52 protein-coding genes, 1 tRNA gene and 1 pseudogene are annotated in these 54,982 nt (G+C 71.6%); 26 read left to right on the top strand and 28 right to left on the bottom strand.

Annotated features, from left to right (window positions below):
* Positions 1-91 precede the first annotated feature (91 nt).
* Positions 92-472, bottom strand: a complete 381-nt coding sequence (locus FXF51_RS51990; protein WP_148442271.1) for a phage holin family protein — start codon at positions 470-472, stop codon at positions 92-94.
* 132 nt (positions 473-604) lie between these two features.
* Here FXF51_RS51990 and FXF51_RS51985 point away from each other — a divergent pair, with 132 nt between their 5' ends.
* Positions 605-880 (top strand): hypothetical protein, encoded by a 276-nt coding sequence (locus tag FXF51_RS51985; RefSeq protein ID WP_148442270.1) that lies wholly within the window; start codon positions 605-607, stop codon positions 878-880.
* A gap of 149 nt (positions 881-1,029) precedes the next feature.
* Here FXF51_RS51985 and FXF51_RS51980 read toward each other — a convergent pair whose 3' ends face one another.
* Together FXF51_RS51980 and FXF51_RS51975 are read right to left on the bottom strand one after the other, a co-directional pair.
* Positions 1,030-1,833, bottom strand: a complete 804-nt coding sequence (locus tag FXF51_RS51980) for an FAD:protein FMN transferase (protein ID WP_148442269.1) — start codon at positions 1,831-1,833, stop codon at positions 1,030-1,032.
* A 51-nt stretch (positions 1,834-1,884) separates the two neighbouring features.
* Entirely contained in the window at positions 1,885-2,586 is a 702-nt protein-coding gene (locus FXF51_RS51975) for a hypothetical protein (protein WP_148442268.1), read from the bottom strand.
* Between the two features lie 51 nt (positions 2,587-2,637).
* Between FXF51_RS51975 and FXF51_RS51970 the strand changes: the two genes are divergently transcribed.
* The 3 genes from FXF51_RS51970 to FXF51_RS51960 all read left to right on the top strand — a co-directional run bounded on the left by FXF51_RS51970 (position 2,638) and on the right by FXF51_RS51960 (position 4,328).
* The gene (locus tag FXF51_RS51970; protein WP_148442267.1) at positions 2,638-3,030 is read left to right on the top strand and encodes an OsmC family protein; all 393 of its coding nucleotides are present in this window, start codon (positions 2,638-2,640) and stop codon (positions 3,028-3,030) included.
* Positions 3,031-3,280: 250 nt separating this feature from the next.
* Positions 3,281-4,207, top strand: a complete 927-nt coding sequence (locus FXF51_RS51965; protein ID WP_222871859.1) for a nucleoside hydrolase — start codon at positions 3,281-3,283, stop codon at positions 4,205-4,207.
* Positions 4,208-4,251: 44 nt separating this feature from the next.
* Positions 4,252-4,328 (top strand) — tRNA-Lys (locus FXF51_RS51960).
* Positions 4,329-4,377: 49 nt separating this feature from the next.
* Here the strand turns inward: FXF51_RS51960 and FXF51_RS51955 are convergent.
* Positions 4,378-4,713: a hypothetical protein gene (locus FXF51_RS51955; RefSeq protein WP_148442265.1), complete on the bottom strand. Its 336-nt coding sequence runs from the start codon at positions 4,711-4,713 to the stop codon at positions 4,378-4,380.
* 64 nt (positions 4,714-4,777) lie between these two features.
* On the bottom strand, positions 4,778-5,641 hold the full coding sequence (locus tag FXF51_RS51950) for a DUF4429 domain-containing protein (RefSeq protein ID WP_148442264.1): 864 nt from the start codon (positions 5,639-5,641) through the stop codon (positions 4,778-4,780).
* A 49-nt stretch (positions 5,642-5,690) separates the two neighbouring features.
* On the opposite strand from FXF51_RS51950, the gene FXF51_RS51945 reads away from it, so the two are divergent.
* Positions 5,691-6,275, top strand: a complete 585-nt coding sequence (locus FXF51_RS51945) for an HD domain-containing protein (protein WP_148442263.1) — start codon at positions 5,691-5,693, stop codon at positions 6,273-6,275.
* A 1-nt stretch (position 6,276) separates the two neighbouring features.
* On the opposite strand, the gene FXF51_RS51940 is transcribed toward FXF51_RS51945, so the two are convergent.
* Entirely contained in the window at positions 6,277-6,987 is a 711-nt protein-coding gene (locus FXF51_RS51940; RefSeq protein WP_148442262.1) for a FadR/GntR family transcriptional regulator, read from the bottom strand.
* Between the two features lie 136 nt (positions 6,988-7,123).
* On the opposite strand from FXF51_RS51940, the gene FXF51_RS51935 reads away from it, so the two are divergent.
* Genes FXF51_RS51935 through FXF51_RS51915 form a run of 5 tightly spaced genes read left to right on the top strand, consistent with a single transcriptional unit; the run spans position 7,124 to position 13,499 of the window.
* Entirely contained in the window at positions 7,124-8,728 is a 1,605-nt protein-coding gene (locus tag FXF51_RS51935) for an ABC transporter substrate-binding protein (RefSeq protein WP_222871858.1), read from the top strand.
* Complete coding sequence (locus FXF51_RS51930; protein ID WP_148442260.1) at positions 8,725-9,684, top strand: ABC transporter permease; 960 nt, start codon at positions 8,725-8,727, stop codon at positions 9,682-9,684. Before FXF51_RS51935 ends, FXF51_RS51930 begins: the two co-directional genes overlap by 4 nt.
* The gene (locus FXF51_RS51925) at positions 9,681-11,615 is read left to right on the top strand and encodes a dipeptide/oligopeptide/nickel ABC transporter permease/ATP-binding protein (protein WP_148442259.1); all 1,935 of its coding nucleotides are present in this window, start codon (positions 9,681-9,683) and stop codon (positions 11,613-11,615) included. The genes FXF51_RS51930 and FXF51_RS51925 overlap by 4 nt, the downstream gene beginning before the upstream one ends.
* Complete coding sequence (locus FXF51_RS51920) at positions 11,608-12,597, top strand: ABC transporter ATP-binding protein (protein WP_148442258.1); 990 nt, start codon at positions 11,608-11,610, stop codon at positions 12,595-12,597. Before FXF51_RS51925 ends, FXF51_RS51920 begins: the two co-directional genes overlap by 8 nt.
* Positions 12,594-13,499, top strand: a complete 906-nt coding sequence (locus FXF51_RS51915; RefSeq protein ID WP_148442257.1) for a dihydrodipicolinate synthase family protein — start codon at positions 12,594-12,596, stop codon at positions 13,497-13,499. The genes FXF51_RS51920 and FXF51_RS51915 overlap by 4 nt, the downstream gene beginning before the upstream one ends.
* Positions 13,500-13,516: 17 nt before the next feature.
* Here the strand turns inward: FXF51_RS51915 and FXF51_RS51910 are convergent, their stop codons facing one another.
* The 8 genes from FXF51_RS51910 to FXF51_RS51875 all read right to left on the bottom strand — a co-directional run bounded on the left by FXF51_RS51910 (position 13,517) and on the right by FXF51_RS51875 (position 21,002).
* On the bottom strand, positions 13,517-13,774 hold the full coding sequence (locus FXF51_RS51910; protein ID WP_148442256.1) for a DUF1876 domain-containing protein: 258 nt from the start codon (positions 13,772-13,774) through the stop codon (positions 13,517-13,519).
* Between the two features lie 61 nt (positions 13,775-13,835).
* Positions 13,836-14,210 (bottom strand): BlaI/MecI/CopY family transcriptional regulator, encoded by a 375-nt coding sequence (locus FXF51_RS51905; RefSeq protein ID WP_148442255.1) that lies wholly within the window; start codon positions 14,208-14,210, stop codon positions 13,836-13,838.
* A 151-nt stretch (positions 14,211-14,361) separates the two neighbouring features.
* The gene (locus FXF51_RS51900; protein ID WP_148442254.1) at positions 14,362-15,408 is read right to left on the bottom strand and encodes a hypothetical protein; all 1,047 of its coding nucleotides are present in this window, start codon (positions 15,406-15,408) and stop codon (positions 14,362-14,364) included.
* Positions 15,409-15,525: 117 nt separating this feature from the next.
* The gene (locus FXF51_RS51895) at positions 15,526-16,470 is read right to left on the bottom strand and encodes a sugar kinase (RefSeq protein ID WP_148442253.1); all 945 of its coding nucleotides are present in this window, start codon (positions 16,468-16,470) and stop codon (positions 15,526-15,528) included.
* Positions 16,467-17,222, bottom strand: a complete 756-nt coding sequence (locus FXF51_RS51890) for an IclR family transcriptional regulator (RefSeq protein ID WP_148442252.1) — start codon at positions 17,220-17,222, stop codon at positions 16,467-16,469. The genes FXF51_RS51895 and FXF51_RS51890 overlap by 4 nt, the downstream gene beginning before the upstream one ends.
* A 42-nt stretch (positions 17,223-17,264) precedes the next feature.
* The gene (locus FXF51_RS51885) at positions 17,265-18,365 is read right to left on the bottom strand and encodes a winged helix DNA-binding domain-containing protein (RefSeq protein WP_148442251.1); all 1,101 of its coding nucleotides are present in this window, start codon (positions 18,363-18,365) and stop codon (positions 17,265-17,267) included.
* A gap of 94 nt (positions 18,366-18,459) precedes the next feature.
* Positions 18,460-20,034 carry a clostripain-related cysteine peptidase gene (locus tag FXF51_RS51880; protein ID WP_148442250.1) on the bottom strand — a complete coding sequence of 525 codons (1,575 nt, stop codon included), beginning with the start codon at positions 20,032-20,034 and terminating at the stop codon, positions 18,460-18,462.
* Positions 20,004-21,002, bottom strand: a complete 999-nt coding sequence (locus tag FXF51_RS51875) for a hypothetical protein (protein ID WP_148442249.1) — start codon at positions 21,000-21,002, stop codon at positions 20,004-20,006. The genes FXF51_RS51880 and FXF51_RS51875 overlap by 31 nt, the downstream gene beginning before the upstream one ends.
* A 207-nt stretch (positions 21,003-21,209) precedes the next feature.
* Between FXF51_RS51875 and FXF51_RS51870 the strand changes: the two genes are divergently transcribed.
* The 4 genes from FXF51_RS51870 (at position 21,210) to FXF51_RS51855 (ending at position 28,833) form a co-directional block, all read left to right on the top strand.
* Positions 21,210-24,137, top strand: a complete 2,928-nt coding sequence (locus tag FXF51_RS51870; protein WP_148442248.1) for a helix-turn-helix transcriptional regulator — start codon at positions 21,210-21,212, stop codon at positions 24,135-24,137.
* A gap of 142 nt (positions 24,138-24,279) precedes the next feature.
* Entirely contained in the window at positions 24,280-25,284 is a 1,005-nt protein-coding gene (locus tag FXF51_RS51865) for a hydroxyacid dehydrogenase (protein WP_148442247.1), read from the top strand.
* A gap of 76 nt (positions 25,285-25,360) precedes the next feature.
* Positions 25,361-26,977: a methionine--tRNA ligase gene (gene metG / locus FXF51_RS51860; RefSeq protein ID WP_148442246.1), complete on the top strand. Its 1,617-nt coding sequence runs from the start codon at positions 25,361-25,363 to the stop codon at positions 26,975-26,977.
* 77 nt (positions 26,978-27,054) lie between these two features.
* Positions 27,055-28,833, top strand: coding sequence for a serine/threonine-protein kinase (locus FXF51_RS51855; protein ID WP_187415036.1), 1,779 nt, complete (start codon positions 27,055-27,057; stop codon positions 28,831-28,833).
* Positions 28,834-28,837: 4 nt separating this feature from the next.
* Here the strand turns inward: FXF51_RS51855 and FXF51_RS63275 are convergent, their stop codons facing one another.
* From FXF51_RS63275 to FXF51_RS51840, 3 genes are all read right to left on the bottom strand, one after another.
* Positions 28,838-32,854, bottom strand: coding sequence for a protein kinase domain-containing protein (locus FXF51_RS63275; protein WP_262380450.1), 4,017 nt, complete (start codon positions 32,852-32,854; stop codon positions 28,838-28,840).
* Between the two features lie 121 nt (positions 32,855-32,975).
* The gene (locus tag FXF51_RS51845) at positions 32,976-33,530 is read right to left on the bottom strand and encodes a GNAT family N-acetyltransferase (RefSeq protein ID WP_148442244.1); all 555 of its coding nucleotides are present in this window, start codon (positions 33,528-33,530) and stop codon (positions 32,976-32,978) included.
* 12 nt (positions 33,531-33,542) lie between these two features.
* Positions 33,543-34,052, bottom strand: coding sequence for a shikimate kinase (locus FXF51_RS51840; protein WP_262380449.1), 510 nt, complete (start codon positions 34,050-34,052; stop codon positions 33,543-33,545).
* Between the two features lie 38 nt (positions 34,053-34,090).
* Here FXF51_RS51840 and FXF51_RS51835 point away from each other — a divergent pair, with 38 nt between their 5' ends.
* Together FXF51_RS51835 and FXF51_RS51830 are read left to right on the top strand one after the other, a co-directional pair.
* A complete protein-coding gene (locus FXF51_RS51835; protein WP_148442243.1) occupies positions 34,091-34,372 on the top strand; it encodes a hypothetical protein in 282 nt (93 codons plus the stop codon).
* A gap of 12 nt (positions 34,373-34,384) precedes the next feature.
* Positions 34,385-34,765: pseudogene (locus FXF51_RS51830) on the top strand (ChaB family protein); the annotation flags it as partial.
* A 474-nt stretch (positions 34,766-35,239) separates the two neighbouring features.
* Here the strand turns inward: FXF51_RS51830 and FXF51_RS51825 are convergent.
* The 3 genes from FXF51_RS51825 to FXF51_RS51815 form a co-directional block, all read right to left on the bottom strand.
* A complete protein-coding gene (locus tag FXF51_RS51825; RefSeq protein ID WP_262380448.1) occupies positions 35,240-37,069 on the bottom strand; it encodes a transketolase in 1,830 nt (609 codons plus the stop codon).
* A 206-nt stretch (positions 37,070-37,275) separates the two neighbouring features.
* Complete coding sequence (locus FXF51_RS51820; RefSeq protein WP_148442242.1) at positions 37,276-38,289, bottom strand: SDR family oxidoreductase; 1,014 nt, start codon at positions 38,287-38,289, stop codon at positions 37,276-37,278.
* A 7-nt stretch (positions 38,290-38,296) separates the two neighbouring features.
* A complete protein-coding gene (locus FXF51_RS51815; protein WP_148442241.1) occupies positions 38,297-38,557 on the bottom strand; it encodes a hypothetical protein in 261 nt (86 codons plus the stop codon).
* 55 nt (positions 38,558-38,612) lie between these two features.
* Between FXF51_RS51815 and FXF51_RS51810 the strand changes: the two genes are divergently transcribed.
* From FXF51_RS51810 to FXF51_RS51800, 3 genes are read left to right on the top strand one after another with little or no spacing between them, the layout of a single operon-like run.
* On the top strand, positions 38,613-39,638 hold the full coding sequence (locus FXF51_RS51810; RefSeq protein WP_262380447.1) for a DNA topoisomerase IB: 1,026 nt from the start codon (positions 38,613-38,615) through the stop codon (positions 39,636-39,638).
* Between the two features lie 45 nt (positions 39,639-39,683).
* The gene (locus FXF51_RS51805) at positions 39,684-39,932 is read left to right on the top strand and encodes a BON domain-containing protein (protein ID WP_148442239.1); all 249 of its coding nucleotides are present in this window, start codon (positions 39,684-39,686) and stop codon (positions 39,930-39,932) included.
* Complete coding sequence (locus FXF51_RS51800; protein ID WP_222871857.1) at positions 39,925-40,671, top strand: metallophosphoesterase; 747 nt, start codon at positions 39,925-39,927, stop codon at positions 40,669-40,671. Before FXF51_RS51805 ends, FXF51_RS51800 begins: the two co-directional genes overlap by 8 nt.
* A gap of 4 nt (positions 40,672-40,675) precedes the next feature.
* Here the strand turns inward: FXF51_RS51800 and FXF51_RS51795 are convergent, their stop codons facing one another.
* Positions 40,676-42,457 carry a PP2C family protein-serine/threonine phosphatase gene (locus tag FXF51_RS51795; RefSeq protein ID WP_148442237.1) on the bottom strand — a complete coding sequence of 594 codons (1,782 nt, stop codon included), beginning with the start codon at positions 42,455-42,457 and terminating at the stop codon, positions 40,676-40,678.
* A 143-nt stretch (positions 42,458-42,600) separates the two neighbouring features.
* Positions 42,601-42,750: a GPGG-motif small membrane protein gene (locus tag FXF51_RS61420; protein WP_165959640.1), complete on the bottom strand. Its 150-nt coding sequence runs from the start codon at positions 42,748-42,750 to the stop codon at positions 42,601-42,603.
* Between the two features lie 63 nt (positions 42,751-42,813).
* Between FXF51_RS61420 and FXF51_RS51790 the strand changes: the two genes are divergently transcribed.
* Entirely contained in the window at positions 42,814-43,767 is a 954-nt protein-coding gene (locus FXF51_RS51790) for a TIGR03557 family F420-dependent LLM class oxidoreductase (RefSeq protein WP_148442236.1), read from the top strand.
* On the opposite strand, the gene FXF51_RS51785 is transcribed toward FXF51_RS51790, so the two are convergent.
* The gene (locus FXF51_RS51785) at positions 43,734-44,327 is read right to left on the bottom strand and encodes a TetR/AcrR family transcriptional regulator (protein ID WP_148442235.1); all 594 of its coding nucleotides are present in this window, start codon (positions 44,325-44,327) and stop codon (positions 43,734-43,736) included. The genes FXF51_RS51790 and FXF51_RS51785 overlap by 34 nt on opposite strands.
* An 83-nt stretch (positions 44,328-44,410) precedes the next feature.
* Between FXF51_RS51785 and FXF51_RS51780 the strand changes: the two genes are divergently transcribed.
* Positions 44,411-45,559 (top strand): FAD-dependent monooxygenase, encoded by a 1,149-nt coding sequence (locus tag FXF51_RS51780; protein WP_148442234.1) that lies wholly within the window; start codon positions 44,411-44,413, stop codon positions 45,557-45,559.
* On the opposite strand, the gene FXF51_RS51775 is transcribed toward FXF51_RS51780, so the two are convergent.
* From FXF51_RS51775 to FXF51_RS51765, 3 genes are all read right to left on the bottom strand, one after another.
* Positions 45,486-46,436: a hypothetical protein gene (locus FXF51_RS51775; RefSeq protein ID WP_262380446.1), complete on the bottom strand. Its 951-nt coding sequence runs from the start codon at positions 46,434-46,436 to the stop codon at positions 45,486-45,488. The genes FXF51_RS51780 and FXF51_RS51775 overlap by 74 nt on opposite strands.
* Before the next feature lie 189 nt (positions 46,437-46,625).
* The gene (locus tag FXF51_RS51770; protein ID WP_148442233.1) at positions 46,626-46,997 is read right to left on the bottom strand and encodes a VOC family protein; all 372 of its coding nucleotides are present in this window, start codon (positions 46,995-46,997) and stop codon (positions 46,626-46,628) included.
* Positions 46,998-47,091: 94 nt separating this feature from the next.
* Positions 47,092-47,436, bottom strand: a complete 345-nt coding sequence (locus FXF51_RS51765; protein ID WP_148442232.1) for a PRC-barrel domain-containing protein — start codon at positions 47,434-47,436, stop codon at positions 47,092-47,094.
* 150 nt (positions 47,437-47,586) lie between these two features.
* On the opposite strand from FXF51_RS51765, the gene FXF51_RS51760 reads away from it, so the two are divergent.
* The 4 genes from FXF51_RS51760 to secA2 all read left to right on the top strand — a co-directional run bounded on the left by FXF51_RS51760 (position 47,587) and on the right by secA2 (position 52,925).
* Positions 47,587-48,672, top strand: a complete 1,086-nt coding sequence (locus FXF51_RS51760; protein ID WP_187415035.1) for an acyltransferase family protein — start codon at positions 47,587-47,589, stop codon at positions 48,670-48,672.
* A gap of 73 nt (positions 48,673-48,745) precedes the next feature.
* Positions 48,746-49,549 carry an SAM-dependent methyltransferase gene (locus tag FXF51_RS51755; protein ID WP_148442230.1) on the top strand — a complete coding sequence of 268 codons (804 nt, stop codon included), beginning with the start codon at positions 48,746-48,748 and terminating at the stop codon, positions 49,547-49,549.
* Positions 49,550-49,733: 184 nt separating this feature from the next.
* Positions 49,734-50,594, top strand: coding sequence for a DMT family transporter (locus FXF51_RS51750; protein WP_148442229.1), 861 nt, complete (start codon positions 49,734-49,736; stop codon positions 50,592-50,594).
* A 129-nt stretch (positions 50,595-50,723) separates the two neighbouring features.
* Positions 50,724-52,925, top strand: a complete 2,202-nt coding sequence (gene secA2, locus FXF51_RS51745) for an accessory Sec system translocase SecA2 (protein WP_148442228.1) — start codon at positions 50,724-50,726, stop codon at positions 52,923-52,925.
* A 9-nt stretch (positions 52,926-52,934) separates the two neighbouring features.
* On the opposite strand, the gene FXF51_RS51740 is transcribed toward secA2, so the two are convergent.
* Positions 52,935-53,531, bottom strand: a complete 597-nt coding sequence (locus FXF51_RS51740; RefSeq protein ID WP_148442227.1) for a nucleotidyltransferase — start codon at positions 53,529-53,531, stop codon at positions 52,935-52,937.
* 71 nt (positions 53,532-53,602) lie between these two features.
* Here FXF51_RS51740 and FXF51_RS51735 point away from each other — a divergent pair, with 71 nt between their 5' ends.
* A complete protein-coding gene (locus tag FXF51_RS51735; protein ID WP_148442226.1) occupies positions 53,603-54,091 on the top strand; it encodes a DUF1360 domain-containing protein in 489 nt (162 codons plus the stop codon).
* Positions 54,092-54,097: 6 nt separating this feature from the next.
* On the opposite strand, the gene FXF51_RS51730 is transcribed toward FXF51_RS51735, so the two are convergent.
* Complete coding sequence (locus FXF51_RS51730) at positions 54,098-54,805, bottom strand: PucR family transcriptional regulator (RefSeq protein WP_148442225.1); 708 nt, start codon at positions 54,803-54,805, stop codon at positions 54,098-54,100.
* Positions 54,806-54,982: the final 177 nt, after the last annotated feature.

Here is a 54,982-nt window from a genome sequence, read left to right as displayed (position 1 = left end):
CGGTCAGCTCCTGGGCGGTGGACCACGCGGCCCGGGCGCGATCGAGCGTGGCGATCGTGACCCGGGCCCGCCGTACGCATGGGGAGGGGGGTCAGTCGTTGTCGGGGATGAAGAGGCCGAGCGCCCAGCTCACCACGCTGATGATGACGGCGCCCCAGAAGGCCGCCGGGTAGAAGTTGTCCACGTGGAAGGGGATGTCGAACTGGCCCGCGATCCAGCTCGTCAGGTACAGCATGGCCGCGTTGATCACGAGGAGGAACAGGCCCAGGGTCAGCACGATGACCGCGCACCCCAGGGCCTTCACGATGGGCTTGACGATGGCGTTGACGATGCCGAAGATCAACGCCACGAGGAGCAGGACACCCCAGTACGTGGCCGAGTTGGTGGGGGCGTCGACGTCGATGCCGTCGATGAACTGGATGGCCACCCACAAGGCCACCGCGGCGGCGATGGTTCTGATGATGAATCTCACGCTGAATGATCCTCCCACTTGAGATCGGCACTCGATAGAGGGCGTAGTCACTACGATGCCCGGCCGTCACTGTGCGTAGTCCCGGTTATCGTCGGCTCAACGAGGGAACAGGCGTGCAGGGGAGGGAGCGAAATGGACGCTAACGGGCTCGAGTCGCTGCCGGCCAACGAGTTGCACGAGAGGGCCGTGCGGTATGCCGTGCGGCATGGGGACCTGGGGTTCCTGTGGGAGCTGTTGAAGGTCATCCCGGCGGCTGAGGCGGCCAGCGGTCATGCCAACGAGACCGCGAACGATCTCAGCAAGGTGTCCGCTTTGCTCAGTGATGCCATCGCGGCGGGTGAGGGCAAGCTGGGTGAGGCGTTGCGGCCGGTGTACATCGATTATTTGCGGAAACATCCCGACGCCTAGCGCGCCCGGGATGCGTGTCACCCGCCCAGGCTCGCTGGGTGCGTGTCACCCGCCCAGGCGGCACCGCCACGCTCGGCACGCTCAGCGCATTGAGGCGTGCGTGCCGGGCGTGCGTGCCGGGGGCCGGCGTGCTCGCGCCCCGCGGGCCGTCAGCCCGCGAGCCGCGCCCCCTTCCCGCTGTAGTCGAGGAACCCGGGCGTGACGACCTCCTGCCCGTCCCTGGCGAGGATCATGGTCTCGTACGCCCCCGCCCGAGCCAGCTCCCCCGCGAACCGCCGCCCCCTGACGGCGCCCATGGCGTAGATCGCGGTGGCGTACCCGTCGGCCATCCCCAGGTCGGGCCCGATGACGGTGACGGAGCCGAGCCCGTCCACGACCTGCCCGGTGTGCGGGTCGACCACGGACGAGCCGCCCGAGGTGGCGACGCCCAGGTCGTGCGCGAAGACGACCTTGCGGACGGTGCCGGTGCGCGGGTCGCGGATGCCGACGCGCCAGCGCCTGCCCGGGGCGGAGGAGCCGCGCACCCTGATGTCGTTGCCCACGGTGATGCGGTGGTCGCCGGCGCCGGCGTTGGCCAGGGCTCGCGAGAGGCGTTCCAGCGCCCAGCCCTTGAGGTAGCCGGACGGGTCGATGACGCCGTCGATGCGGGGTTCGAACCAGCCGCCGGTGGCTTCGCTGAGCTCTTCGCAGCGGTGCAGGACCTCGATGAGCTCGGGGACCTGTTCGATGGTCCCGCCGCGGTTGAGCCGGGCGATCTGGCTGTCGTCGCGGGCCGGGTCGAAGGTGTCGTCCACCCACCGCAGCCAGGCGAACGCGTCGTCGAGCAGCGGGGTCAGCTCGCGGGCGGGGAGCGCCGTGCGGATGTCCACGCTCACCGGTCGGCCCATGACCATCTCGACACGGGCGCTTCCTGGGAACGTCGTCGTGGACTGGGCGATCTGAGAAGTCGTCACCTTGCCTCCTTGTCCTGGAATCCACGCTGTCAGGTGAGGCGTATGGTGGGCCTAAACCTTTTGCCCGGATTCGAAATGAATTCGTGACTTGGGGATGGCGAGGCGTGACAAGGCGCCTCCCACGTACCGCTTGAACGGCCGCGGACCTGCCACGACCACCTGGCGGTCGGCGATGTCGGGGATCTCGCGGCTCAGGCCGGAGGCGCTCACCCGCTCCTTGGCCCGCGGGTCGTGCTCGTCGCCGACAACGAGGATGAGGCCGTAGCGGGTCTGCAGGTCGAGCAGCTCGTCCGTGGCGCGGTCGGTGCGGTAGACGGCCACGGTGTCCGTCGCGCCGGCCAGGCGTTCGCGCAGCGAGCCCGGGTCGAGGCCGGTGGCGATCAGCAGGGCGGGACGCGTCTCGTCGGGAAGCCGGTGGCTCAGGACCGCCATGACGGCCGCCATCGCGTACAGCAGGAGTGAGCCCACGCGGCTGAGGCTGGTCACGTGGGCGGTGGAGCTGAACTGGTGTGCCACCAGCAGCGCGCCGGCGAGGTATCCGCCCAGCCGCAGGCGTTGCCTGGCCTCCTCGCTGCGCAGGTAGTCGGCGGCCTTGACGCTGAGCAGCCCCAGCGTCACCAGCAGCGCGGCCGCCGCGAAGGCGGTGGGGGACCACGGGTAACCGAAACCAGGCCCGATCGCGCCGAACTCGGCCACCGCGACCCCGCTCCAGAAGAGGATCGGGCCCTGATGAACATTCACCTCGCTAGCCATGACCTCACGATGCTGAACGAACATTAAAGCTTCCTGAGTAGGGTCTGAAACATGGCTAACGTACGTGTCGAGCGGACTGAAGAGGGCGGATTCCGGGCCACCAACGCCCGTGGCGCCGAGGTGCTCATCGGGGGCGGTGACCAGGACGGGGTGTTCACTCCGGTCGAGTTGCTGCTGGCCGCGGTGGGCGGATGCAACATCGTGACCGTCGAGCCGCTCACCGCCAAGCGCGGTCATCGGCTGGTGCGGCTGGAGATGACGGTGCAGGCGGAGAAGGTCGAGTCGAACAAGCTCGGTCCCGTGACGATCACGTACGACGTGGAGCTGCCGTCCGAGCAGGCCGATGAGGTGTTCAGGGCGGTGGCGGGACGCGTGCACGAGAAGTACTGCACGGTGAGCCGGTCGCTGCAGGAGGGCACTGAGGTGCGGTTGGAGCTTCCGTAGGCGGATAAGACAGATATTCGACCCCGTTATGACGCGACCGTTGCATTCCTCTCGGTAGCGTTGTAGCAGGTCAGGAGCTCAGCAACTGGCCGAAGGACCTTCACCGATGCGGACGCGGAGGGGGACCGCGGTTCGCAAGTGCGGGACCGCCGGAGCTTTTGGGGGAAAGCGCCGGCCTGGACCGCCAGTGATCGGGCCGGGCAGCTTTGGGGGAACTGCCCGGCCCGATCCATGCGTATCCTCCGGTTACGTGAAGAAAGTTCTCATCGACTGTGACCCCGGCATCGACGACGCGCTCGCCCTCGCGCTGGCGGCAGGCTCCGCCGACTCCCTCGACCTCGTAGGCGTGACCACGGTGGGCGGCAACGTCGACCTGGAGCTGACCACCGCGAACGCGGTGGCGCTGCGGGAGTTCCTCCAGATGGGCGACGTGCCGGTGACGCCGGGCAGCGCGGGCGCGCTGCTGCACCGCACGGTCAGGGCCACCGCCGTGCACGGCGACACCGGGCTGGGCGACGTGGTGCTGCCCACGCCGGAGGGGGAGGCGTCCGAGGGGCACGCGGTCGACTTCATCATCGAGACGCTGAAGGCCGCCTCCGGTGAGATCACGCTGGTGGCCGTGGGGCCGCTGTCGAACATCGCCCTCGCCGTACGCCGCGAGCCGCGCGTCGTGGAGTGGGCCCGCGACCTGGTCATCATGGGCGGCTCCTACACGCGCGGCAACCACAACCCGGCGGCCGAGTTCAACATGCTGGCCGACCCGGAGGCCGCGGCGATCGTGTTCGAGGCCGGGTGGACGGTCACCATGCTCGGTCTCGACGTGACGCTCAAGGCCATGGTCAACGCCGACGTGCTGGACCGGATGCGGCCGCTCGGGCGGCTGGCCGACCTGCTGGTGCCGGCCGCGCAGTTCTACGGGGTGGTGACGGCCGAGGGCGGCCCGGCCATCCACGACGCGTGCGCGGTGGCGTACGTGCTCGACCCTGCGCTGTTCACCTGCGTGCCCGCCGTCGTGAACGTGGAGACCGCGGGGCAGTACACCCGCGGCATGACCGTGACGGACTTCAGGGTGTCGGGACGGGAGGCTAACGCCCTGGTGGCGACGGCCGTGGACGTGCCCGCGTTCTGGGACCTGGTGATCGGGGCGTACGAGAAGCTGGCCACCCGCCTGGGATGACCCGGCGCGACCACTGCCTGGCGGCTGATAGAGTTTCTCTTGTTGCGCCGCTAGCTCAGTTGGTCAGAGCAGCTGACTCTTAATCAGCGGGTCCGGGGTTCGAGTCCCTGGCGGCGCACCACCAACGACAAGGGCACCGTCTCGACGACGGTGCCCTTCGTCTTTCCCGCTCAGGCGGGCCGCTCGTCCACGCCGACGGCACCGACCCCGCTGGTGAAGATGCCTCCGCAGTAGCCCTGCGACTCGCCGTAGCCGCCCGGCGGGAGCGTCACCCACTCGCCCACCACGTCCGGCGCCCTGCCGCAGACGACCACGGCCCGGAAGACCCAGGTCTGGCCCGTGGGGTTACTGCAGGCGGCGATGCCGAGGTCGTTGTCGTTGGCGTGCACGTAGGTGTCGCACCTGAGCACCGTGGCCGCCGCCGACGCGGACGACGGCAGCCCCGCCGACACGAGTGCGAAGGCCGCCCCGACCGCGGCCGCCGTGATGTGTGATCTTCCGATCATTGCCCCTCCCGAAGTCACTGTGCGTGGTCGAGCGTACGCAAGAAGTGGCTTCGGGAGGGGTGGATCACGATTCCTGGAGCCGCCGGATCATCGCCTGCTTGGCCGTGGCGAACTCCTCGTCCGTCAGCACCCCGGAACGGTGTAACTCGCCCAGCTCGGCCAGGCGGCGCAGGACCGCGTCGTGCACGTCGTCGGCGACCGGCGGCGGCGCGGCGGGCAGCTCGGGCTGCTCGCGCGGCAGCCTGGCCAGCACGGCCGCCGCGACCAGCGCCGTCGCGCCGCCGAACCGCTGGATGCCCCACGACACGCAGCGCAGGTCCTTCTGCGGCGGCTTGGCGCTCGGCGCCTCACCCTTGATCCGGAAGCGCAGCGTGCCGTAGCCCATGCCGGACTGCGGCTTCCACTCCACGCCGGTGACGTCGGACAGCGGGAACTCCTGCGGGCCCGCCTTCTCCTTCTCCGTGCTGGCCCAGCCGGTCCACTCCAGCCGTACGCGCTCGCCGTCGAAGAGCGCCGCGCCGTCGCCCGCCGAGGCGGAGATGGGCACGTCGGGGACGGGCAGCAGGTAGCCGTCGCACGGCCCGCCGGGCGTCTGGTAGACGGTCAGGGTGTCGCGGATCTCGTCGGCGAAGTACTCGGCCGCGCCCACCCGGGCCTTCGGCACGGCCAGCCGGTACGGGTCGGCGGGCGGCCCGAGCGCCCCGGCGGCCACGTCGAACAGCGCGTCGGCGCCCTTGCGCAACCGCAGGCGGAGGTGGCCGCCCTTGCGCGCCGGCTCGAAGGCCACGCCGGCGATCGCCTCCAGCGGAACGCGCACCTCACCCAAGGTCCGGCGCAGCTCGTCGATGTCCTTGTCACTCCCGGGGACGATCCGCAGCAATTCCCCATTGAACGTCCATGACCCGTCTGGGACAGCGATCTCGGCCATATTCTCAGCCTAGGACACGCTCGCGGCACCACCCAGGCGAAGGAGCGGAATGCAGATCTTCACGAGCTGGCCGTCGTGGGCGCACGCGGAGGGCCCGCTGAGCCGGGCGCTTCCCGCGTCCACCGTGACCTCCCTGCGCGACGCGGTCGCCTTCGCGCGGCGCATGCACGGGGTGCAGCAGCGGCCGACCGGGCGGCCGTACGTCGAGCACCTGCTGGAGGCGCTGGAAGTGGCGGTGTCCGGTGCGGGGCTGGGCGACAGGGAGGTGCTGGTCGCGACCGTCCTGCACGACGTGCTGGAGGACACGCCGTGCACCGAGGGGGAGGTGGCGCGGCGCTTCGGGCCCGAGGTGGCGGCGCTGGTGCGGTGGGTGACCAAGCCGCGCGGCGGCTCGAAGGCCGACTACCTGGCCACCCTGGCGAAGGCGCCGCCGCGGGCCGTGCTGGTGAAGCTGTCGGACCGGGTGAGCAACGTGCAGGAGCTGCAGCGCATGTCGTGGCGGTTCCAGCGGCGGTACTACCTGGAGACGGTGGCGCACATCATGCCGCTGGCCGGGGCGCATCCGTGGTTCGCCGAGTGGTTCGGCGAGTGGCGGGGGCGGTGGCGCCGCGTCGAGCGCTGGCCCGCCTCCTGAGTCAGCCGCCGATCCGGGCCGTCCGGTTGCGTACGCCCTCGAAGTGCGCCTGTACGGCGGCCACCGCGGCGGCCCTGTCGCCCTTGAGCACCGCCGTGTAGATGTCGCGGTGCCGCCTGGCCACGTCGGCGGGCGGCTCGTCGGGCGCGCCGAGCGCGTCGCGGAGCTGGTAGTAGACGTCCCAGAAGGCGCCAAGGAGCTGGCCGACCAGGGGGTTGCCGAGCGGCCGGTAGAGCACGTCGTGGAAGAGGCGGTCGGTCTCGGGTGAGACCAGCCCGGCCTGCGCCTCGCTCTCCATCCGCGCCATGACGTCGGCGACGGGCGTCAGGTCCACCTCGGGGCCCAGCTCGATCAGCCGCTGGACGAGGCCGCTCTCCAGGATCTCGCGGATCTGCACCAGGTGGGCGAGATGGTTGGCGCCGTTCTGGAGGGTGATGCGGCTGTGGAAGGTCAGCTCGTCGACCAGCCCGGCCAGGGACATGCGACCGACGAACATGCCGAAGCCGTGGCGAATGTCCACGATGCCCACCGCTTGCAGGGCCTTCAGCGCCTCCCGCACCGAATTGCGGCTGACCTGGAGCTCCTCCATGAGCTCCGACTCGGTGGGGAGGGGGTCGCCCGCCACCAGCCCGCGTCTGACGATGAGGTCCTTGACGCCCTCCTGGGCCTCGACGGCGCGGCTGGGGCGCGCCGGACGCGGGACTGTGGTCATGAAGAATCCTTTCATCACAGGTAACAATCCGGAAATCTTCCGTTGACCTCAAGCCGTGGTGGCAATTAGCGTCCACCTTACGCACATCGTAGGACATGGGATGTCCCACGTCCTATCCCCTCTTCAGGAGGCAACCGTGGACTCTGAGTTCAGTCGCCGCGACTTCCTGCGCTACAGCGGGGCGACCGGTGCGGCGGCGTTCATCGCGGCCACGCTCTCCGCTTGCTCCGGAGGCCCGGCCTCGACCGGCTCGGTCGGCGCCGGGACCAACAAGGACCTGATCACCGCCGTCATCGGGTACGGCAACGACCAGAGCTGGGACCCGACGCAGACCGCCTCGGCCTTCGCCATGGCCGGCATCAACCACGTCTACGAGGGTCTGCTGGACACCGACCCGATCACCCGCGAGCCCTACCCCGCGCTGGCCACCGCGCTGCCCGCCGACACCAACGCCACCACCTGGAAGTTCACCCTCAGGGACGGCGCCAAGTGGCACGACGGGCAACCCGTCACGGCCGACGACGTGGTCTTCACCTTCGAGCGGATCCTCGGCCCCGACAACGTCCTGACCGGCAACTTCTTCAAGTCCTGGCTGCAGGAGGTGAAGAAGGTGGACGACAGGAGCGTGGAGCTGGTCTTCAAGTTCCCCTTCCCTGACGCGGCGCCGCGCCTGACGATCGCCAAGATCATGCCGAAGCACGTCTTCAGCCAGGCGGGCGCCTGGGACCAGGCCAAGGGCGGCAAGGCGGTCGGTTCGGGCCCGTACAAGCAGACCGCGCACAACCCCAAGTCCAACACCTCGTTCGAGGCGTTCGACGGCTACAACGGGCCGCGCCCCGCCACGGTCACGAAGATGAACTGGCTGACGATCGTGGACGCCGCCGCCCGCGTGGCCAAGATCTCCGGCGGCTCCGCCGAGGCGCAGATCGCCGACAACATCCCGTACGCCAACGTCGACCAGCTCAAGCAGCAGGGCCTCACGGTCGAGGGCGGCAAGGGCATGAACCACATGTTCCTGATGTTCAACACGGCCACCAAGCCGTTCGACGACATCCGGGTGCGCCAGGCCCTGCACTACGCCATCGACAAGCAGAAGATGATCGACGTGGCGCTCAAGGGCCACGGCACGGCCTCCAGCTCCTTCCTCAACGAGGGCCACCCCGACCACAAGCGGGCCTCGGTCGTCTACGACTACGACCCGGAGAAGGCCAAGGCGCTGCTCAAGGAGGCCGGCGTCAGCAACCTGGCGATCAACCTCATGGCCGTCAACGTGAGCTGGATCGCCGACTGCCTGCCCACCATCGCCTCCTCCTGGGAGGCCGTCGGCGTCAAGACGACGCTGGAGCCGCAGGACACGGCCGCGCTGTTCACCAAGATGGACCAGTTCCAGGACTACCAGGTGGTCGCCGCGGCCTCGAACCCCAACCAGTTCGGCATGGACGCCGACCTGATCCTGCACTACAACTACGTGCCGGGCGGCCTGTGGATGAAGTACAGCCACTGGGACGGCACCGACGACGCCGAGAAGCTCTTCACGATGATGGACGAGGCCAGCAAGGAGACCGACAAGGCCAAGCGCACGGAGCTGATCCACGAGTATCTGGACTTCGTGGCCGAGCAGGCCATCCTCTACCCGGTCGTGCACAACGAGCTGATGACCGCCTGGGATGCGAAGAAGCTGTCCGGCATCCGCGCCCAGCCGTACCCCGGCATCAACCTGCTGCAGGCCAAGAGGACATGACGCTCGTCCTCCGGATGCTGCTGCGGCGGCTCCTCATCCTGATCCCGCTGGTGCTCGGCGTGGTCGCGTTCGTGTTCGTCGTCATGCGCTTCTCCGGCGTCAAGCCGGAGTACGCCTACTTCCAGGGCGCGAACCCGACCCCCGAGCAGATCCGCCAGTTCCAGGTCGAGAACGGCCTGCTGGACCCGCTGCCCCTGCGCTACGTGCGGTTCGTCGCCGACCTGGCGCAGGGCGACATGGGCACCAGCGTGCTGACCAAGAAGCCGGTCATCGAGTCGGTGACGACCGCGCTGCCGCTGACGCTGCAGCTCACGTTCCTCGGCCTGGGCGTGGCCGTGGTGCTGTCGCTGGTCTTCGGCGTGACGGCGGCGCTGTTCCGCGACCGGTGGCCCGACCAGGTGATCCGCATGGTGTCGCTGGTCGGGGTGGCGGCGCCCGCGTTCTGGCTGGCCCTGCTGATGATCCAGTGGCTGGCCGTCGGCGAGGGGCTCTTCCCGACGGGCGGCTACATCAACCCGGCCGACTCGCTGACCGGCTGGCTGCAGTCGATGGCGCTGCCCGCCCTGTCGCTGTCGCTGCCGATCGCCGCCCAGCTCACCCGCATCATCCGCACCTCGATGGTGGAGGAGCTGGACCGCGACTACGTGCGCACCGCGATCGGCAGCGGCCTGCCCATGATCGTGGTCGTCGGCCGGAACGTGCTGCGCAACGCCCTGATCAACCCGCTGACCGTGCTCGGCCTGCGGATCGGCTACCTGATCGGCGGCACCGTGGTGATCGAGACGATCTACGGGCTGCCCGGCATGGGCCAGCTCATGATCAACGCGGTGCGTGACGGCGACCCGGCCGTCGTGCAGGGCGTGGTGCTGACCATCGCGGTCGGCTTCATGGTCGTCAACTTGGTCGTCGACATTCTGTACCTGCTGGTCAACCCTCGCCTCAGGAGTGCCACATGAGACGTGGTCTGACAGAGCGCTTGTCCCGCCCGGGCGTCGGCTTCCGCCGGTTGAAGCCGATGTCGTGGGTGTCGGTGGGCATCCTCGTGATCGTCGTGCTCGCCGCGGTGCTCGCGCCGTGGATCGCCCCGCACTCGCCGTACTTCCAGGAAGCCGCCGGTGGCGGGCCGTCCGCGGAGCACTGGATGGGGCTCGACAGCGCCAACCGTGACATCCTGTCGAGACTCCTGTACGGGGCCCGCTGGTCGCTGCTCATCGGCCTCGGCGCGACCGGGCTGGCCCTGGTGGCCGGGGCGATACTCGGCGCCGTCGCCGCCACCGCGCGCAAGGGCGTGGACGAGACGCTGATGCGGGTGCTCGACGTCATCATGGCCTTCCCCGGCATCGCGCTGGCCGCGGTGCTCGTGGCCGTGTTCGGCGGCAGCATCCCCGTGCTGGTCATGGCCATGGCATTCCTGTACATGCCGTCCGTGGCCCGCGTCGTACGGGCCAACGTGATCGCGCAGTACGGCGAGGACTACGTGGCGGCCGAACGCGTCATCGGCGCCCGCACGCCGCACATCATCGCCAGGCACGTCGCGATCAACTGCGCCGCGCCGGTGCTGGTGTTCTGCACGGTGATGGTGGCCGACGCGATCGTGTTCGAGGCGTCGCTGTCGTTCATCGGCGCCGGGGTGCGCCCGCCGAACCCGTCCTGGGGCAGCGTCATCGCCGACGGCAAGAACCTGGTGCTGCTCGGCGGCTGGTGGGCCACCGTCTTCCCCGGCCTGCTCATCCTGCTCACCGTGCTGGCGCTGAACATCCTGTCGGAGGGCATCTCCGACGCCTGGGCCGCCCCGGCGGCGCGCAAGGCGCCGGTGCGCGCCGACGACGACGCGTTCGAGCAGGCCGAGCCGGGCTCCGGCGAGATCGTCGAGCTTCCCGGGCTGGAGGAGGCCGCGCGCAGGCTGGCCGAACGGGCTCGCCCGCTGCCGCAGGGCCCGCCGATCCTCGCGGTCGAACGGCTGCGCATCGGGTTCGCAGAAGGCGTCGACATCGTGGACGGCATCGGGTTCGAGGTGCGTCCGGGCGAGGTGCTCGGCCTGGTCGGCGAGTCCGGCTGCGGCAAGTCGCTGACCGCGCTGACCATCATGGGCCTGCAGCCCCGCGACGCCCGCGTCAGCGGCCACGTCCGCTTCGACCAGCGGGAGCTGCTCGCCGAGTCGAAGGGCGCCCGCCGCAGGCTGCTCGGCCACGAGATGGCGATGATCTACCAGGACGCCCTGTCCTCGCTGAACCCGGCCATGACCATCAAGGCCCAGCTCAAGCAGCTCACCCGGCGCGGCGGCCGGCGCAGCCCCGCCGAGCTGCTCGAACTCGTCGGCCTCGACGCCCGCCGCACCCTGTCGGCCTACCCGCACGAGCTGTCCGGCGGCCAGCGGCAGCGCGTGCTGATCGCGATGGCGCTCTCCCGCGACCCCAAGCTGATCGTCGCCGACGAGCCCACCACCGCGCTCGACGTCACCGTGCAGGCGCAGGTCATCGAGCTGCTGCTGAAGCTGCGCGAGGAGCTGGGGTTCGCGCTGATCCTCGTCTCCCACGACCTGGCGCTGGTGGCCGACGTGACCGACCGGGTGGTCGTCATGTACGGCGGCCAGATCGTCGAGACCGGCGTCACCGCCGCCCTCGTCGGCAGGCCCGCCCACCACTACGCGCGCGGCCTGCTCGGCTCGGTGCTGTCGCTGGAGTCGGGCGCCGAGCGGCTCACCCAGATCCGCGGCGTGGTGCCGGCGCCCGCCGACTTCCCCTCCGGCTGCCGTTTCGCCGACCGGTGCCCGATGGCCACGGACGTGTGCCGTACCGACAAGCCGGTGCTGGAAGGTAGCGCCACGCACCAGGTGGCCTGCCACCACCCGGCGCAGACGCTGGTGAGGAGCGAGCAGCATGCTTGAGCTGAACGACGTGCACGTCGTGCACAAGGCCCGCTCGGGCGGCCTGTTCGGGCGCGACCGCGTGTACGCGCTGACCGCCGCGAACCTCACCGTCAGCCCCGGCGAGACGGTCGGCGTCGTGGGCGAGTCGGGCTGCGGCAAGTCCACGCTGGCCAAGGTGCTGGTGGGGCTGCAACGGCCGACCGCGGGCACCGTGACCTTCCGCGGCCGCGACCTGTGGGGGATGAAGGAGGCCGAGCGGCGCGAGCTGGTCGGGTCGAGCGTCGGCATGATCTTCCAGGACCCGTCCACGGCGCTCAACCGGCGGCTGCCCATCAGGCAGGTGCTGCGCGACCCGCTCAACGTGCACGGCCACGGCACCCCCGCCCAGCGCGACGCCCGCGTCCGCGAGCTGCTCGACCTCGTCGGGCTGCCCGCCGGGGCGGCCGACGCGCTGCCGAGCCAGCTCTCCGGCGGCCAGCGCCAGCGCGTCGCCGTGGCCAGGGCGCTGGCACTCGAACCCGGCCTGGTCGTGGCCGACGAGCCGACCAGCGCGCTCGACGTGTCGGTGCGGGCGCAGATACTCAACCTGCTGCTGGATCTGAAGGAGCGGCTGGGGCTGGCGCTGGTGTTCGTCTCGCACGACATCCAGACGGTCCGCAGGATGAGCGACCGCGTGGTCACCATGTATCTGGGCAGGATCGTGGAGCAGACGCCGGCGCAGTCGGTGCCGCTCGGCGCGCGGCACCCGTACACCAGGGCGCTGTTCTCCGCCACGCCGGGGCTGATCTCGCCGATCAACCCGATCCCGCTGGTGGGCGTCGTCCCGTCGGCCACCAGACCGCCCAGCGGCTGCCCGTTCCGCACGCGGTGCTGGCGCGCGGACGACGCCTGCGCCGCCGGGATGCCCGAGGCGACGGCCGAGGGCGACCACCTGTTCCACTGCCACCACCCGGTGGCGGCGGGTGCTACCGACCTCGAACTGATCCAGGAGCGCAGATGAGCCTGACCGGTGTGATCCCTCCGGTGTGCACCCCCATGACCCCCGAGCAAGAGGTGGACACGGCGTCGCTGGTGCGGCTGGTGGACCACCTGATCGACGGCGGCGTGCACGCGCTGTTCGTGCTGGGCTCGTCGTCGGAGGTGGCGTACCTGACGGACGCGCAGCGGCGGACGGTGCTGGAGACCGTGGCCGGGCACGTGGGCGGCCAGGTGCCGGTGCTGGCCGGGGTGATCGACATGACCACGCCGCGGGTGCTCGAACACGCGCGCGTCGCCGTGGCGGCCGGGGCGTCGGGCCTCGTCGCGACCGCGCCGTTCTACACGCGGACGCATCCCGAGGAGATCCGCACCCACTTCAGGACCATCGCCGCGCGGACCGGGCTGCCCCTGTACGCCTACGACCTGCCGGTCTCCGTGCACACCAAGCTGAGCGCCGAGCTGGTGCTGGAGCTGTCGCGCGAAGGGGTGCTGGCCGGGCTGAAGGACTCCAGCGGCGACGACGGCGGCCTGCGCGCCGTCGTCATGGGTCGCGAGGCGCCGTTCAGCGTGCTCACCGGATCGGAGGTGACCGTCGACTCCGCGCTGTGGATGGGCGCCGACGGCGTGGTGCCCGGGCTGGGCAACGTGGACCCGCAGGGGTACGCCGAGCTGTTCCGCTGCGCCTCCCGCGGCGACTGGGAGGCGGCCAGGACCGAGCAGGAGCGCCTGGTCAGGCTGTTCGAGATCGTCCACGTCGGCGGGAGCCGGATGGGCGGCAGCTCGTCGGGGCTCGGGGCGTTCAAGGCCGCGCTGCACCTGCGCGGCGTCATCGACTGCCCGGTCACCGCCCTTCCGCAGACCCCGCTGAACGAGGACGAGGTCGGCCGGATCGGCAAGCTGCTCGCCGCCGCCGGTCTCCTCTGATCAGGGCCCTTCGCTGATCACGCGGGGCTCGCCATCTGGGCGATGTCCTGCGCGCCGTCCTCGATCAGCTTCGAGGCCAGGTCCGACAGCGCCCGCCCGGCGGCCAGCTCGTCGCCGATCCCCGGCACGGGCCGGTCATCCGGGTTGCGGCGGGCGTGCGCCACGCTCTCGTGCCGCTTGCCGTCCGGGGTGAACAGCACGGCCGTGGCCGTGGTCAGGGCGTCCTCGTCGTCCTCGCTGATCCAGATCTGGATGTTCCACTGCTTGTACTCCATGACGACCACCTCCCTGCGTCCAGCCTCTCTCCAGGAGAGGCGGACGTAAAGGTGAGCGGCCCTACGGGCGGCGGTTGCCGGGCGGGACCACCTGGAGCGCCGTCTCCAGGGCGGTGGCCTCCTCCGGAGTGAGGCGTTCGAGGAAGTGCACCAGCGTGGCCGCCTGGTTGCCGCTGGCGGCCAGCGCGTGCCGCATCAGCTCGGCCGTGTAGGCCTCCTTGGTGGCGATCGGCTCGTACACGTAGGCCCGGCCGACCGGCTCGCGCCTGAGCAGGCCCTTGGTGTGCAGCTTGTCCATCACGGTCATCACCGTGGTGTAGGCGATCTCGCGCTCCGTACGGAGGTCTTCGAGCACGTCACGGACGGAAGCTGGCCTGCGGTAGGACCACAACCTGTCCATGATCGTGGATTCGAGCTCTCCGAGGGGGCGCTTCATGCCCCACATCGTAAGGGTTGAGCCTGGATCAACCCTTCGTCAATCGCCCACGTGCGCTGTGGCGGTCGTCCATCGGGTGTTCCGGCGCGAGCTCATCCGGCTCGGCGCCCTGCTGGAGGAGGTGGCCGGGGTCCGCGCCGCCTGACCGCCGCTACTGGGAGTCGCTCTCGGGGGAGATCACGGACATCCAGGCCGCCGCCTCGTCGGCGCGCAGGATCCGCTCCAGGCGGATGGTGCCGACCATCATCGGGTAGCGCCTGCCGGGGCTCCACGACCGCTCGTACGGCGGCGGGTCGAGTACGACCACCCGCACCCCGTCCACCTGGGGAATGTCCGCGGGGACGCCCTCGTTCCAGATCCACTTGCCGTAGGCGTCCACCAGGTTGAACTGGCCGCTGACCGGGTCGTCGTCCGGATCCACGTCGCCGTCCGTGGCGGCCATCACCCAGTCAGGGTCCGGCTGCACGCCCTCGATCAGCCCGTGGTCGGCCGGGCCGCTCACCACGTCCGCCAGCAGGGTGTGGAGCTGGAAGTTGTCGCCGATCCCGCCGATGACGACCTCGTAGCCGCGGCCGGTCTCCCTGTGCAGGACGATCAGGTGCTCGTCCTCCAGCACGGCGAGCAGGCCGGCCAGCCACTCCAGGTCGGGGCGGTCCTCGATCACGGCGGTCAGGGCCCGCACCAGGCGCTCGCGGCCGGGCAGCGCCGCCCGCACCTGCGCGGAGAGCTGCATGATGGACAGGACCGGCATGTGCGCCATGTACAGGTTCGCCCACGCGTCGGCCAGCGCGAACGCCTCCTGCTCCGGCAGGCCGGTCAGGCGGCCCGCCGCGCTCGGCATCCAGGCCGGGTCCTCGTCGTCCGGCTCGGGCGGATCCTCGCCGGTGGCCTTCCGCCACGCCTCGGCGAACCTGGCCGACTGCTCCAGCAGCCCGGACAACTGCTCCACGAGCGGCTCGGCCAGCGGGACGGGGTCGGCGCCGCGCTCCGCCAGCGCGCCGGCCACGATGCCGAGGCGGGCGCCGATGCCGGGCGGGACCAGGTCGAAGACCGTGCCGAACCGGGCCGCCACGGCCGACAGGGTCGCCTTGTCGGTGTGCTCGGTGGCGGCGTAGAGCTGGGAGGCGTGCTCGAAGAGCCGGTCGGGGTCGCGGTCGTTGGCCGCTTGCAGGAGGGCGTCGAGATGATGATCGAGCATTCCGGCAGGTTACGACATATCCGGACTTGACGCGTGGCACTCGGCGCATGACGCCGCCCTCATCGACGCCGCCCTCATCGACGCTGCCCTCATCGACGCTGCCGGCGGAGTGGCGGGTCAGCGGTTGACGCCGTCGGTGGGGCGGCGCAGGAGGTCGAGGTCGGCGCGGCGGGGGAGGCTTTCCCAGTCGCCCTGGCTGGTGACAGCGAATGCCCCGGCCGCGCTCGCGGTGGCGAGCCGCCGCTCGGGTTCCGCGCCCGCCAGCCAGTCGGCCAGCCAGCCCGCCGCGAAGGCGTCGCCGGCGCCCACCGAGTCGACCTCCGTCACCCGGTACGGCTCCGCCCGCCGCACGACGCCCCCGGACAGCTCCATGGCCCCCTCGGCGCCGAACTTGAGCAGCACGTGCCGAGGCCCCAGCCCCGCCAGCGCCTCGGCCAGCTCATGTGCCCCCTCGACGTCGGCGAGCAGCCGGCCCTCCGCCTCGGTGGCGAACAGCACGTCCACGTCGCCGACCACGTCCCGCAGCCAAGCCCCCGCCTCCTCGGGCGTCCAGAGCGCGCGCCGGTAGTTGACGTCGAGCGAGACGGTCACCCCGGCGGAGCGGGCCACGCTCATCGCGTGGCGCACGGCCTCGCGGGCCGAGGCGGACAGCGCGGGCGTGATGGCGGAGACGTGCAGGACCCTGGCCGACCTGATGAGGCCGGGGTCGAGGTCGGCGGGGCTCAGCCGGGAGCCCGCGCTGTCCTTGCGGTAGTAGCGCACGTCGATGAGGTCGGCGGTGCGCCTGCCCTTGATCATCAGGCCGGTGGGCGCGTCCGGGTCGGGGATCGCGTGCGCGTGCACGCCCTCGCCGGCGAGCGTGGCGCGGATGAGGTCGCCGAACTCGTCGGCGCCCACCCTGCCGATCCACGTCGCGTCGTGGCCGAGCCGGGCGACGCCGATGGCCACGTTGGACTCCGCGCCGCCCAGCCCCAGGTCGAAGTCGCGGGCGAAGCGCAGCGGGCCCGTGCGGCGGGCGGCGAACAGGGCCATGGTCTCGCCGAAGGTCACCAGGTCGGTCATCGGGTCGTGCTCCCCAGCTTGTACGAGATGCGTGCCGCCGCCGCGGCGACCAGCGGCCCCAGCTCGCGCACCCGCGCGGCGGTGATCCGCGAGGTGAGGCCGGAGACGGAGATGGCCGCGGCGACGGCGTCCTGATGGTCGAAGATCGGTGCGGCGACGCAGCGCACCTCGGGCTCGTTCTCGCGGTCGTCCACGGCGTAGCCGCGGCGCCTGATCCGCGCCAGCTCGGCGCGCAGCCGCCCGGCGTCGGTGATCGTGTGCCTGGTCCTGGGCTCCAGGACGAGCCCGGCCAGGAGCTCGCCGGGCTGCCAGGCCAGGATGGCCTTGCCGACGGCGGTGCAGTGGACGGGCTCGCGGCTGCCGATGCGGGAGGCCATGCGCACGCTCGCCTCGTTCTCCACCTTGTCGATGTAGACGACGTGCGGGTGGTCGGGCACGACGAGGTGGACGGTCTCGCCCACTTCGGCCATCAGCCGGTGCGACTCCTCTGCGGCCACGGCGCGCAGGTCGAGCGTGTCGAGGTAGGCCTGCCCGAGCCGGAGCGCGCCGTGCCCGAGCCGGTAGAGGCCGCTCTCGCGGTCGCGGTCGAGCAGCCTGGCCTCGACGAGCGGCACGGTCAGCCGCAACACCGTGCTCTTGGACAGGCCGACCGCCTCGGCGAGCTGGGTGAGCGTCAGGCCCGGGTGCGCGCGTACGTGGTCGAGCACGGTCAGCGCGCGCCGGAGCGAGGCGGACCGGTTGCGTTCTTCCACCGGCCTACCCTACTGCAACACGCCGTTGTGCAGTGCACAACCTCAGGTCTTGGAGGGGCCGTCGAGCACCGCGATCTCGTGCCGGTCGCCCGGAGCCAGGAACTCCAGCAGCCGCCGGCCCTCCTCCTCGGCCTCCTCCATGGCCTTGATCGGCTCCCACTGGTGGAGGTTGAGGGTGGAGACGCCCTTGGCCCTGGTGACCGTCCAGTCGCCCGCCGTGAAGCCGTCCACCAGGATCACCCGCGGCACCACGTTCGTGCCCATGAAGCCCTGCAGCGCCGCCGCGCCCGTGTCGCTGATCGCCCTGGACCGGTCGGCGTAGGACAGGAAGAGGTTGTCGAAGTCGTACATGAGCCGCACCGGGGCGGGCACGTCCTCGCCCGGCCGGGGCGCGTCCGGCAGGTCGTACAGGATTCTGCCGTTCTCGTCACGGAAGCGGAGCAGGCCCATCGACTCGAACACCTCGCCCAGCCTGGTCAGGCCCGACCACGTCTGCGCGTCCTGCGCCGACGCGGGCCCGAACGCGGCCAGGTAGCGCCGCACCAGCTCGGCGGGCGTCATGGGCGGCACCTCGTAGCCGATCCACGACTCCGCGCTGGTGTGCGCGACCGGGCCGCTCCTGCCCCACACGCCGCGCGGCGGCACCTGCACGAGCGGCACGAAGCAGCGCACCCCCTGGCCCAGCGCGTGCGGGTCGGTGTCAGGCCAGCGTTCGGCCAGCGCCCGCCCCAGGTCGGCGAAGGTCATCGGGTGCTCCTCCAGCAGCGCCCGCCCGGCCGCCGCCAGCTCGTCGAGGTCCACGCCGGCCAGCCGCTTGCCGAACGTCGTGCGCGTCCCGCGCTCGGTCACCGGTTGCAGCAGCGGCCGCATGGCCAGGCAGTCGCGGGCGGAGACCAGGTGGATGGTGGAGCGCTGCAACGCGATGCGCACCAGCTCGCGCGAGAGCAGCAGCTCTCCGGCGGCGGCGGGGTCGAACCCGGCGATGCGGCTCCACAAGCCGGTGTACCAGGTGTGCGGGGTCTGCGCCTGCAACCCGCCGAGCTGCTCCACGACCTCGATCACGGTGCGGTCGGTACGGCGCAGCAGGTGCTGACGCTCCAGCGTGGCCCGGTTGAGCGCCCTGCGGCTGATGAGGGGATCCATGACAGCAAAGGTAGGGGCTATTGCGGCCGGTCCCGGGCCGCAATAGCCCCAGCGACGCCGGCGGATCGCCGGCTTGTGGCCTTGTGACGCCCTCCTATCGCCTGATGGTACGCGCCTTCGCGTAGTCCCTGAGGAACTCGTCCCATTCGGAGTGCTGGGCGAGCTGGAGGTCCGCGTAGTAGCGCGAGATCGTGCGCTCCATCGGGAAGTACGCGCTCAGCCCGCCGCACTCCTCGACCTTCTCGCCCTGGTGGCCCTCGTTGATCACGAAGCCGCCCGGCCCGTGGATGGCCAGCAGCTTGTCGGCGACCGAGGCCAGCGTCGGGTCGGTGCGCGAGTCGGCCACCAGCGCCAGGCAGAGCGTGCGCAGGTCGGTCAGCGAACGGTCGATGTGGAAGCGGGTGGCGACCGACTGCACGCTGTCCACCACGGACCGGTTGCCCTGCACCTGCCGGCGCATGCACTCGGCCAGCGTCTGGAACTCGCGCATGAACTCCTCGATCCGCGTCGCGTCCACCGCGCACTGGGTGACGGTCTGGTGCGTGCCGCGGTAGGACCTCAGGTACTCCTCCACCACGAGGTGGCCGAGCTCGCGCGCGTCCATGCGCGGGTTGGCCGCCAGCGCGGACAGGATCTCGGTGTACGGCCAGCCCTCGTTGGGTTCGAGCTCCTCAGAGCCCACCACGACGGCCGCGTGCTCGCGGATCTCGTAGCAGACCTCGAGGTTGCTCATGAGGCAGGCGTCCATGCCGAGCAGGTCGAGCGGCCGGCCGAGGTCCTGGTGGACGGCGCGCATGACGTTGCACAGCTCGATGGTGTCCAGCGAGTGCAGGGTGCCGTCGTCGCTGGCGATGGCCCGGTCCTGGCCGTTCGGCAGGCGGAGCACCTCGGTCAGCGACGTGGTGAACACGGCCTTGGTGATCTCCTGCGACTCCGTCAGCCTGGACAGCTCCGAGAAGGCCGGCTCGCCGTCGGCCATGTTCGCGCGCGGAGCCCTGCGGACGTATCCGCTCTCCACGTCGCGCCGGACCGCGCGGCCCCTGACCTGGGTGTAGATCTGGTCGAGGTCGTCGGGGGTCCAGCCGCCGCCGTGGTTCCAGATCACCAGGGCGTGCCGCCTGGCAGGCGCGCGCCTGACGGACCAGCGCACGAAGTCCAGCAGCGTCTGCGGGTGGCCGGAGTCGACGGGCGGGTGCAGCTCGTCGATCAGGTCGGGCGCGCCGCCCGCCCTGATCTCCATGTGCTGGGCCCGGCCGCCGGCGTCCTGCCGCTTGACGAAGCAGGTGACGCGGACGCCGTTGAACGACTGGACGGCGCGCAGCTCCTCCAGGTCGCGCCCGGCGGCGTCGGACAGGTTGTTGTTGCCCGCCATGTAGATCATGACGTTCCACTCGGCCTGCTCGTCCGAGCGGGGCTCGTCCGCCACGCTCTGCGTCTGGCCGAGCGCCCGCCACGTGCCGGGGCCCGCCACGCCGTCGGCGGGCAGCCCCTCGCGCTGCTGGACGCTCAGCACGGCCCCGTAGGTGGAGCCGCCGAAGTACCCGTCGGCCCGTACCCGGTAGCCGCGGGCGCGCAGCAGCTCCTGGAGCCGCCTGACGTCTTCCCCTCTGCTGCCGAGCCGCAGCGTGGGCCCGGCCATCAGTCGGCGGCCCAGTGGAAGTTGAAGCACTTGCCGTCAGGCGACAGCTCGCCGATCGGGATGACGTACATCGGCGTGTGCTCGCCGAACATGCGCGCCTTCCACAGCACGATCGCGCCGCCGGACTGCACGGCCCTGGACTCGAAGACGGCGTAGCGGTCGCCGTCGGTCTCGACGAAGCAGAGTTGCCTGTCGGTCTCGTCGGTGACCTGGAGGCCCTTCCACCACATGCAGTGCGGCGCGCAGGTGATGCGGATCTCGGTGGTGCCCGGCTGGGCCGGGGTCTCGGTCATGTGCAGGACGTCGCCGTCGCGCAGCCGGTGGGCGTTGGCCAGGTCGTTCCTGGTGATCCGCATGAGCTGGATCGGGCCGCGGCCGGGCATGCGGTCGTACCGGACGGGCGAGCGCTGGTCGCCGTGGACGATGGCGAGCAGCTCGGGGAGCTGCGAGACGATCGCGGGCAGCGTGGCCTGCACGATGGGGCCGAAGTAGCGCTGGTTGAGCTCGCGGTCGGTCACGCGTACGGGGTGCTCGGCGCGCATGCCGTGCATCGTCTGGAGCAGGCCCGGCAGCACCTGCATCATGATCGGCGTGACCGTGCCGAGCAGTTGCGGCACGAACTGCAGGAAGCGCTCCTCCTCGTTCTGGTCGGTGTCGGCCTTCGGCGGGCCGAACGACAGGAGCTGCTCCACGAGCGGCGGGATGATGGACTGCACGACCGGCATGAGGACGGCGGCGACGTCCATGAACGAGCGGTCGGCGGCGAGCTGGGCGTAGGTCTCCGGGGTGGCGAACCGCTGCTGTTGCTGCTGGTACTCCACGGGCCGGTGCTCCATGCGCGGCCTCATCGGCAGCGTTTGCGCCTGTTGCGGACGGGCGCCGAACTGGTCCGCTGCCTGGTGGGTCAGCTGGAGTCCCTGGAGGATGGTGGGGAACAGCACGTTGAGAATCCGTGCCTCCGCTCCCCGCTGCTCCTCTGCGATGTAGGACGGCATCATGTTCTCCCGGCGTTTTGGGGCATTCGTCCACGTTGGACGCTATGAATGGCTTTTGCCGCGAGCATCAGGGAACGCCCTGGGGATAACCCCGGGGCGTTTCCCTAATGACCGAAAGAGCTGACTCGGGTCAAGGACACTGGACGCCCGCCGGGCCAAGGCACACGATGAACTTTGGCCTAGGGAACATCCGGCGAGGGGGTGAGTCCGATGGCAGCCCGCGCCCTCCGCAGCGGACCCGAGCGCTCCAGGGACGAACAGTTCGTCGGCCGGCTCCGCGAACTGGCAGTGCTCCACGCCCAGCTCGGACGGGTCTGCGAGGGACGGTCCAGTCTCGTCGTGCTGCACGGGCCGGCCGGGATCGGCAAGACGGCGCTGGCAGGGGAGTTCCTGTCCGTGATCGAGAACGCGGTCGTGCTGGAGTGCAGCGGCGACGAAGGCGAGTCCGAGTTGCCGTACGGCATGCTGGGGCAGCTAGGGGCGCAGGCGCAGCACGCCCCCGAGGCGCTGGCGGGGCTGGCCAGGCCCGCCACCGGGGTCACGCCCGACCCCCTGGTCGTGGGGGCCGCGCTGCTGGAGCTGCTGGCCCAGCTCCAGCTCGGCGCGCCCGTGGTCATCGCCATCGACGGGGCCGACTGGGCGGACCTGCCGTCGTTGCAGGCGATGACGTTCGCGCTGCGGCGGCTGCGTACCGACCGGGTGCTGGCCATCGTCATCGTCAGGGAGAGCGACCATCCCCGGCTGCCCGACGGGCTGCGGCGGCTGCTGCGCAGCAGCGCGGCGCTGCGGCTGCCGCTCGGCGGGCTGAGCGCGCGCGAATTGCAGGCGCTCAGCGCCAGGCTCGGCCCCGTACGGCTGACGCCCCAGGCCGCCGAGCGGCTGCACGAGCACACCAAGGGCGTGCCGCTGCACGCGCGGGCGCTGCTCCAGCAGGTGCGCGCCGAGACGCTGGCCGACGTGGACGCGCCGCTGCCCGCGCCGCGCGCGTACGCCACGCTGGTGCGCGGGCGGCTGGGGGAGTGCGAGGGCTCCGCGCAGCGGCTGCTCACCGCCGCCGCCGTGCTCGGCACCTCCGCGCCCCTGCACCTGGTGGCCCGCATGGCCGAGCTGGCCGAGCCGCTGCCCGCGCTGGAACAGCTCACCGGCGCCGGGCTGCTCGTGGAGTGGCGTACGGGGGCCGGGGTGTCCGTGGGCTTTCCGAACCCGCTGGTCAGGGCGGCCGTCTACCACGACCTCGGGCCCGCCACCCGGCGGCGGCTGCACCTGCTGGCCGCCTCGCTGGCCGACGACGCCGTGCACCGGCTGCACCACCGGCTCGCCGCCGCCGACCAGGTGGACGACGAGCTCGTCCGGGAGGTCGCGCTGGTGGGGCGGCGGCAGGCGGCGGCCGGGCGCTGGGGGAGCGCGTGCGGCTGCCTGACCCGGGCCGTGCAGCTCACCGAGGACGGGCCGGCCCGCGACCGGCTCATCGCCGAGACCGTGGAGGCGCTGCTGGCCGCCGGCCGGCCCGGAGAGGCGGGGGCGCTGGCGGCGCAGGTGTCGCCCGGCGGAGATCCCGGGGTGCACGGGTACGTGCAGGGGGCGGTGGCGCTGGTGGCGGGGCGGGTGGAGGAGGCCGTGCGGCTGCTCGGCGACGCGTGGACGCGCGTGGGCGGCGACGCCGGAGGGCGCGCGGGCGGCGACGGGCGGGCGCGCGTGGGCGGCGACGCCGGAGGGCGCGCGGGCGGCGACGGGCGGGCGCGCGTGGGCGGCGACGGGCGGGCGCGCACGGGTGGCGACGGGCGGGCGCGCGTGGGCGGCGATGCCGGTGGGCGCATGGGAGGTGACGCGTGGCTCGCCACCGCCATCGCGGCCCGGCAGGCGATGGCCGGGTTGTTGCGCGGCTGTGGCGCGGACGCCGCGCGCTGGGCGGAGTGTGCCACCGCCACACCCTGCGCAGGGAGCGAGTTCGAGCGCTTCGCCCGGCTCGTCGGCCTGGGCCTGGTGGGCGACGTCGAAGCCGGGCTGGCCGAGACCGCCGAGCTGCCGGTGCCCGCGCAGGCCACGCCGGGCGAGCTGGACGCGCTGCTCGGCCGCGCCACCCTGCGCCTGTGGGCCGACGACCTGGCGGGCGCCCAGGCCGACCTGCTCGGCCTGGTGGCCGTGAGCGCCGGCAGGTCGGCCCCGTTCCAGCTCATCGCCGCCAGCACGCTGGCCCAGGCCGAATACCGGCTGGGCCGGTGGGACGACGCCGCCGGGCACGCCGAGATCGGCGCCTCCACCGCCGACGACTTCGGCCAATCGTGGCTGGCGAGCTACGCCCACTCCGTGGCGGCCCTCGTCCCGGCGGCGCGCGGCGAGTGGGAGCGGGCCGCCGGCCACGTGCGCGCCGCCCGCGCCGCCTGCTCGCCGGGCAACGTATCCGCCCAGGTCAGCACGGCCGTCGCCGAAGCCCTGGTGGCCACGGCGCGCGGCGACCACGACGCGGTCGCCGCCGCGCTCACCCCGCTCATCAGGACCGACCTGCCCGACGAGCCGGCCGTCGCGCTCTGGCGCACCCTCCTGGCCGACGCCCTGGTCAACGCCGGACGGCCGGAAGACGCGGAAGAGGTGCTCATCCCGTGCGAGCTGCTCGCCCTGGACAGGGAACGGCGCAGCGTGCTGGCCGCCGCCGCCCGCGCCAGGGCCGGGCTGCACGCCGCCAGGCACGAGCCGGGCGAGTCGGAGGCCTGCTACCAGGTGGCGCTGGAACACACCGCCAAGATCGAGACGCCGTTCGAGGAGGCCAGGATCCAGCTCGCGTACGGAACGTTCCTACGCCGCAGGGGCCGCCGCTCGGCCGCCGCCGAGCAGCTCGAAGCGGCCCAGCTCACGCTCTCGCGGCTGGGCGCGCTGCCGTACCTGGAGCAGTGCGACCTGGAGCTGGCCGCGAGCGGGCGGGCGGTGCTGCGCCCCCAGGACACCGCCAGGCTCGGCCTGACGCCGCAGGAGCACACGGTCGCCGTGCTCATCAGCAGGGGGCTCACCAACAGGCAGGCGGCGCGCAAGCTGGTGCTGAGCGTCAAGACCGTCGAGTACCACCTGAGCCACATCTACACCAAGCTCGGCATCACCTCCCGCACCGCGCTGATCGGGAAGCTGAGCGATCTCGGTGGGTGACGCCCGCGCGCGGGCCTGAGGCCGGGACGGCCGCACGTGGCACCGATGCGCCAGGCGACGCCCGCGCGCGGGCCTGAGGCGAGGCGGTTCCGGCACGATCGTTATGATCGCGTTGACCTACCTTGACGTTCGGGGGAGCGTGATGACCGTTTCGCGGCCGAAGACCCTGCTCGCGATGGGCCCGCAGATCGCCGCAAGGCTCATCACCGCGCCAGTGCGCGAGCGCCTGGTCGCGATCGCCGACGTGGACCCCGATCTGGTGGCCGCCGACTTCGCCGACCCCGCGCTGGCCGCGGCGCTGGCCGAGGCGGAGGTGCTCTACACGAGCTGGTGGTGCCCGCCCATCACCGCCGAGGTGCTGGCCGCCGCCCCGCGCCTGCGGGCCGTCGTGCACGCGGCCGGCTCCGTCAAGCACCACGTCACCGGGGCGTGCTGGGAGCGCGGCCTGCTCGTCTCCTCCGCGGCCGCCGCCAACGCCGAGCCCGTCGCCGAGTACACCCTGGCCGCGATCCTGTTCGCCGGCAAGCGCGTCACGGACATCGCCCGGCTGCACCGTGAGCGCCGGGGGGCGCCGCTCGACCTCGACGCGATGTTCCCCGGGTTCGGCAACTACCGGCGCACGGTCGGCGTCATCGGCGCGTCAAAGATCGGGCGGCGGGTGATCGAGCTGCTCCGGCCGTTCGAGCTGGACGTGCTGGTCGCCGACCCGTACCTGACCGAGGACCTGGGCGTGCGGCACGTCGAGCTGGACGAGCTGTTCGAGCGCAGCGACGTCGTCAGCGTGCACGCGCCCGCGCTGCCCGAGACCCACCACCTCGTCAGCGCCGCCCGTCTGGCCGCCATGCGCGACGGCGCCACCCTCATCAACACCGCCCGTGGCGCCCTCGTCGACCAGGACGCGCTCATCGCCGAGCTGGCCTCAGGGCGGCTGTACGCCGTCATCGACGTCACCGAGCCCGACCCGCTGCCCGCCGGCTCGCCCCTGTACGACCTGCCCAACGTCCTGCTCACCCCGCACATCGCCGGATCGCTCGGCGGCGAGCTGGCCCGCATCGCCGACCTCGCCGTGGACGAACTGGCCAGGTACGCCCGGGGCGTGCCATTCGCGCACGGCGTGGCGGCGGCGGAACTGCGCACCCTCGCCTGACCGGAATTAACCGCCGAATGGCGCCTTCTCGCTAATCATGTGAAACGGCTGTCACCCGGCCAGTAGGATCTCGCCCATGGTGGCCACCGGAACCGAGAATCAGAGTGGAAAGGCGTTCTACGTCACCACTCCCATTTACTATGTCAACGACGCCCCCCACTTGGGTCATGCCTACACGACGGTCGCGGGCGACGTACTGACCCGCTGGCGCCGGCAGCGCGGCGAGCAGGTGTGGTTCCTCACGGGCACCGACGAGCACGGCCAGAAGGTGCTGCGCACCGCCGAGGCCAAGGGCGTCACGCCGCAGGAATGGTGCGACAAGCTCGTCGAGGAGGCGTGGAAACCCCTCTGGCGGCACCTGGAGATCGCCAACGACGATTTCATCCGCACCACCGAGAAACGGCACACCGACCGGGTGCGCGAGTTCGTCCAGGACCTGTACGACAAGGGCGAAATCTACAAGGGCGGATACCAGGGCCCGTACTGCGTGGGCTGCGAGGAGTACAAACTTCCCGGCGAATTGATCGCCGGCGAGGGGGAGTACACCGGTAAGCAGCTTTGCCCGATCCACAAGCGGCCGGTGGAAATCCTCAAGGAGGAGAACTACTTTTTCAAGCTGAGCGAGTACGGCGACAAGCTGCTCGCCCATTACGAGGCCAACCCCGGCTTCATCCAGCCCGAGTCGGCCCGCAACGAGGTGGTCAGCTTCGTCCGCCAGGGCTTGCAGGACCTGTCCATCTCCCGCTCCACCTTCGACTGGGGCGTGCCCATCCCGTGGGACGACGAGCACGTCATCTACGTGTGGGTGGACGCGCTGCTCAACTACGCGACGGCGGTCGGCTACAACCAGAACCAGGACAAGTTCGACGCCAGCTTCCCCGCCGACGTCCACCTGCTCGGCAAGGACATCCTCCGCTTCCACGCCGTCATCTGGCCGGCCCTGCTCATGGCCAACGGGCTGCGGCTGCCCGGCCGCATCGTCGCCAACGGCTGGCTGCTCGTCGGCGGCGAGAAGATGTCGAAGTCGAACCTCACCGGCATCAGCCCCCGCGACATCACCTCCCACTTCGGCGTGGACGCCTTCCGCTGGTACCTGCTGCGCGCGATCGCCTACGGCCAGGACGGCTCGTTCTCCTGGGAGGACCTTGCCGCCCGCTACACCTCCGAGCTGGCCAACGACTACGGCAACCTGGCCTCCCGCGTCGCCGCCATGGTCGGCAAGTACTTCGACGGCGTCCTGCCCGAGGCGAGCGCCGACGGCGACGCCGAGAAGGCCATCCACGACGGCCTCGCCAAGGCCGTCGCCGACGCGGACAGGAAGATCGGCGACGACGTCGAGTTCCAGGCCGGCCTCCAGGCCATCTTCGACTTCGTCAAGCAGGTCAACGGCTACATCTCCGAGCAGGAGCCGTGGAAGGTGGCCAAGGACGACTCGCCGGAGGGCCGGGCCCGGCTGGCGACGATCCTCTACACCGCCGCCGAGTCCCTGCGCGCGGTCGCGGTGCTGCTGAACCCGTTCATGCCGGCCAGCTCACAGCGGCTCTGGGAGTCGCTCGGCGCGGAACCCGCCCTCGGCCCCCTCGCCGGCCAGCGGGTCCAGGACGCGGGCGAGTGGGGCAGGCTCCCCGCCGGCGCCACCGTCACCAAGGGCGCCATCCTGTTCCCGCGCCTGGAGGACAAGCCCACCGCGTAGCCCGGGGCCTCAGCGCCTGGCGGGTACGCCGCCGCGGCCGGTGGCGGCGGCGGGCGGGGCGGCCCTACGCTGCTCGCATGCACAAGAGGGTGATCGACGGCCGCTTCGAGCTCGTGGAGCGGCTCGGTGGCGGGGGCATGGGCCTGGTCTGGCGGGCCTGGGACGTGGCCCTGCACCGCGAGGTCGCGCTCAAGGAGGTACGCCCGCCCGACCCCTCCATGGAGGAGCACGACCCCACCCTCGCCCGCGAGCTGCGCTCCAGGGTGCTGCGCGAGGCCCGCGCCCTGGCCCGGCTCAACCACCCGCACGTGGCCACCATCCACCACATCGTGGACCCGGGTGAGCAGGGCTACCCCTGGATCGTCATGGAGCTCGTCACCGGCGGCTCACTCCAGGACCACCTCCAGCGCGGGCCGTTACCGGTCAGGGAGGCGGCGCGGCTGGGGCGTGAGGTCCTGTCCGGGCTGCGCGCCGCCCACGCCGTCGGCATCCAGCACCGCGACGTCAAGCCCGCCAACGTCCTGCTGCGCGAGGACGGCCGGTCCGTGCTGACCGACTTCGGCATCGCGGCGATGCGCGAGTCCACCAGCCTCACCGCCACCGGGTCGTTCATCGGCTCGCCCGAGTACATGGCGCCCGAGCGCATCAACGGGGTCGAAGGGGATCCGGCCTCCGACTTCTGGTCGCTGGGCATGCTGCTGTACGTCGCGGTGGAGGGGCGGCATCCGCTGCGGCGGAGCACGACGCTGGCCACGCTGGCGGCGGTGCTCAACCAGGACGTGCCGCCCGCGGAGCGGGCCGGGGCGCTCGGGCCTGTGCTGGGGGCGCTGCTGGTGCGGGACCCTGGGGCGCGGCCCGATCCTGAGACGCTGGAGCGGATGCTGGCGGCGGCCGAGGCCGGTGTCGCGCCCCCACCACCCGGCATCGCGCCATCCGGCATCGCGCCATCCGGCATCGCGCCGCCTGGTGTCGCGCCGCAGCCTGGTGTCGCGCCAGCGCCTGGTGTCGCGTCGGCGCCGTCCGGCCCGGCGATGGCTCAGGGCGGGGCGTTCGGTGGCGCCATGCCAGGGTCAGGCCCGTACATGGCGGGGCCGCCGATGCAGCACGGTGGCGCCATGCCGGGGCCGGGGCGGCCCGTGCCGCCCGCGCACACCGTCCCGCCCCACTGGAGCGGAGACACCGCGAACACGCGCCGCAGCCGGCGTGGCGCGCGCGGCGCGGGCGTGGCGGCGGCCATCTCGGTGGCGGTGATCGCGGTGGTGGCCGTGCTGGCGTGGCGGTTCGTCCCCATGCTCACCCCCGGCGGCGACGACCCCCAGACCACCCACCTCACCCTCAGGGACGACGGCCCCACCACGGAACCCGCCGAGGACCCCGCGGAGGACACCTCGGAAGAGCCCACCCAGGAGCCCGCCGAGAAGAACCTGCTCACCCCCGCCGGCATGCGCGGCATGATCGCCGCCCTGAAGCCGGTCATCGGCGGCACCAAGGTCGTCAGGATGACGATCCACCCCACCCACGCCTCCGTGGACGTCCCCAGCAAGAAGGACTCGGAGGTCTACGACAGCTACACCTACCGCGACGGCGACGTCACCGGCCCGAGCACGGGAAGCACGTTCGACACACCCCTGGTGGACCTGGCCAAGTTCAACTGGGACGCCCTGCCGGGCCTGCTGAAGAAGGCGAAGAGCGACCTCGGCGCACGCGCCCCGATCTCGCATCACATGATCGTGGACCCCGACTACACGTTCACCTCGACCAAGCAGGTGCTGCTGGTCTACGCCTCCGACGACTACAGCCGCGGCGGCTACCTGGTGGCCAGCCCGCAGGGAAAGGTGCTCAGGGTGGTGAGCTGAGGCCTCAGCAGCTCTCCTGGTAGCCGCTCTCGGGGATCAGCCGGGCCCACTCCGCCCTGGTCAGCGCGCCGCCCGCCCGCGCGCACACCTCGCGCGCCGTCAGCCCGGGATCGACCGCGACCTCCCGTACGGTCCCGTCGAGCGCCACCCCGCGCAGCCGCCTGCCGTCCTGGCTGAAGGCCAGCCCAGCGGCCCACGACCCGACCTGGCCGACCTCGCGCAGCGCGCCGGTGTCCCACAACGAGGTACGGGCGGCGTCCACGGCCAGCAGGTCGCCGCCGGGGGAGAAGCGCAGCTCGTCCACCGGGGCCGAGCCGGTCTCGATGGCGCCGATGGGCTCGCGTTCGCGCACGTCCCACAGCAGCACCCGGCCGCCCTCCAGCGCGATCGCCAGCCTGCCGCCGTCGGGGGAGAAGGCCAGCGCCACCGGAGCCGTGCCGGTGGGCAGGCCGAGCGGCGTGATCCCCCCGGTGGGCGGGTCGAGCGGTGTGATCCGGCCGGTGGGCAGGTCGAGCAGGTTCCGCCCGGCGGCCAGCGTCGAGCCGTCGGGGCTGAAGGCGAGTGCCAGGTCGCCCGCGCCCGCGTACTCCTTGATGCGCCGGCCCGTGCGCACGTCCCACGTCTCCAGGATGCTGCCGCGAGCGGTGGCCAGGGTGCCGCCGTCGGGGGAGAGCGCCACGGCCGGGACGTCGCCGCCCGCCTCGACGCCGGCCACCTGCCTGCCGCCGGCCACCTCCCACACGGTCACCGGGTCGCCCGCCACCGCCAGCAGCCGCCCGGCCGCGTCGAACGCCAGGTCACCGGCCGCCGCGATGCGGCCCAGCTTCCTGCGCTCCTCGATGTCGGTCAGCTCGATGGCGTCGCCGACCTCCTTGGCGGCGACGCGGCCGTTGCCGGAGAACGCGGCGACGTGGCCGTCGTCGGACGGCGCGGGCAGGCCGGACACGTCCAGGGAGACGACCGAGCCGACGCCGCTGAGGTAGCGCAACTGGTGGCCGTCCGAGGAGAAGGACAGGCCGTGGCCGGGGTCCTTGAGGGGGTAGGAGCCGGACAGGCGGCGTTCGGTCACGTTCCAGACGCGTACCTCGCCGTCGCCGGGGAGTGCCAGCAGGTGGCCGTCGGGGCTGAAGACCAGGGGGCCCGCCGACGCGCCCGCGGTCGTCTCCAGGCCGTCCACGACCTCGACGCCCCATGGGCCGCCGGGCTCGCGTCCTGCGGTGCCGCCGTTCGTGTCGCTGGCCGGGCGCTTCGCCTGGTCGTTGCGGGAACGTGCGGCCTCGCCGTCCCGGGCGCGCCTCGCGTCGCCGTCCTGGGCGCGCGCTGTCTCGCCGTCGCGGGTGCGTGCCGCCTCACGCGCTGCCTCGGCGTCGCGGGTGCGCGCGGCCTCGCCGTCGCGGGTGCGTGACGCCTGCGGGTCGCCGCTCCCGGGTCGCCCGGCGCCCGCGTCGTCCGGGCTGCTCGCCTGGTCACCGCCGCCCGCGTCCGGCTGGGCCGCGCCGGTCGCGCGGGTCTGCGGCGCGGAGGACCCGCCGCCGTCAGCGCTCTGGGACGCGCCCGTCGCCGGGGCCTGGGTCGCGCCCGCCTCCGGTGCTCGGGAGGCGCCCGCCGCCGGTGCTCGGGAGGCGCCCGTTGCCGGTGCTCGGGAGGCGCCCGTTGCCGGGGTTCGGGACGTGCTCGCCGTCGGGGCTCGGGAGGCGCTCGCCGCCGGAGCCTGGGAAACGCCCGCAGGCTGCGACGCGCCCGCCTCCGGTGCTCGGGAGGCGCCCGCAGCCTCGGACGCCCCAGCATCCGGAGCCTGGGACGCAGCCGGTGCCTGGGAGGCGGCCGGGGTTTGGGGCGCGGCCGGGGCCGAGGGCTGGGCCTGGGCGGGCGTCGGGGCCGGGAGCGCCAGCACTCCTGGAGTCGGGGTCGAGGCCCACGGGCCCCGTCCCAGGTCGGCGGGCGTGCCGGGCCCGGGCTCCCCGAACTTCTCCGCCGTACGCTCATCCTTGCCCCCCACCAGCGTGACCCCGTCGCGCCCTGCCACCGCCAGCGTGCGCCCGTCGGGGCTGAAGGCGAGCGCCGGAGCCGCCGCCTCCGCGCCGGTGACCGGGTCCACTTCGACCACCTCCGCCCGGGAGGGGCGGCGCGCGGCCAGGTCCCACAGCTCGACCCGCCCGTTCAGGCGGGAGACGGCCGCCCGGGTCCCGTCGGGGGAGACGGTCACCTTCGCGTCCTTCACGTCGAGCAGGGTGCGCGTCCCCCGGTAGACCCGGGTCCGGTTGCCCCGGCTGATCGCGTAGACGGTCTCGGCGGGCGCGCGCCCGGTGGTCACGTCGATGGGGCCGCCGCCGACCGCCTCCGCGTACCGGCCGTCGTCGCTCAGCGCCGCCACCCCGGCGGGCAGCGCGTACGAGGCCACGCGCCGCCGCGCGGGCACGTCCCAGACGGTGACGGCCCCGGCCTCCCACCTGACCAGGGTGTCGCCGCGCAGCAGGTAGCGGGCCCGCGCGTCGGCGTCAGGGTCGGTGAAGACGCCCAGCTCCGGCTGCACCAGCGAGGCCTGCAGCGCCGCCCGCGCCTCGAACACCGGCGCCAGCCGCCACGCGGCCACGCTCAGCCGCATCGCCGTGCGCGGGTCGGAGGGCCGCAGCGCCTCCGCCCTGGCGGCCACGGCGCGGGCGTCGGCCTGGATGAGGCGTTCGCGCAGGTCGTTCTGCCCGTGAACGGACACGACCGTCATCGTGACCGCGACCGCCAGCACCGCCGCCACCGTCGCCAGCGCGGGCACCCGCAGCTTCCTGCGCTGCTTGGACAGGGTGACGCTGTCGTTGATGAAGTCGCGTTCGAGCTGGTTCAGGCGTACGTGGCGGCGTTTGGTGGCGGCCCAGCCGAGCGCCGTGTCCAGGTCCTGGCCGCGCAGCAGGAGGCCGCGCCCGCGCCGGCGCTCCGACCAGGTTCTGGCGGCCTCGCGGATGTGGCGGTGCACCGCCATGCCCTCGCGCTCGTCGGCCACCCAGCCGCGCAGCCGGGGCCAGGCCCGGTAGAGCGCGGCGCTGGCCGGCGCCACCCGGTCGTCGCTGACGGCCACCAGCTTGCCGGCGGGCGTCTCGACGGCCGGCACGCGGACGCTGCGGCGTACCACCAGACCGGCCGCCATGAGCGGCCGCAGCACGTCGCCCTCGTCGTGCGGGGTGTCGCCGTCGAGCAGGCGCAGCAGCAGGCCGGGCACCTCCTGCTGCTGGGCGGGGGTGAGCCGCGCGTACACCTCCTCGGCCAGCTCGCCGAGGGACGGCTGCCGCACGTACGCCTCCGGCGGGCGCAGCCCTGCCCCGCCCGCCACCAGCAGCTCCGCCGCCGTGGGACGGTCGGCCGGGTCCTTGGCCAGCGCTCGCCCGACCAGGTCGCACAGGGAGTCGGGCAGGCAGCTCAGGTCGGGATCGACGGTCAGCAGCCGGTGCATGATGCCGCCCAGGCTCTCCCCACGGAACGGGTCATGGCCCGTCGCCGCGAACAGCACCACCGCGCCCCACGCGAACACGTCCGCCGCCGACTCGGCCGCCTGCCCGGTGAGAACCTCGGGCGCCTGGTATGTGTACGCCCCCACCGGCCCCGGCACCGGCAGCCCCAGCTCGATCACCTTGGGGCCGTCGTCGGCCAGCAGCACGCTCTCCGGGTTCAGCCCCCGATGGGTCAGCCCGGCGTCGTGCAGCGCGCGCAGCACCTCCGCCAGCGCTCCGGCCAGCGCGGCCAGCTCGTCCCCCGTGTACGGCCCGTGCAACGCGACGGCCTGCCGCAGATCCGGGCCGTCGACGAACTCGCTCACCACGTAAGGGACGCCCCCGTCGGACCCAACGGAGACCACCTCCGCCAGATGGCGGCAGGTCACCCGCTCGTACCGGTGCCCGACCTCGCCGCGCGGCACCGTGACCGCGAACCTGCGCCCCTCGTCGTCGTAGGCGTCGTAGACGACCCCGCGCCCGCCCGCGCCCAGCCTGGCGGCCAGCCAACAGCCGCCAAGCCTCTCGGGGTCACCGGGCACCAAGCGCATCGTCACTGGAGCTTAGATGCACGACACCACCAGTTGGTTGTCCGGGACCACATAACCGGGAGGGACGCCACAGGTCCCCCGCGCGCCTCGGGGGACCCGTGCGTCATGATCATTATGCCAGGCTTCGCGATCTGGCCCGCCACTCCGGACGCAGGATGGCCATCAGCACCGCGTCGTGCCACTCCCCGTCCCACAGCAGCGCGTCGCGCTCGACGCCCTCCTCGACGAAGCCGAGCTTCTCGTAGACGTGCCGCGCCCGGTCGTTGAAAGCGTAGACGCCCAGCCTGATCCGGTGCAGCGGCGTGGTGCCGAAGGCGTGGTCGAGGAGCAGCTCGATGGCCTCCGAGCCGTACCCCTTGCCGAACACGCGCTGCCCGATCAGCCCGATGCGCAGGTTGCACGCCAGGTTGGGCGGGTCGAGCTCGTTGAGCACGATCTCGCCGACGTACTCGTCGTCCGCCATGATCGCCAGGTCGAGCCGGTCGGGCTGGTCGCCGCGCGTGGCGTACCACAGGCGGAGCTGGTCGGCCTCGAAGCCGGCGTGCGAGCCGGTCAAGCGGCGCACGTCCGGGTCGGAGACCAGCTCGGCCAGGCCGTCGACGTGCTCGGGACCGACCGGGCGCAGCGTCACGCGCTCGCCCTTCAGCGTGGGTTTCTCGGCGAACATCCTCATTGGCTATCAGTCGCGATCAACGGCGGGCAATCCCATTTTCGCCAACGCCTCGTCCCTGACCTGCTCAGGAGTCAGCACGCCGACGTCGCACACCAGGTCCGCCACCTCCCGGAAGTACGCCTCCCGGCGGGCCCGCATCTCGCGCGGGTCGTAGTCGGGACGGTGCTTGCTGGTGCGCATGCGCTCGGCCAGCACCGCGTCGTCCGCGTCCACCCAGACCACGAACGCCTTGCGCATCGCCTCCCGCACCTCGGCGTTCTCCAGCGTGCTGGACGCCGCCGCGATCACCTTCGGCTCACCGGCCAGCTCCTCCAGCACGTGCTCCGCCTCGTACCGGTGCAGAGTCTCCTTGCCCTCGCGGGCGGCGATCGGCGCGGACGTGGCGCCGTACCTCTCCTGAAGGTACTGGTCGCTGTCGCTCAACGGCAGCCCGAGCGCCTCGGCGATCAAGCGACCGGAGGTCGACTTGCCCGCGCCCATGAGCCCGATCATCACGACTGGTTTGTTTTTCGACATGTGGATAGAGGTTCCTTCGTGTCAAGGAGGTAAATCTGATGACCATCGCCGGAAGCATCATCCTCATCATGCTCGGTGCGATCCTCACCTGGGCCGTCGAGTTCGACCTCGCCGGCCTCGACATCAACGTAGTGGGCGTCATCCTCATGCTCGGTGGCCTGGTCGGGCTCCTGTTCGGCATATACAGGATCACCGTCACGCGCCGCGCGGTCGGCCCGATCGACGAGCCGGTCGTCCGGCACGAGATCTACGAGGAGCCGGAGACGCGCAGGACCACGGTCTACGAGGAGCGTCGCCACTACGACGAACCACCGCTGTAGGAGGTAATCGACATGCCGGCTGTTCAAGAGCTGCCGTCGACCGTCAAGCGTTCTCCGAAGAAGGCGCAGAATACGTGGATCAAGGCGCACGACTCGGCCGTCAAGGAGTACGGCGAGGGGCGGCGCGCCCACATGACCGCGTTCGCCGCGCTGAAACACTCTTTCGAGAAGGTCGGCGACCACTGGGAAGCGAAGAACGGCAAGGGCCCTTCCGACAAGGGCGCCACCGACCGCTCCGGCCGCACGGCCGAAGGCGTGGACGCCAACGCCAGCAAGGAACACCTGCAGAAGGTGGCCGGGAAGCTGGGAGTGACCGGACGGTCGAAGATGACCAAGCAGGAGCTGGTCACCGCCATCAAGAAGGCCAACAGGACGGCCACGGCGAAGTCCCGCTCGACTGCGAAGTCCAACGGCGCCAAGTCCAACGGTGCCAAGTCCATTGGTGCCAAGTCCACTGGTACCAAGTCCGTCGCGGCCAAGTCCAACGGAGCGAGGACGAGCACCAAGTCGTCCACCACGAAGTCCGGCACGAAGTCCTCGACGACCAAGTCCGGCACTTCCAAGTCCAGCACTTCCAAGTCCGGCACTTCCAGGTCCGGTACCTCGAAGTCGTCCGGCACGAAGGCCGCCACCTCGTCGAGGACCGGCTCCAGGACGACGTCCAAGGTGACGTCCAAGACAGGACCCAAGAAGACGACGACGTCCAAGACGAAGGCGGGGCCCAAGTCCTCGACGTCCAAGTCCACGTCCAAGAAGGGCAGCACCAAGGCCAAGTCCCGCTGACCCGACCGACCGAACGACCTGAGGGCCGCCGATCTCGCTGGATCGCCGGCCCTCACTCATGTCCTCCCGCGCCCGCCGAGCGGTTCACAGCAGCCGCTTGACGGCGTCGATGATGGCGTGGCGGTCGATGCGGGCGTCGGCGAGCTGCTCCTGCGGCGTCGCGGACCCGGGCAGGTCGGTCACCGCCAGCTTCACCACCCGCGGCCCCAGCTCGCACACCGCGTCCATCACCGCGTCGCCCAGGCCGCCCTCGACCCGGTGGTCCTCCACCGTGATCAGGTTGCCGGTGGTGGTCGCCGCCTCGACCAGCGCGGCCGTGTCCACGGGCTTGATCGAGTACAGGTCGATGACGCCGACGGGGACGCCCTCCGCCTGGAGGTCGTCGGCGGCGGCCAGCGCCTCGTGCACCGTCACGCCCGCCGCCACGATCGTGGCCCGGTCGCCGGGCGTGTGCCGCAGCACCCGCGAACCGCCCACCGTGAACCGCTCGCCGGGCTCGTAGATCACCGGCGTGTCACCCCGCGTGGTCCGCAGGTAGGACACGCCCTCCAGGTCCGCCATCTCGGCGATCAGAGCCGCCGTCTGGTTGGCGTCGCACGGGTAGAGCACGGTGCTGCCGTGCACCGTCCGCATCATCGCCAGATCCTCCAGGCCCATCTGGGACGGGCCGTCCTCGCCGATCGCCACCCCGGCGTGCGAGCCCACCAGCCGGATGTCCGCCCGGCTCACGCCCGCCATCCTGATGAAGTCGTGCGCCCGCGTCAGGAACGCCGCGAACGTCGCCGCGTACGGCTTCCAGCCCCGCACCTGCATCCCGACGGCCGCCGCGACGAGCTGCTGCTCGGCGATGTACATCTCGAAGAACCGCTCAGGATGCTCCTTGCCGAACGTCTCCGTCTTCGTGGAGTCCGCCACCTCGCCGTCCAGCGCCACCACGTCGCCGCGCGCCGCGCCGAGCGCCGCCAGCGCCGCCCCGTACGCCGTCCGCGTCGCCACCTGCTCGCCCACCGGGTACGACGGCAGCTTCATCCCGTTGCCGGAGAACCGGAACGGCGCCGCGTCCATCTCCGGCCTGTGCACCTCGACCCGCACGCTCCGCGGCCCGCCCAGCTCCTCGACCGCCTTGCCGGGGTTCTTCAGCGACTTGCCGTGGGCGCCCTCCCGGTTCTCCACCTCCAGGACGCCCTCGCCCTTGCGGGTCTTCGCCAGGATCACGGTCGGACGGCGCCGCGTGTTGCGGGCGTCGCCCAGCGCGAAGTCGATCTGGCCGGGGTCGTGCCCGTCGATCTCGATCGTGTGCCAGCCGAACGCCCCGAACCGCCGCGCGTACGCGCCGGTGTCCCAGCCGTGCCTGGTGGGGCCGCGCTGGCCGAGCCGGTTCACGTCCACGATCGCGGTCAGGTTCGCCAGCCCCTCGCTGCCCGCGTGCTCGGCCGCCTCCCAGATGGAGCCCTCGGCCAGCTCGCTGTCCCCGCACAACACCCAGACCCGGTACGGCAACCGCTCCAGCCGCCCCGCCATCGCCACCCCGACCCCGACGGGCAGCCCCTGCCCCAGCGAACCGGTGGCCACGTCCACCCAGGGCAGCCGCGGCGTGGGATGGCCCTCCAACCGGCTGCCTCTCCGGCGGAACGACAACAGCTCCTCGTCGCTGATCACGCCGGCCGCCTTGTAGAGCGAGTAGAGCAGGGGGGACGCGTGGCCCTTGGAGAAGATCAGGTGGTCGTTGACCGGGTTGCCGGGGTTCTCGAAGTCGTAGTGCAGGTGGCAGGCGAAGAGCACGGCCATCAGGTCGGCTGCGGACATGGACGAGGTCGGATGTCCGGAACCGGCTTCGGCCGCGGCCCGTACGGAGTCCACGCGTAGCTGGGCTGATAGTTCGGCCAGGTATTGAAGATCGCGGTCAGGCATCATGACCTCCCCTGAGATGGTTTCAGGCCCGTCTACCCCGGCGTAGCCGCTTAACTCGGCACCCGGGCGGGGGCGTGAGGGCGTCGCGCGCGCACGCGGCGGCGCCCGCCTGTGTCCTGTCGCGAAGTGATCTCAAGGCGACGCGGAGGCGGGCGCTGGGACGTGCGGGCGCTGGGATTTGCGGGCGCTGGGATGTGCGGGTGGGGGGGTCAGGCGCGGCGGGCTCGCCGTACGGCGGCGAAGGTCGCGGCGGCGGCCCCGCCGGCGAGGGTGAGCAGCACCGACCGCCGATGCTGCGAGAGCCAGACCTGCGGACTGCGCCCGTGCGACCGGTCGTCGAACGACCCGTGCGCCCCGTAATCGGTGTTCTCGTCGGCGGGCTCCCAGAGGTTGGCCACCCCGGTGGGCGCCTTGTCATCGGTGACCTGCGACTGCGTGCCCGTCCGCGCCAGGTACCGATCCACCAGCGCGGGCGCGGCCCGCTGGGCGAGCAGGGTGGCGACGGTGCTGACGCCGACCCAGTACTCCTTGCGCTCGGGGTGCATGGCCGCGTGCACGATGGCCCGCGCCGCCACCTCGGGCTGGTAGATCGGCGGGACGGGCTGCGGATGGCGGCGCAGCTTGGACAGCACCCAGTCGAACTGCGGCGTGTTGACCGCCGGTAGCTGGACGAGGGTGATCCGCACGTTGCTGCGGTCCGACATCAGCTCGGTGCGCACCGACTCGGTGAAGCCCTTGATGGCGTGCTTGGCCCCGCAGTAGGCCGATTGGAGGGGGATGCCGCGGTGCGACAGCGCCGATCCGACCTGGACGACGGCGCCGGCGTTGCGCGGGCGCATCAGGTCGAGGGCGACCTTGGTGCCCCAGACGTACCCGAGGTAGGTCACGGCGGTGGTGCGCTCGTACTCGTCGGGGGAAATGTCGGTGAACTTGGCGAAGACGGAGGAGAAAGCGGTGTTTATCCAGACGGAGATCGGGCCCATCTCCTTCTCGATGCGTTCCGCCGCGGCGCGCACCTGCTCGTAGTCGGCCACGTCCGCCTCGTACACCTGCCCGGTGCCGCCTTCCACGCCCACGTCCACGGCCGCCGCGCCCAGGCCGGCCGTGCCGCGGGCGATGAGCGCCACCTTGGCGCCCTGCGCGCCGAGCTCGCGGACCACCGCGCGCCCGACGCCGCCACTCGCGCCCGTCACCACTATCACGCGTCCACGAAGTGGTGCCATGTCGTGATCAGCCCGCCTCTCCGTCAGTGCCGCGGTGCTTCTGGCGCCGTACGGCCAGCGTCATGTCGACCACCGTGGCGATGGCCAGCACGACGGCGATGCCCGTCAGGACCGGCGCTCCGGTGAGGAGCCCCAGCACCGCGAACGCGAACAGGAACACCAAGATGAAGGAGCCCACCCGTACGTGCATGTAGTCACGCGGGGTGGCGGGCACCATGGCATGGCCTCTGTGGTCCCGTCCCTCGCGCCATTCTCCGTTGTCAGACATGTGGCTCACCTGCCCGTACCGTTTGCCGCCTAACGTCGGGGGTAGCCCGCCCTGCGTGTCCGAGCGAGATCGACGCAGCGACGAGTTGCACCCCAGCGACCAGAGCGAGCCGGGCATCGTGCGGCGGCGGCGCGGGCGCGGGTTCAGCTACGAGGGCCCCGACGGCCGGCCGCTGCGCGACCCGGCGACGCTCGCCCGGATCAAGGCGCTGGCCATCCCGCCTGCCTGGCGGGACGTGTGGATCTGCACCTCACCCAAGGGCCACTTGCAGGCCGTGGGGACGGATTCCGCGGGCCGGCGGCAGTACCGCTACCACGACGTGTGGCGGGAGCAGCAGGACCGGGCCAAGTTCGACCGGGTGCTGGAGGTGGCCGAGCGGCTGCCGGCGTTCAGGAAGACGGTGGACGACCAGCTCCAGGGGAGAGGGCTGACCAGGCAGCGGGTGCTGGCCGCCGCCGCCCGGCTGCTCGACATCGGCTTCTTCCGCATCGGCGGGGAGAGCTACGACACCTACGGCCTGGCCACGCTCAGGATGGAGCACGTCACCTGCAAGGGCGGCGTCGTCACCTGCGCCTACCAGGCCAAGGGCGACGTGTCGCGGGAGGTCGAGGTGGCCGACCCGGACGCGTGCAAGGTGCTGCGCTCGCTGAAGGCGCTGCGCGTGGACGGCGAGCTGCTGCGCTACCGGCACGCCGGCGGGTGGAGCGACATCAGGAGCGAGGACATCAACGACTACCTGCGCGAGATCATCGGCTACGAGGTCACGGCCAAGGACTTCCGCACCTGGCACGCCACCGTCCTGGCGGCGGTGGGGCTGGCGGTGTCCAGGCCGGCGCGCGAGGGCGTCACCAGCAAGAAGCGCGCCGTCACCCGGGTGATGCGGGAGGTCTCGGAGTACCTGGGCAACACTCCGACGGTGGCGCGGGCGTCGTACGTGGATCCGCGCGTGGTGGAGGCGTACGACCAGGACAGAACGATCGCGGCGGCGCTGACCGAGCTGGGGGCGGACGCGGATTTCGGGCAGCTCGCCACGGCGGGCCCGGTGGAACGGGCGGTCATCGAGCTGATCCGTGCCGTTTGAGCTGTTCGAGCACGGGCATGCGCCGACAAGAGAAGGAGGCGAGCGATGGAAGCTCCGCAGTACGTCGCGGCCCGTGTCCAGCAGGCGCTGGCCGAGGACGGACGCACGCACGAGCTCGGCATTCGCGTCGACATCAGAGGCGACCAGCTTTTCCTGCGCGGACAGGTGAGCGGCGCCGAGCAGCGTGAGCGGCTCGGCCAGGTGGCGCACGAGGTCGCGCCCGAGCTCCATGTGCACAACGAGATCAACGTCGTTGAGGCGAACGCGCCGGGGGAGGATGAGCATCTTGACTGACCTTCGCATAGCCGCCGTGGGGGACATTCACCTCGGCGAGGACGTCAGAGGCCAGTACAGGAAGAAGCTCGAAGGCATCGAGGACCGCGCGGACGTGTTCATGCTGGCGGGCGACCTCACCCGGCACGGCACCCTGGAGGAGGGCCGGGTGGTGGCCGACGAGCTGCGCGGCCTGCCGATCCCGAGCGTCGCGGTGCTCGGCAACCACGACTACCACTCCGACCTGCAGTACGAGATCGCCAGCGAGCTGCGCGACGCGGGCGTCATCGTGCTCGACGACGACGGCGTCGTGATCCAGTGCGGCGACAAGAAACTGGGCGTGGTCGGCGGCAAGGGATTCGGCGGCGGCTACGCGGGCAAGTGCGCCAGCGAGTTCGGCGAGCGTGAGATCAAGAACTTCGTCTCCCACACGCGCTACATCGCCGAGGCGTGGAAGGTCGCGCTGAAGGAGATCGTGGCCGACCACCGCGTGGTGCTGTCGCACTACTCGCCGATCAAGGAGACGCTGGAGGGCGAGCCGCCCGAGATCTACCCCTTCCTCGGCAGCTACCTGCTGGCGGAGGCGGTCGACACGGCGGGCGCCGACCTGATCCTGCACGGGCACGCGCACAAGGGCAGCGAGAAGGGCATGACGCCGGGCGGGATCCGGGTGCGCAACGTGGCGCTGCCGGTGCTCGGCAGGGCGTACTGCGTGTACTGCCTCGACTGCGAGGACGACATGCAGACCCACCCGAGCTGATCCGCTAGAGCACCCGTACGGCGATGACGCACACGTCGTCCTCGGCCGCCTCGCCGCCCAGCCTCTTCAGCAGGCAGGCGATCATCTGCTCGGGGTCGTCGTCGGTGCACAGGTGCGCGGCCTGGAGCAGGGCCTCCATGCCCGCCTCCAGGTCCTGCCCGCGCCGCTCGACCACCCCGTCGGTGTAGAGCAGCAGGACGTCGCCCGACTGGAGCCGCGTCGTCGTCATCTGGTACTCGGTCATGTCGAACGCGCCGAGCATCATCCCCTGCACGCCGTCGATCGGCGCGGCCCGGCCGTCCCTGATCAGCAGGGGCGCCGGGTGGCCGGCGTTCGTCCAGCGGAAGGTGCAGTCCTGCGGGTCGAAGTGGCCGATGATGGCGGTGCCGGTCACGGTGATGCCCTCGTTGGAGTGCACGATGAGGTCGTTCAGCCAGGTGGCGAGCTGCCCGGCGGGCGCCTGCGTGTAGGCCAGGCCCGCCAGCCCGGAACGCATCTGCAGCATGATGCTGGCGGCGGTCAGGCCGTGCCCCATCGCGTCGCCGATGGCGATCAGCACCCTGCCGTCCGGGATGAGGCGGGCCTTGAACCAGTCGCCGCCGAGCCGGATGAGCTCCTCGCCCGGCAGGTAGCGCACGCCGACGGTCAGGCCGGGCAGGTGGATGAGGCCGCGCCTGATGGGCACGATCGTGTCCTGGAGCTGGACGGTGACCCGGTGCTCCTCCTCGGCCCGCTGCCGCTGCCGGTGGGCCTGCTCGTGCGCCACGGCCAGGGCCCGCTCCCTGCGCCGGTTCTTCGTCACGTCCTGCACCAGGCAGCGCACCTTGACCGGGACGCCGTCGGCGTCGAGGATCGGCTCGCTGTAGACGCTCAGGTGCCGCACCCCGTGCCGGTGCTGGATCCTGAACTCCGTCTCGACCGCCTCCCGGTGCTCCACCAGGGAACGCACCTGGTCCTCGACGACGGGCAGGTCCTCCGGCACGACCACGGTCGGCAGGTCCTCCAGCGCCATCGGGCCCTGCTCGCGGTCGCGGCCGAACATCTCATACATCTGGGGTGTCCACAGCGTGCGCTGCGTGGCCAGGTTCCACTCGCCCCAGCCCAGCTCGGCCAGTCGCTGAGCGCGGTCCCAGCCGGAGACGAGCAGCTCCTCGTCGTCCATGGTGCGCCAGCTCACCAGCAGCCCGTCGTCCACCCGGGCCGCCCGCACGCTCAGCGTGGCGGGCCAGCGCAGGTAGTCGAGCACCTCGACGAACTCCAGCCCCTCCCGGTGGACGGGCTCGCCGGTCTCGAACACGGTGATGTAGTCGTCCAGCAGGCGTGAGCCCGCGACGCCGGGGCTGACGGCCATGAGCCGGCGTCCGGCCAGCTCGGACGCGGTCTGTCCGGCGATCGTCCTGGCGTGGCGGTTCGCGGCGGCGATCAGGAAGTCGACGACGCGGCCCGTGGCGTCCTTGACGGGGGTGAGGTAGAGCGCGGAGGCGTGGACGGCGTCCAGCATGGCGTTCACCCAGACGGGCACGTCGGGTGTCTGCCTGGGCTCGTCGGGCGGGCGTTCGATGCCCTTGGCCACCTCGACGAGCTCCAGGCCGCTGTGCTGGGCCATCCTCGACAGCTGCTCGGCCGCCTCGCCAGGCCGGATGTTCAACTCAGTGGCGAGGCGGGCGATGGCCTCGTCGAGGATGGCCTCGTCGCGCATGCGCATGCGAAGCCGTACGAGCAGGTCGCGGAGCCTCGCCGAGGCAGCGCCGGTCTCGTAGCGGCTGAACGGCGGAAATCTACTCACACGCTCCTCATTCCCGGCAGGCGGGAATCGAGGAGCGTCACCAATGATATTTCAGCAAAAGGATAGAAACCGCTGGACCGTTCTCGGGGATCGGCCCAGCGGTGCGGTAGGGGCGATTGACCGGTCGAATCCGAGCCGCGCCCCTACACATTGAAGATGCTGACCCCGCCAGGCCCGACCAGGAAACCGAGGACGATGAGCACGATCCCCCATAGCAGGTCGCGCCGGGCCAGGATCACATAGATCCCGGAGATGACGAGAATTACCGCGATGATCCAGAGCAAAGTAGCCATGGGCTGGCATCTGCCCCAGGCGAACGCCGCATAACATATTTTTTCGGGGCAGGGGACGAACTCATGACGACCTTCGGTTATTTCCTGTCGTGTGAGGAACACGGTCCCGAGGAGCTGGTGCGTCAGGCCAAGGCCGCAGAACGCGCCGGCTTCGAGGCCCTGTGGATCTCCGACCACTTCCACCCCTGGCTGGACGAGCAGGGCCAGGCGCCGTTCGTCTGGTCGGTGATCGGCGCCATCGCCGAGGCCACGTCCCTGCCCATCGCCACCGCGGTGACCTGCCCGCTGGTCCGCACGCATCCGGTGGTGATCGCCCAGGCCGCGGCCACCACGGCCGCGCTCACCGGCGGGCGCTTCCGGCTCGGCGTGGGCACCGGCGAGGCGCTCAACGAGCACGTCGTGGAGTCCCGCTGGCCGCCGCTCAGCGAGCGGCTGGAGATGCTGGAAGAGGCCATCGAGCTGATGCGGGAGCTGTTCACCGGCAAGCTGGTCACGCACCGGGGCCGCCACTACCGCGTGGACACCGCCAGGCTCTACACGCTGCCCGACGAGCCGGCGCCCATCCTGGTGTCGGGGCTGGGCGAGAAGTCCACGTCGCTGGCGGGGCGGCTGGGCGACGGCTACGTCTCGGTCGCGCCCGACGCCGGCGCCGTACGCGCCTTCCGCGAGGCGGGCGGCACCGGCAAGCCCGCGCTGGGCGGGCTCAAGGCCTGCTACGCCGCCGACGAGGCGGCGGCCCGCAAGACCGTGCACCGCCTGTGGCCCACGCAGGGCATCAAGGGCGAGGCCGCGCAGCTCCTGCCGCTGCCCCGGCACTTCGAGCAGCTCGCCGGGATGGTCACCGAGGACGAGGCCGTCGCGGGCAGCCCGGTCGGCCCCGACCCCGAGGTGCACGCCCAGGCGATCAGGCAGTACGTGGACGCGGGCTTCGACGAGGTCTACGTCAACCAGATCGGGACGGAACAGGACGCGTTCTTCGACTTCTACGAGCGCGAGGTGCTGCCGCTGGTCCGCTGATCGCCTGGCCGGAGCATGCCCGTCAGGAGGTCGCTCAGCGCGTCCTCAAGCTCCTGCGGCGTGGGGACGCTGCCGGCGCCGGCGATCGCGTCGAACATCAGCCCCTCCCCGAACGCCACCAGGTTGCGCGCGTGCGCCACCGGATCGGCCGAGCCCATGGCCGCCAGCATGGCCACGGCCGGGTCGCGGAAGCGCCGCCCGGCCTGGTCGTAGATGGTGCGCAGCTCCGGCCGCCTGGTCGCCTCCAGGGCCAGCTCGTAGCGGGCCAGGGTGCGGCGGCGGTCCATGAGCTGGACGTGCAGCGCCTGCGCCATGAGTCTCGGCAGGTGGGCCAGCTCGTAGGAGTCGCTGACGTACGCGCCGCCGAGCGCCTGCAGCTCCAGCTCGGTGAGCCGCGACAACGTCAGCTCCAGCAGGGCGGCCCGGGTGCGGGCGAGGTTGGACGTGGAGCCGGGCGGCAGGTCCGCGGCCTCGTCCACGGCGCGGTGGGTCAGGCCGCGCATGCCCCGCTCGGCGAGCAGGGTGATGGCCGTGTCGGCGACGAGGTCGGAGCGCTTCACGGCACCCGATACTACAGCGGTAGTGAGACCGGACTACAGGCGTAGTAGGCTGACACTACAGACGTAGTGAAGGGGAGGCTGTTATGGCCAGGGCTGTGGTGATCGGCGCGGGCGTCGGCGGGCTGGCCGCAGGGGCGGCGCTGCGGCGCAAGGGCTGGGGCGTGACCGTGCTCGAACGGGCGCCGGTCATCGAGCCCGTCGGCTCGGGGCTGGCGATCGCCGCCAACGCCCTCAAAGCACTCGACGTCCTCGGCGTCGGCGACCGCGTCAGGCGGCTCGCCTCCGCCGAGGGGCGGCTCGGGCTGCGCCGCGCGAACGGCACCTGGCTCACCCACACCACCGAGGCCGTCGCGGACGCCAAGTACGGCGACTCGGTCGTGGTCATGCTGCGGGCCACCCTGCTGGAGGTGCTCACGGACACGCTCGGCCGCGAGCACCTGCGCCTCGGGACGACCGTCTCCGAGGTGGACGCCGACAAGGGCCTCGTACGGACCGACGCCGGAGATCTGGAGGCCGACCTCGTCGTCGGCGCCGACGGGATCAACTCCGCCACCCGGCGGGCGCTGTTCCCCGCCCATCCCGGGCCCGTGTACTCGGGGGTGACGGCGTGGCGCGGGCTCGTCCCGCGCGGCGGGCTGACGGTGCCGCGGTCCGAAAGCTGGGGGCGGGGCAAGGTGTTCGGCATCCACCTGCTGGCCGGCGACGTCGTGTACGTGTACGCGACCGACGTGGTGCCGGCGGGGGGCGCGCACGCGGACGAGCGCGCGGAGTTGCTGCGCGGGTTCGGCGACTGGCACGACCCGATCCCGGCCCTGCTGCGGGCGGCCGATCCTGCGCGGATCATCCGCAACGACGTGTACTACAACGCCGAACCGCTGGTTGCCTTTCACCGGGGGAGGGTGGCGCTGGTGGGGGACGCGGCACACGCGATGACGCCCAACCTGGGGCAGGGCGCCTGCCAGGCGATCGAGGACGCGGTGGTGCTCGCCCACCACGCCTCAGGTCAGGGTGATGGGTCTCTGGCCGCCTACAGCGCCGCGCGCGTGGAGCGGACCGCGAAGATCGTGCGGCGCTCCTGGACGCTGTGCCGCATGAGCCGCCTGCGCAACCCCCTGGCGGTGGCGATGCGCGACCTGGGCGTGTCGGCCGCGGCCAGGCTCAGCCCAGATCTGATGTTGCGGTCGATGGACGAGGTGCTGGGCTGGCGTCCACCGGCTGAGGCTGGGCGCTGACCGACGTCTGAACGGCGACCGGGCGCTGCTCCAGCCGGGGCGTGGCGGCGGGCTTGGCGTGATGGTCGGGCGCCAGCCGCCCGAGCGTGATCGTTCCCCCGATGGTCAGCGCGGCGGCCAGCACGGCGGGCACGGCCGTCGAGGGCGACGTCGGCAGCGGCTCCCCGAGCAGGATGGCCCCGGCCAGCACGGACGTGATCGGGTCGATGACCTGCACGCCGGCGTAGGCGATGCCGAAGTAGCCCACGGCGTACGAGCGCTGCAGCAGCACCACCGCGCAGATCAGCAGCACGGGCACGGCGAGGCTGAACCAGTGGATCAGCCGCCCCCAGTCGCCCTGCATCCCGCCGCCGATCACCCGGACGAACGTGGACACGCTCGCCGTCACGGCCCCCGCCCCCACGGAGAGCAGCATCGCCTTGGCCGGCCCGTGCACGCGGCTCGCGAGGAGCTGCGTGACCAGCGCGACCGCCGCGATCACCGCGATGAACACCACCGCCGCGCCGTCGCCCAGCACCGGGGTCACGTTGTGCGCGGGCACCAGCAGCATGAGCCACAGCAGGCCGACGGCCACGGCGATGGAGCCGAGGATCTCGGCGCGGTACGGCCTGCGCCCGTACATGAACGCGGCCAGCGGCACGGCGAACACCAGCGTGGCGACGCTGATGGGCTGCACGGCGACCAGCGGGGCGAAGCTCAGCGCGACGGCGTGCAGGCAGGCGCCGGAGAAGGAGATGGCGCCGCCGACCCACCAGCGGGGGCGTCTGACCAGGCTGAGCGAGGCGCCCTCGGCCACGACCTCGTACTGTTGCATCGCCGCGCCGAGCGCGTATCCCAGCGCTCCGGCCAGGGCGATCAGCATGCCGACCCAGGTCATCGCGGCCCGCGCAGGAGCAGGGATCCTTTCAGGAGCATTGCTCCAGCTTAAGAGGCCGCAGAAGCGCCAGAATCATCCTTTAGGCTGAAAAATCGGGATAAGTTGCGCCCGACCTGCACGAACATGTGGCGTTTCCTTGGGCCGACGGTGGCCGGACGAGCCCCGCCCGACCCCCGGCGCCCCCCGGCGTCACGACTTGCGGCACACGCAGAAGAGGTGCCCCTGCGGGTCCTGGAGCACGATCCACCGCGTGCCCTCCTCCGTGACGCCCGGCTGGAACTCGGGCTTGGTGGCCCCCAGCGCGACGTACTCGGCGGCCGCCTTCTCCACGTCCGCCACCTGGAGGTCGAGGTGGAACTGCTTGTCGGAGCTCGGCCACTGGACGGGCTTGCGATCGGGCACCCGCCCGAAGTAGATGTTGACGGTCCCGTCGCCGATGGCGGCGTACTCGTCCTCCGAGTAGGTGACCTCCATCCCGGTCACCTCGTGGTAGAACGCGGCGAGCGACTTGGGGTCGTCGCAGTCGATGGTGAAGGCCATGAGGCTTGCTTTCGTCGTCATGAGAACCAGCCTTCCAGTCGTACCTGTCACCTTCTGTCAGGAATGACAGAGGGCCGCGCCGGATCGGCGCGGCCCTCCGTCCTACGGCATCAAGTCACCCGGGGAAGCGGCCGTAGTAGTCCCCCAGCCGCGTCCGGTACTCGGGCTCCTTGAACGTGCCCTCGTCGAACTCGGGCGCGTCCTTGATCTCGGCCTTGGTGCGGGCCACGAACACGTTGCGTTCCTGGGGATCGATGTTCGTGATCACCTGGGCCGGGAGCAGGACCTTCTTACCGAAGATCCACGGACCCGTGTCGACGATGATGTAGCTCTCGCCGACCTCGTAAGTCGCCTCGTCGACGGACCCGATCTTGCCGTCGGTCGCCTGGACGTGGTACCCGACCAAGTCCAGCGCCTGCCCACGGTCGTAGACGTCAGCTCGATAGTCCCAGAGCTCCATTGGTGCTCTCTTCCTCTCTTCTTCCGTCTTCTCGGGCAAGCCATCAACTACCCGTCGGTATTCGTGTAAACCCGTAAGAATGCCTTTGGCGATCCTTAACCAACCCTCAAGCTGATGCCGCCACCATCTCCATACAGAAGGGAGACAGCCATGCGAAGCAGACCAGAACGGCTCTATGAGATCGACGGGCTCCGTCTGCTGGCGGCGCTGTGCGTGGTCCTGTACCACTATGTGTTCTCCGGCTGGGCCGGAGGCAAGACGACTGTGACGTTCGTGGCCGAGAGCGGGGTGGCCAAGTACGGCTATCTCGGCGTCGACCTGTTCTTCTTGATCAGCGGTTTCGTCGTGCTGATGAGCGCGTGGGGCAGGACCCCGCACCAGTTCGTGGTCTCCCGCGTGGTGCGGCTCTACCCGGCCTACTGGGTCGGCATCGCGATCACCGCGGTGGTCACCGTGACGCTGGGGCAGGGCCTGTTCCACGTGTCGTTACCGCAGGTGCTGGCCAATTTGACGATGTTCCAGGCCGTGCCGGACATCGAGAACGTGGACGTCGTCTACTGGACGTTGTGGACCGAGATGCGGTTCTACCTGCTGATGCTGGTCGCCACCTGGATCGGGATCACGCGGGGCCGGATCATGGCCGGCCTGTGGGGGTGGCTGGCGCTGACGTTCCTGGTCGAGCTGGGCGTGCTGCCGGGGATCGCGGACCTGGTCGTGCAGTCGGAGTTCTCCCACTACTTCATCGCGGGGATGGCGCTGTTCATGCTCTACCGGTTCGGGCTGGACTGGCAGATCGCGCTGCTCGTGCCGATCTGCCTGGGGAACGCGGTCTACCGGGCCATCGGGTACGCCGAGGCGGTCGGCGAGCGCTACAACGTGACGTACTCGCCGGCCGTCATCACGGCCGTGGTCGTGGCGATCTTCCTGATCATGACGTTCGTGGCGCTGCGGGTCACGCACCGGCTGGCCCGGCCGTGGCTGGTGACGGCGGGCGCGCTGACGTACCCGCTGTACCTGCTGCACGCGCACGTCGGCTTCGTCCTGTTCGCCCGGCTGGAGGGCACGGTCAACAAGTACGTGCTGCTCGTCGCCATGATCGCGGTGATGCTGGTGGCGGCGTACCTGGTGCACAGGTTCGTGGAACGGCCACTCGCGCCCTGGCTCAAACGCCTGTTGTCCAAGCGCCAGCCCGCGCACGCGGCGGCCCCGGCGGCCAAGTCCGACACGATGATCTGACTCTCCTGACAACCGACCGCCAGTCAGCGCGCCGGAGCCCCAGGTGCGGATACGATCCGCGCGAGGAGGTCGGATGAGCGTTGAGTGGGCGCCTCCAGGGGTGGATCCCGAACAGCCGAGCGTGGCGCGGGTGCACGACGCGCTGCTGGGTGGTATGGAGAACTTCGCCTCCGACCGCTCGGTGGCGCGCAAGCTCAGGGACGCGGTGCCCGAGGTGGTCGATCTCGTCTGGTGCAACCGCGCCTTCATCGGCCGCGTCGTCGACTTCCTCATCCGCGAGGCCGGCATCAGGCAGATCATCGACCTCGGCGCGGGCCTGCCCACGGTGGAGAACACCCACGAGGTCGCCCACTTCGCCGACCCCAGGTCCAGAGTGATGTACGTGGACATCGACCCCATGGTCGAGCCGCACGCCCGCGCGATACTCAGCGGCAACCCCAACGCCGACACCATCACCGCCGACGCCCGCGACGTGGCGGGCGTGCTCGGCCACCCGGCCATGCGCCGCCTGCTCGACCTGTCGCAGCCCACGGCGGTCCTGGCCGTCGGCCTGCTGCACCTCTTCTCCGACCGCGACGACCCGCACGCGATGATCAGGGCCTACATGGACGCGCTGCCGTCCGGCAGCTACCTGGCCGTCTCCAACTTCCTGGCCTCGGAGAACCCCAAGGCCAAGGCGCTGGAGGTGATGTTGCAGGCCACGATGGGCACCGGCTACTTCCGCGACCACGAGGCCATCACGCGCTTCTTCGACGGCCTCCGCCTGGTGGAGCCCGGCGTGGTGCACTTCCCCGAGTGGCATCCGGACGAGCGGGTGCCCGGCCCGCTCGCGCCCTGGGAGGAACTGCTGCTGGGCGGAGTCGCCCGCAAGCCCTAGCTGTTTGGGTGGAGCCGCCCGCAAGCCCTAGGCTGTCACCCGTGCCGAGACGTCTGATCTGCTCCCCGCCCCCCGCCCGCTAGCGGGCGGCGTTTCCTGATCTCTCCGGGTCTGACCGATCCGGGGGTGGTCGCTGCCCGCACACCGGGCCCATTCCGACCACTCCTCCCGGAGAACCCCTGTCATGACCCATGTCTCCGCCCGGCGGGGCGCCCTGTACGTGTCCGTGGCCGCGACCGCCTGGGGCACCGGCGGCGCAGCCGGATCCCTCCTGTTCGACACCGGCGGCCTCGGCCCCGTCGGCGTCTCCCTGTGGCGCTACCTGCTCGGCGCCGCCTTCCTCCTCGTCCTGACCAGAAGCACACCCCTGACCTGGAACGGCAGGACGCTGCTGGTCGGCGCCGGGATGGCCGTCTACCAGACGGCGTACTTCGCCGCGATCGCGCACTCCGGCGTCGCCGTGGCCACGGTCGTCACGATGGGCGCCACCCCGATCTTCACCGCCCTGGGCAGCCGCTTCCTGCTGCGCGAGCGGCTCGGCCGGATCGCGCTGGGCGCCCTGGCCGCCGCGCTGGCCGGGCTGCTCCTGCTCACCGGCGAGGCCGCGCTGGAGACGGGGGCGTCCCTCGGCATCGGCTTCGCGCTGGTCTCGGCCGCCGGGTACGCGGGCGTCACGCTGCTGTCCCGCCACGGCAGGGACGACGACTCGCGGGCCGTGGCCGTCGGCGGGTTCGTGGTGGGCGCGGTGTGCCTGGCGCCGTTCGCGCTGGCCGAAGGGGTGGTGCCGGAGGTGAGCTGGACGTCGGTGGCGCTGCTGGTCTACCTGGGCGCGGTGCCGACCGCGCTCGCGTACGGCCTGTTCTTCCGCGCGCTGACCGCGCTGAGCGCCACCACCGTGTCGATCATCTCGCTCGGCGAGGCGGTGGGGGCGGCGCTGCTGGGCGTGCTGCTGTTCGGCGAGCACCTCACCCCGGTGGGGTGGTGCGGCTGCGTGCTGCTGCTCGCCGCCGTCACGGTGCTCGCCGCACGTGCCGACGCGGCGTGAAGTGACGGCTCAGGACGCGGGATGAGCTAAGGTCCGGTACGGCGACGCTTGCCGAATCGTCGCTCCGCTCCCCGGTCTCAGGCGAACGAAGAAGGGAACGGTGTCGGCGTAGCGTGCGTTGGAGGAACTGTGGCCTCGATTAAGGGAATACTGAGGAACCTCCTGGATCGTCCGGGAGGCGTCCCTCTGACGCCCTACCAGAAGATCGTCAAGACGGCCGACGGCCGGGCCGATCAGGTCAGGAAGCTCGATGAGCTGCCCAGGCCCGGCATGAGCGATCTGGCCGAGTTCTGCGCCGTCGCGCGCGAGGCCGCCGACCGGACTCTGGGCCTGCGGCCGTACGACGTGCAGCTTCTGGGCACGCTCGCCCTGCTCGACGGCAAGGTCGCCGAGATGGCCACCGGCGAGGGCAAGACCCTGTCCGGCGCCATGGCGGCGGCCGGATACGCGTTGCAGGGCAAGCGCGTGCACGTCATCTCGGTCAACGACTACCTGGCCAGGCGTGACGCCGAGTGGATGGGCCCCTTCTACGAGGCGCTCGGCGTCAGCGTCGGCTGGATCGACCAGAACTCCACGCCCGAGGAGCGGCGCGAGGCGTACGCCAAGGACGTCACGTACGGGCCGGTCAGCGAGATCGGCTTCGACGTGCTGCGCGACCGCCTGCGCACGGACGCCGGCGAGATCATCGTGCCCGCGCCGGAAGTGGCCCTCATCGACGAGGCCGACTCCGTGCTCGTGGACGAGGCCCGCGTGCCGCTGGTCATGGCCGGCGCGGCCGACCCGGGCAACGCGGTGCCGGAGATGGCGGCGCTGGTGCGGCAGCTCGTGCGCGGCTACCACTACGAGATCGACGAGCAGGCCCGCAACGTCTACCTGACGCCCAAGGGCGCCGACAGCGTCGAGAACCTCCTCGGCGTCGACCTCTACGACGAGCACGAGCCCGGCACGCTCATCGAGCTGAACCTGGCCCTGCACGCCCACGCGCTGCTGGCGCGCGACGTCGACTACATCGTGCGCGACGGCAAGGTGCAGCTCATCAACCCCTCGCGCGGCCGGGTGGCGCTGTTGCAGCGCTGGCCCAACGGCCTTCAGGCGGCGGTGGAGGCCAAGGAGGCGCTGCCGCCGAGCGAGAAGGGCGAGATCCTCGACTCCATCACCGTGCAGGGCCTGATCCGCCGCTATCCGCAGATCTGCGGCATGACCGGCACCGCCGTGGCCGTCAGCGAGCAGCTCGGCGAGTTCTACGGGCTCAAGGTCGCGGTGATCCCGCCGAACAGGCCGTGCGTGCGCGTGGACGAGCCGGACCGCATCTATCCGACCGTGCCCGACAAGGACGCGGCGCTGGTGGAGGAGATCCAGGCCGTCCACGAGACGGGCCGGCCGATCCTCATCGGCACGCTCGACGTCGCCGAGTCGGAGAACCTCGCCAAGCTGCTGCAGCGGCGCGGCCTGGAGCCGGTCGTGCTCAACGCCAAGAACGACGCGGAAGAGGCCGCGATCATCGCCAGGGCGGGCGAGCGCGACGCCGTCACCGTCTCCACCCAGATGGCCGGCCGCGGCACCGACATCCGCCTCGGCGACGGCGTGGCCGAGCTGGGCGGCCTCTACGTGATCGGCTCGGGCCGTCACGCCAGCAGCCGCCTCGACGACCAGCTCCGCGGCCGTGCGGGCCGCCAGGGCGACCCGGGCGGCTCCGTCTTCTTCGTCAGCACCAAGGACGACCTGATCACCCAGTTCGTCCCCGACGAGCGCCCGCCCGCCGCCGACGCCGACGGTGTCGTGCGGCACCGGCGCGGCGCGTACCTCGTGGGTCACGCCCAGCGCGTCGCCGAGGGCGTCAACCTGGAGATCCACCGCAACACGTGGCGCTACACCCGGCTGCTCGAGCACCAGCGCGAGCTGATCCTGGAGTGGCGCGACAAGGTGCTGCACGGCGAGGCCGCCGCCAAGGCGCTGGCCGAGGCCGACCCGGAGCGCTGGGCGTCGATGCCCGAGGACACCAGGGACGAGACGGCCCGCCAGATCGTGCTGCACGCCATCGACCGCTGCTGGACCGAGCACCTGGCGTTCCTGACGGACCTGCGCGAGGGCATCCATCTGCGGGCGCTGGGCCGGATGAGCCCGGTCGACGAGTTCCAGCGGGAGGCGGTGGCCGAGTACAAGGCGCTGCTGGCCGAGGTGGAGAAGCGCTCGCTGGAGTCGTTCGAGGCGCCCGAGCCCGACCTGGGGCGGCCCACGGCGACGTGGACCTACCTCGTGCAGGACAACCCGTTCGGCACCGAGTGGGACCGCATACTCAAGCGCGTCACGGCGGCCACCCGCAGGGGCTGATCACCAGCGTCAGGGCCACTTCGGGTCGCCCGACGGCACGACAGGCCCGCTCAGCACGCCCAGCCGCTCCAGCAGGGTGATGAACGTGGTCGCGTACGGCGACTCGGCCGTCACGGCCGCCACCCGCGGCCAGTCGACCTGCTCGCGCAGCGCCCGCACCTGGGCCAGCAGCGCGCCGTAGTCGCAGGCGTGCTCCGACAGCGGCAGCAGCCAGGAGATGACCAGGTCGGTGGCCTCCAGCACGGGGACGATCACCGCCGACGCCTTCAACGGCTCCGCCCGGTCGAGCAGCGCGTCGGTGATCTCCAAGTCGGACACCCGGAAGATCAGATCGACCAGCCGCCCGTCGTCGTACGCCTTGACCAGCCAGTCCTCGGGCGGCTTGGCCGTCTGGAAGCCCAGCCCGCGCAGCGCCTCCAGCGCGGCGGGCACATCGTGTTCTGTGAGGACGAAATCCACGTCGTGGAGGGAGGGCGCGGCACCTCGCGCGTACGCGGCGCACCCGCCGGCCAGCGCGAATTTCACCCCGGCGTCCTTCAGCCCCGAACTGGCGCGCTTGAGCGTGTCGAGGATGGCGTCGGTGACCGCGTGACCGTGGCTACTCATGTGATCGGGCTACCCAAACGATCGTCAAGTAGACGTTGGAGGTCAGGGGTTTCCGGGTAGCGCGGGGAGCTATGACCGACATTCTGGAAAAGACGGAACGAGCCTACGAGAACGGGCACGACCGGCCGCTGGGGGGATACGTCGGCCTGCTCAGCGCGTACGGCGGAACGGTCGCGGTGGCCGCCGTCACGGCGATGCTCGCCGGGCGCAAGGCCCCCGAGCACGTCGGCCTGATGGACCTGGCGCTGATGGCGGCCTGCACGCACAAGGTGTCGCGGCGCCTGGCCAAGGACCCCGTCACCAGCCCGCTGCGGGCCCCGTTCACCAAGTACGAGGGGCAGGGCGGCCCCTCCGAGGTGCAGGAGAAGCCGCGCGGGGCGATCGGCGAGCTGCTCGCCTGCCCGTTCTGCCTGGCCCAGTGGGTGGCCACGGCGTACGCGGCCGGGCTGGTGCTGGCTCCGCGGGTGACCAGGCTCGTGGGGGCGACGATGACGGCTGTGGCGGTGTCGGACTGGCTGCAGCTCGCGTACGCGAAGCTGATGAAGTCGGCGGAGGAGTAGGCGCGGTCAGGAGCCCAGCCGTAGCTGGATCATGGCGACCAGGCGCTGCTCCGGGTCGGACAGGTCGATCCCGGTGATCGCGCCGGCGCGGCGCAGCCGGTGCCGCACCGTGTTCGGATGCACGTGCAGGGTCTCCGCCGCGGCCGCCACGTCCCCGAACGTGTCCAGGTAGGCCAGCAGCGTGTGCGCCAGCTCCGGCTCCAGCGCGTCCAGCGACGGGTCGTGCAGGCCGCTGCCGCGCAGCACGTTCAGCATCTCGCGCAGCACCATCGAGGAGCGCACCTCCTCCAGCGTGGCCACCAGCCGCTCGGGCGCGGGCGCGATGATCTCCAGGATCCTGCTGCCCTCCTTCTTCGCCCTCGGCACCTCGCTCACGTGTCCGGCCACTCCGGAGACGGCCGCCTGCACGGGCGTGCCCATGTGCCGCCGCAGCGCCGCCACCAGGTCGGTGGTCCAGGCGGGCAGCGTGGCGCCGGCGGGGTCCGGCAGCAGGATGTAGATGAAGCCGCACGCCGGGATGACCATGGCGTCGCGCCGGTAGGCGGCGGCGTGCACCGAGATGATCTCGGTGGCCTGGGTCCTGCGCAGTTCCAGCCAGGAGCGGTCGGGCCGCTCCCGCAGGTCCACGGCGATCACCGCGGTGGGCGTGGCGGGATCGACGCCCAGGTGCCTGGCCAGCCCCTCCGCGTCGAAGCTGCCCGTCAGCAGGCCCACCGCCAGGTCCTCCTCGGCGCGGGCCGTGGCGGTGCCGCCGTACAGGCGGGGCCCGGGGTAGGCGGGCCACCCCCCCCCCCCCCCCCCCCCCCCCCCCCCCCCCCCCCCGCGCGCCCGCCTCCAGGTCGCCGCTGTCCGACAGGGCGGGCCGCACGTGCTCCAGCAGTCCCGCCACGA

It is taken from the genome of Nonomuraea sp. PA05 (assembly GCF_008086045.1).
Classification (GTDB): domain Bacteria; phylum Actinomycetota; class Actinomycetes; order Streptosporangiales; family Streptosporangiaceae; genus Nonomuraea; species Nonomuraea monospora.
The sequence above is the reverse complement of the archived record's forward strand: the minus strand, read 5'-3'. Positions and strand labels throughout refer to the sequence as shown.

What these genes read in the sequence shown, in the direction of transcription:
- FXF51_RS51765 (WP_148442232.1), bottom strand. Translation starts at nt 47,436, where the DNA reads ATGGAGCTCTGGGACTATCGAGCTGACGTCTACGACCGTGGGCAGGCG.
- FXF51_RS51885 (WP_148442251.1), bottom strand. Translation starts at nt 18,365, where the DNA reads ATGGATCCCCTCATCAGCCGCAGGGCGCTCAACCGGGCCACGCTGGAG.
- FXF51_RS61420 (WP_165959640.1), bottom strand. Translation starts at nt 42,750, where the DNA reads ATGGCTACTTTGCTCTGGATCATCGCGGTAATTCTCGTCATCTCCGGG.
- FXF51_RS51910 (WP_148442256.1), bottom strand. Translation starts at nt 13,774, where the DNA reads ATGGAGTACAAGCAGTGGAACATCCAGATCTGGATCAGCGAGGACGAC.
- FXF51_RS51955 (WP_148442265.1), bottom strand. Translation starts at nt 4,713, where the DNA reads ATGATCGGAAGATCACACATCACGGCGGCCGCGGTCGGGGCGGCCTTC.
- FXF51_RS51945 (WP_148442263.1), top strand. Translation starts at nt 5,691, where the DNA reads ATGCAGATCTTCACGAGCTGGCCGTCGTGGGCGCACGCGGAGGGCCCG.
- FXF51_RS51840 (WP_262380449.1), bottom strand. Translation starts at nt 34,052, where the DNA reads ATGTCGAAAAACAAACCAGTCGTGATGATCGGGCTCATGGGCGCGGGC.
- FXF51_RS51905 (WP_148442255.1), bottom strand. Translation starts at nt 14,210, where the DNA reads ATGAAGCGCCCCCTCGGAGAGCTCGAATCCACGATCATGGACAGGTTG.
- FXF51_RS51770 (WP_148442233.1), bottom strand. Translation starts at nt 46,997, where the DNA reads ATGACGACGAAAGCAAGCCTCATGGCCTTCACCATCGACTGCGACGAC.
- FXF51_RS51970 (WP_148442267.1), top strand. Translation starts at nt 2,638, where the DNA reads ATGGCTAACGTACGTGTCGAGCGGACTGAAGAGGGCGGATTCCGGGCC.
- FXF51_RS51870 (WP_148442248.1), top strand. Translation starts at nt 21,210, where the DNA reads ATGGCAGCCCGCGCCCTCCGCAGCGGACCCGAGCGCTCCAGGGACGAA.
- FXF51_RS51900 (WP_148442254.1), bottom strand. Translation starts at nt 15,408, where the DNA reads ATGCTCGATCATCATCTCGACGCCCTCCTGCAAGCGGCCAACGACCGC.
- FXF51_RS51735 (WP_148442226.1), top strand. Translation starts at nt 53,603, where the DNA reads ATGACCGACATTCTGGAAAAGACGGAACGAGCCTACGAGAACGGGCAC.
- FXF51_RS51835 (WP_148442243.1), top strand. Translation starts at nt 34,091, where the DNA reads ATGACCATCGCCGGAAGCATCATCCTCATCATGCTCGGTGCGATCCTC.
- FXF51_RS51865 (WP_148442247.1), top strand. Translation starts at nt 24,280, where the DNA reads ATGACCGTTTCGCGGCCGAAGACCCTGCTCGCGATGGGCCCGCAGATC.
- FXF51_RS51760 (WP_187415035.1), top strand. Translation starts at nt 47,587, where the DNA reads ATGCGAAGCAGACCAGAACGGCTCTATGAGATCGACGGGCTCCGTCTG.
- FXF51_RS51845 (WP_148442244.1), bottom strand. Translation starts at nt 33,530, where the DNA reads ATGTTCGCCGAGAAACCCACGCTGAAGGGCGAGCGCGTGACGCTGCGC.
- FXF51_RS51805 (WP_148442239.1), top strand. Translation starts at nt 39,684, where the DNA reads ATGGAAGCTCCGCAGTACGTCGCGGCCCGTGTCCAGCAGGCGCTGGCC.
- metG (WP_148442246.1), top strand. Translation starts at nt 25,361, where the DNA reads ATGGTGGCCACCGGAACCGAGAATCAGAGTGGAAAGGCGTTCTACGTC.
- FXF51_RS51825 (WP_262380448.1), bottom strand. Translation starts at nt 37,069, where the DNA reads ATGATGCCTGACCGCGATCTTCAATACCTGGCCGAACTATCAGCCCAG.
- FXF51_RS51775 (WP_262380446.1), bottom strand. Translation starts at nt 46,436, where the DNA reads ATGACCTGGGTCGGCATGCTGATCGCCCTGGCCGGAGCGCTGGGATAC.
- FXF51_RS51895 (WP_148442253.1), bottom strand. Translation starts at nt 16,470, where the DNA reads ATGACCGACCTGGTGACCTTCGGCGAGACCATGGCCCTGTTCGCCGCC.
- FXF51_RS51925 (WP_148442259.1), top strand. Translation starts at nt 9,681, where the DNA reads ATGAGACGTGGTCTGACAGAGCGCTTGTCCCGCCCGGGCGTCGGCTTC.
- FXF51_RS51940 (WP_148442262.1), bottom strand. Translation starts at nt 6,987, where the DNA reads ATGACCACAGTCCCGCGTCCGGCGCGCCCCAGCCGCGCCGTCGAGGCC.
- FXF51_RS51815 (WP_148442241.1), bottom strand. Translation starts at nt 38,557, where the DNA reads ATGTCTGACAACGGAGAATGGCGCGAGGGACGGGACCACAGAGGCCAT.
- FXF51_RS51820 (WP_148442242.1), bottom strand. Translation starts at nt 38,289, where the DNA reads ATGGCACCACTTCGTGGACGCGTGATAGTGGTGACGGGCGCGAGTGGC.
- FXF51_RS51930 (WP_148442260.1), top strand. Translation starts at nt 8,725, where the DNA reads ATGACGCTCGTCCTCCGGATGCTGCTGCGGCGGCTCCTCATCCTGATC.
- FXF51_RS51875 (WP_148442249.1), bottom strand. Translation starts at nt 21,002, where the DNA reads ATGATGCCGTCCTACATCGCAGAGGAGCAGCGGGGAGCGGAGGCACGG.
- FXF51_RS51780 (WP_148442234.1), top strand. Translation starts at nt 44,411, where the DNA reads ATGGCCAGGGCTGTGGTGATCGGCGCGGGCGTCGGCGGGCTGGCCGCA.
- FXF51_RS51915 (WP_148442257.1), top strand. Translation starts at nt 12,594, where the DNA reads ATGAGCCTGACCGGTGTGATCCCTCCGGTGTGCACCCCCATGACCCCC.
- FXF51_RS51750 (WP_148442229.1), top strand. Translation starts at nt 49,734, where the DNA reads ATGACCCATGTCTCCGCCCGGCGGGGCGCCCTGTACGTGTCCGTGGCC.
- FXF51_RS51740 (WP_148442227.1), bottom strand. Translation starts at nt 53,531, where the DNA reads ATGAGTAGCCACGGTCACGCGGTCACCGACGCCATCCTCGACACGCTC.
- FXF51_RS51790 (WP_148442236.1), top strand. Translation starts at nt 42,814, where the DNA reads ATGACGACCTTCGGTTATTTCCTGTCGTGTGAGGAACACGGTCCCGAG.
- FXF51_RS51950 (WP_148442264.1), bottom strand. Translation starts at nt 5,641, where the DNA reads ATGGCCGAGATCGCTGTCCCAGACGGGTCATGGACGTTCAATGGGGAA.
- FXF51_RS51755 (WP_148442230.1), top strand. Translation starts at nt 48,746, where the DNA reads ATGAGCGTTGAGTGGGCGCCTCCAGGGGTGGATCCCGAACAGCCGAGC.
- FXF51_RS51855 (WP_187415036.1), top strand. Translation starts at nt 27,055, where the DNA reads ATGCACAAGAGGGTGATCGACGGCCGCTTCGAGCTCGTGGAGCGGCTC.
- FXF51_RS51985 (WP_148442270.1), top strand. Translation starts at nt 605, where the DNA reads ATGGACGCTAACGGGCTCGAGTCGCTGCCGGCCAACGAGTTGCACGAG.
- FXF51_RS51975 (WP_148442268.1), bottom strand. Translation starts at nt 2,586, where the DNA reads ATGGCTAGCGAGGTGAATGTTCATCAGGGCCCGATCCTCTTCTGGAGC.
- FXF51_RS51920 (WP_148442258.1), top strand. Translation starts at nt 11,608, where the DNA reads ATGCTTGAGCTGAACGACGTGCACGTCGTGCACAAGGCCCGCTCGGGC.